Annotated in this window: 65 protein-coding genes, 2 tRNA genes and 1 riboswitch (2 of these 68 cut by a window edge); of the genes, 16 read left to right on the top strand and 51 right to left on the bottom strand. The window is 37.9% G+C overall.

What is annotated here, in order from left to right; genetic code table 11:
- The 15 genes from KJS36_RS03520 to miaA form a co-directional block, all read right to left on the bottom strand.
- A protein-coding gene (locus tag KJS36_RS03520; RefSeq protein WP_213534389.1) for an ATP-dependent Clp protease ATP-binding subunit crosses the window boundary here: on the bottom strand, nt 1-2,047 show its 5' portion. Its footprint begins 404 nt before the window's first position; only the first 2,047 of its 2,451 coding nucleotides appear in the window; its start codon is at nt 2,045-2,047; its stop codon lies off the left edge, out of view.
- Complete coding sequence (locus KJS36_RS03525; protein WP_213534391.1) at nt 2,037-2,489, bottom strand: CtsR family transcriptional regulator; 453 nt, start codon at nt 2,487-2,489, stop codon at nt 2,037-2,039. The genes KJS36_RS03520 and KJS36_RS03525 overlap by 11 nt, the downstream gene beginning before the upstream one ends.
- 257 nt (nt 2,490-2,746) lie before the next feature.
- Entirely contained in the window at nt 2,747-3,220 is a 474-nt protein-coding gene (gene greA / locus KJS36_RS03530; RefSeq protein ID WP_213534393.1) for a transcription elongation factor GreA, read from the bottom strand.
- A 47-nt stretch (nt 3,221-3,267) separates the two neighbouring features.
- Complete coding sequence (gene mltG / locus KJS36_RS03535; RefSeq protein ID WP_213534395.1) at nt 3,268-4,884, bottom strand: endolytic transglycosylase MltG; 1,617 nt, start codon at nt 4,882-4,884, stop codon at nt 3,268-3,270.
- Between the two features lie 220 nt (nt 4,885-5,104).
- Complete coding sequence (gene rpoE / locus KJS36_RS03540; protein ID WP_213534397.1) at nt 5,105-5,668, bottom strand: DNA-directed RNA polymerase subunit delta; 564 nt, start codon at nt 5,666-5,668, stop codon at nt 5,105-5,107.
- A 235-nt stretch (nt 5,669-5,903) separates the two neighbouring features.
- On the bottom strand, nt 5,904-6,416 hold the full coding sequence (locus tag KJS36_RS03545) for an adenine phosphoribosyltransferase (RefSeq protein WP_213534399.1): 513 nt from the start codon (nt 6,414-6,416) through the stop codon (nt 5,904-5,906).
- A 41-nt stretch (nt 6,417-6,457) separates the two neighbouring features.
- Nucleotides 6,458-8,686 carry a single-stranded-DNA-specific exonuclease RecJ gene (recJ, locus tag KJS36_RS03550; RefSeq protein WP_213534401.1) on the bottom strand — a complete coding sequence of 743 codons (2,229 nt, stop codon included), beginning with the start codon at nt 8,684-8,686 and terminating at the stop codon, nt 6,458-6,460.
- 65 nt (nt 8,687-8,751) lie between these two features.
- Nucleotides 8,752-9,435 (bottom strand): SDR family NAD(P)-dependent oxidoreductase, encoded by a 684-nt coding sequence (locus KJS36_RS03555; protein WP_213534403.1) that lies wholly within the window; start codon nt 9,433-9,435, stop codon nt 8,752-8,754.
- A complete protein-coding gene (gene rnz / locus KJS36_RS03560; protein WP_213534405.1) occupies nt 9,428-10,351 on the bottom strand; it encodes a ribonuclease Z in 924 nt (307 codons plus the stop codon). The genes KJS36_RS03555 and rnz overlap by 8 nt, the downstream gene beginning before the upstream one ends.
- Before the next feature lie 112 nt (nt 10,352-10,463).
- Nucleotides 10,464-10,535 (bottom strand) — tRNA-Gly (locus KJS36_RS03565).
- Nucleotides 10,536-10,625: 90 nt separating this feature from the next.
- Nucleotides 10,626-10,697 (bottom strand) — tRNA-Arg (locus KJS36_RS03570).
- 81 nt (nt 10,698-10,778) lie between these two features.
- Nucleotides 10,779-11,675, bottom strand: a complete 897-nt coding sequence (locus tag KJS36_RS03575) for an SPFH domain-containing protein (protein ID WP_213534407.1) — start codon at nt 11,673-11,675, stop codon at nt 10,779-10,781.
- Nucleotides 11,676-11,700: 25 nt separating this feature from the next.
- Nucleotides 11,701-11,976, bottom strand: a complete 276-nt coding sequence (locus KJS36_RS03580; protein ID WP_213534409.1) for a hypothetical protein — start codon at nt 11,974-11,976, stop codon at nt 11,701-11,703.
- A gap of 317 nt (nt 11,977-12,293) precedes the next feature.
- Nucleotides 12,294-12,965: a hypothetical protein gene (locus tag KJS36_RS03585; RefSeq protein ID WP_213534412.1), complete on the bottom strand. Its 672-nt coding sequence runs from the start codon at nt 12,963-12,965 to the stop codon at nt 12,294-12,296.
- A 159-nt stretch (nt 12,966-13,124) separates the two neighbouring features.
- On the bottom strand, nt 13,125-14,024 hold the full coding sequence (miaA, locus tag KJS36_RS03590) for a tRNA (adenosine(37)-N6)-dimethylallyltransferase MiaA (protein WP_213534413.1): 900 nt from the start codon (nt 14,022-14,024) through the stop codon (nt 13,125-13,127).
- Nucleotides 14,025-14,121: 97 nt separating this feature from the next.
- Here miaA and KJS36_RS03595 point away from each other — a divergent pair, with 97 nt between their 5' ends.
- Nucleotides 14,122-14,292, top strand: coding sequence for a DUF3042 family protein (locus KJS36_RS03595; RefSeq protein ID WP_213534415.1), 171 nt, complete (start codon nt 14,122-14,124; stop codon nt 14,290-14,292).
- A gap of 42 nt (nt 14,293-14,334) precedes the next feature.
- Here KJS36_RS03595 and KJS36_RS03600 read toward each other — a convergent pair whose 3' ends face one another.
- Together KJS36_RS03600 and KJS36_RS03605 are read right to left on the bottom strand one after the other, a co-directional pair.
- Nucleotides 14,335-16,356, bottom strand: a complete 2,022-nt coding sequence (locus KJS36_RS03600; RefSeq protein WP_213534719.1) for a KUP/HAK/KT family potassium transporter — start codon at nt 16,354-16,356, stop codon at nt 14,335-14,337.
- A 192-nt stretch (nt 16,357-16,548) separates the two neighbouring features.
- The gene (locus KJS36_RS03605; RefSeq protein WP_213534417.1) at nt 16,549-17,136 is read right to left on the bottom strand and encodes a helix-turn-helix domain-containing protein; all 588 of its coding nucleotides are present in this window, start codon (nt 17,134-17,136) and stop codon (nt 16,549-16,551) included.
- Between the two features lie 379 nt (nt 17,137-17,515).
- Between KJS36_RS03605 and KJS36_RS10790 the strand changes: the two genes are divergently transcribed.
- Nucleotides 17,516-18,229, top strand: coding sequence for a helix-turn-helix domain-containing protein (locus KJS36_RS10790; protein ID WP_244842609.1), 714 nt, complete (start codon nt 17,516-17,518; stop codon nt 18,227-18,229).
- 376 nt (nt 18,230-18,605) lie between these two features.
- Here the strand turns inward: KJS36_RS10790 and gnd are convergent, their stop codons facing one another.
- From gnd to KJS36_RS03645, 6 genes are all read right to left on the bottom strand, one after another.
- A complete protein-coding gene (gene gnd, locus KJS36_RS03620; protein WP_213534419.1) occupies nt 18,606-20,030 on the bottom strand; it encodes an NADP-dependent phosphogluconate dehydrogenase in 1,425 nt (474 codons plus the stop codon).
- A gap of 187 nt (nt 20,031-20,217) precedes the next feature.
- Nucleotides 20,218-20,769 (bottom strand): YtxH domain-containing protein, encoded by a 552-nt coding sequence (locus KJS36_RS03625; RefSeq protein ID WP_213534421.1) that lies wholly within the window; start codon nt 20,767-20,769, stop codon nt 20,218-20,220.
- Nucleotides 20,762-21,199: a DUF948 domain-containing protein gene (locus KJS36_RS03630; protein WP_213534423.1), complete on the bottom strand. Its 438-nt coding sequence runs from the start codon at nt 21,197-21,199 to the stop codon at nt 20,762-20,764. The genes KJS36_RS03625 and KJS36_RS03630 overlap by 8 nt, the downstream gene beginning before the upstream one ends.
- A gap of 133 nt (nt 21,200-21,332) precedes the next feature.
- The gene (lgt, locus tag KJS36_RS03635) at nt 21,333-22,121 is read right to left on the bottom strand and encodes a prolipoprotein diacylglyceryl transferase (protein ID WP_213534426.1); all 789 of its coding nucleotides are present in this window, start codon (nt 22,119-22,121) and stop codon (nt 21,333-21,335) included.
- A gap of 160 nt (nt 22,122-22,281) precedes the next feature.
- Complete coding sequence (gene hprK / locus KJS36_RS03640; RefSeq protein WP_213534428.1) at nt 22,282-23,214, bottom strand: HPr(Ser) kinase/phosphatase; 933 nt, start codon at nt 23,212-23,214, stop codon at nt 22,282-22,284.
- A gap of 103 nt (nt 23,215-23,317) precedes the next feature.
- On the bottom strand, nt 23,318-23,491 hold the full coding sequence (locus KJS36_RS03645) for a DUF3272 family protein (RefSeq protein WP_213534430.1): 174 nt from the start codon (nt 23,489-23,491) through the stop codon (nt 23,318-23,320).
- 164 nt (nt 23,492-23,655) lie between these two features.
- Between KJS36_RS03645 and KJS36_RS03650 the strand changes: the two genes are divergently transcribed.
- Nucleotides 23,656-24,114, top strand: coding sequence for a GtrA family protein (locus KJS36_RS03650; protein WP_213534432.1), 459 nt, complete (start codon nt 23,656-23,658; stop codon nt 24,112-24,114).
- A 12-nt stretch (nt 24,115-24,126) separates the two neighbouring features.
- On the opposite strand, the gene KJS36_RS03655 is transcribed toward KJS36_RS03650, so the two are convergent.
- The 3 genes from KJS36_RS03655 to KJS36_RS03665 form a co-directional block, all read right to left on the bottom strand.
- The gene (locus tag KJS36_RS03655) at nt 24,127-25,026 is read right to left on the bottom strand and encodes a YihY/virulence factor BrkB family protein (protein ID WP_213534434.1); all 900 of its coding nucleotides are present in this window, start codon (nt 25,024-25,026) and stop codon (nt 24,127-24,129) included.
- 34 nt (nt 25,027-25,060) lie between these two features.
- On the bottom strand, nt 25,061-25,921 hold the full coding sequence (locus KJS36_RS03660; RefSeq protein ID WP_213534436.1) for a methionyl aminopeptidase: 861 nt from the start codon (nt 25,919-25,921) through the stop codon (nt 25,061-25,063).
- A gap of 83 nt (nt 25,922-26,004) precedes the next feature.
- On the bottom strand, nt 26,005-26,595 hold the full coding sequence (locus KJS36_RS03665) for a TetR/AcrR family transcriptional regulator (RefSeq protein ID WP_244842611.1): 591 nt from the start codon (nt 26,593-26,595) through the stop codon (nt 26,005-26,007).
- A gap of 192 nt (nt 26,596-26,787) precedes the next feature.
- Between KJS36_RS03665 and KJS36_RS03670 the strand changes: the two genes are divergently transcribed.
- Together KJS36_RS03670 and KJS36_RS03675 are read left to right on the top strand one after the other, a co-directional pair.
- Nucleotides 26,788-28,338: an MDR family MFS transporter gene (locus tag KJS36_RS03670; RefSeq protein ID WP_213534441.1), complete on the top strand. Its 1,551-nt coding sequence runs from the start codon at nt 26,788-26,790 to the stop codon at nt 28,336-28,338.
- 75 nt (nt 28,339-28,413) lie between these two features.
- Nucleotides 28,414-28,860 carry a flavodoxin gene (locus KJS36_RS03675; protein WP_213534443.1) on the top strand — a complete coding sequence of 149 codons (447 nt, stop codon included), beginning with the start codon at nt 28,414-28,416 and terminating at the stop codon, nt 28,858-28,860.
- Between the two features lie 177 nt (nt 28,861-29,037).
- Here KJS36_RS03675 and KJS36_RS03680 read toward each other — a convergent pair whose 3' ends face one another.
- Together KJS36_RS03680 and KJS36_RS03685 are read right to left on the bottom strand one after the other, a co-directional pair.
- Entirely contained in the window at nt 29,038-29,382 is a 345-nt protein-coding gene (locus KJS36_RS03680; protein WP_213534445.1) for an inorganic diphosphatase, read from the bottom strand.
- An 11-nt stretch (nt 29,383-29,393) separates the two neighbouring features.
- On the bottom strand, nt 29,394-29,741 hold the full coding sequence (locus KJS36_RS03685; protein ID WP_213534447.1) for a MerR family transcriptional regulator: 348 nt from the start codon (nt 29,739-29,741) through the stop codon (nt 29,394-29,396).
- Between the two features lie 73 nt (nt 29,742-29,814).
- Between KJS36_RS03685 and KJS36_RS03690 the strand changes: the two genes are divergently transcribed.
- Genes KJS36_RS03690 through KJS36_RS03700 form a run of 3 tightly spaced genes read left to right on the top strand, consistent with a single transcriptional unit; the run spans nt 29,815 to nt 30,831 of the window.
- Nucleotides 29,815-30,042, top strand: coding sequence for a hypothetical protein (locus tag KJS36_RS03690; RefSeq protein ID WP_213534449.1), 228 nt, complete (start codon nt 29,815-29,817; stop codon nt 30,040-30,042).
- Nucleotides 30,042-30,449, top strand: a complete 408-nt coding sequence (locus tag KJS36_RS03695) for a cupin domain-containing protein (protein WP_213534451.1) — start codon at nt 30,042-30,044, stop codon at nt 30,447-30,449. Before KJS36_RS03690 ends, KJS36_RS03695 begins: the two co-directional genes overlap by 1 nt.
- A complete protein-coding gene (locus tag KJS36_RS03700) occupies nt 30,430-30,831 on the top strand; it encodes a hypothetical protein (RefSeq protein WP_213534453.1) in 402 nt (133 codons plus the stop codon). The genes KJS36_RS03695 and KJS36_RS03700 overlap by 20 nt, the downstream gene beginning before the upstream one ends.
- A 280-nt stretch (nt 30,832-31,111) precedes the next feature.
- Here KJS36_RS03700 and KJS36_RS03705 read toward each other — a convergent pair whose 3' ends face one another.
- Nucleotides 31,112-31,852 carry a TrmH family RNA methyltransferase gene (locus KJS36_RS03705; protein ID WP_213534455.1) on the bottom strand — a complete coding sequence of 247 codons (741 nt, stop codon included), beginning with the start codon at nt 31,850-31,852 and terminating at the stop codon, nt 31,112-31,114.
- Between the two features lie 272 nt (nt 31,853-32,124).
- Here KJS36_RS03705 and KJS36_RS03710 point away from each other — a divergent pair, with 272 nt between their 5' ends.
- Complete coding sequence (locus KJS36_RS03710) at nt 32,125-32,415, top strand: acylphosphatase (RefSeq protein ID WP_213534457.1); 291 nt, start codon at nt 32,125-32,127, stop codon at nt 32,413-32,415.
- A gap of 34 nt (nt 32,416-32,449) precedes the next feature.
- Here the strand turns inward: KJS36_RS03710 and KJS36_RS03715 are convergent, their stop codons facing one another.
- The 14 genes from KJS36_RS03715 to KJS36_RS03780 form a co-directional block, all read right to left on the bottom strand.
- The gene (locus KJS36_RS03715) at nt 32,450-33,052 is read right to left on the bottom strand and encodes a lysozyme family protein (RefSeq protein WP_213534458.1); all 603 of its coding nucleotides are present in this window, start codon (nt 33,050-33,052) and stop codon (nt 32,450-32,452) included.
- Nucleotides 33,053-33,260: 208 nt separating this feature from the next.
- Nucleotides 33,261-34,514 (bottom strand): serine hydroxymethyltransferase, encoded by a 1,254-nt coding sequence (gene glyA, locus KJS36_RS03720; RefSeq protein WP_213534459.1) that lies wholly within the window; start codon nt 34,512-34,514, stop codon nt 33,261-33,263.
- A 175-nt stretch (nt 34,515-34,689) separates the two neighbouring features.
- Nucleotides 34,690-35,301, bottom strand: a complete 612-nt coding sequence (locus KJS36_RS03725; RefSeq protein WP_213534460.1) for an L-threonylcarbamoyladenylate synthase — start codon at nt 35,299-35,301, stop codon at nt 34,690-34,692.
- Nucleotides 35,285-35,644, bottom strand: a complete 360-nt coding sequence (locus tag KJS36_RS03730; RefSeq protein ID WP_213534461.1) for a hypothetical protein — start codon at nt 35,642-35,644, stop codon at nt 35,285-35,287. Before KJS36_RS03730 ends, KJS36_RS03725 begins: the two co-directional genes overlap by 17 nt.
- Before the next feature lie 7 nt (nt 35,645-35,651).
- A complete protein-coding gene (locus tag KJS36_RS03735) occupies nt 35,652-36,059 on the bottom strand; it encodes a GNAT family N-acetyltransferase (RefSeq protein ID WP_213534462.1) in 408 nt (135 codons plus the stop codon).
- The gene (locus tag KJS36_RS03740) at nt 36,037-36,417 is read right to left on the bottom strand and encodes a hypothetical protein (protein WP_213534463.1); all 381 of its coding nucleotides are present in this window, start codon (nt 36,415-36,417) and stop codon (nt 36,037-36,039) included. The genes KJS36_RS03735 and KJS36_RS03740 overlap by 23 nt, the downstream gene beginning before the upstream one ends.
- The gene (gene prmC / locus KJS36_RS03745; RefSeq protein ID WP_213534465.1) at nt 36,414-37,226 is read right to left on the bottom strand and encodes a peptide chain release factor N(5)-glutamine methyltransferase; all 813 of its coding nucleotides are present in this window, start codon (nt 37,224-37,226) and stop codon (nt 36,414-36,416) included. The genes KJS36_RS03740 and prmC overlap by 4 nt, the downstream gene beginning before the upstream one ends.
- Before the next feature lie 102 nt (nt 37,227-37,328).
- Nucleotides 37,329-38,402, bottom strand: coding sequence for a peptide chain release factor 1 (gene prfA, locus KJS36_RS03750; protein WP_213534467.1), 1,074 nt, complete (start codon nt 38,400-38,402; stop codon nt 37,329-37,331).
- On the bottom strand, nt 38,402-38,851 hold the full coding sequence (locus tag KJS36_RS03755) for a hypothetical protein (protein ID WP_213534469.1): 450 nt from the start codon (nt 38,849-38,851) through the stop codon (nt 38,402-38,404). Before KJS36_RS03755 ends, prfA begins: the two co-directional genes overlap by 1 nt.
- 1 nt (nt 38,852) lies before the next feature.
- Nucleotides 38,853-39,449 carry a thymidine kinase gene (locus KJS36_RS03760; protein WP_213534472.1) on the bottom strand — a complete coding sequence of 199 codons (597 nt, stop codon included), beginning with the start codon at nt 39,447-39,449 and terminating at the stop codon, nt 38,853-38,855.
- Between the two features lie 233 nt (nt 39,450-39,682).
- The gene (locus tag KJS36_RS03765) at nt 39,683-40,351 is read right to left on the bottom strand and encodes an energy-coupling factor transporter transmembrane component T family protein (protein ID WP_213534474.1); all 669 of its coding nucleotides are present in this window, start codon (nt 40,349-40,351) and stop codon (nt 39,683-39,685) included.
- 2 nt (nt 40,352-40,353) lie between these two features.
- Entirely contained in the window at nt 40,354-41,748 is a 1,395-nt protein-coding gene (locus KJS36_RS03770) for an ABC transporter ATP-binding protein (protein WP_213534476.1), read from the bottom strand.
- Entirely contained in the window at nt 41,729-42,316 is a 588-nt protein-coding gene (locus KJS36_RS03775) for an ECF transporter S component (RefSeq protein ID WP_213534478.1), read from the bottom strand. The genes KJS36_RS03770 and KJS36_RS03775 overlap by 20 nt, the downstream gene beginning before the upstream one ends.
- A gap of 33 nt (nt 42,317-42,349) precedes the next feature.
- Nucleotides 42,350-42,937 carry a YkoF family thiamine/hydroxymethylpyrimidine-binding protein gene (locus KJS36_RS03780; protein WP_213534480.1) on the bottom strand — a complete coding sequence of 196 codons (588 nt, stop codon included), beginning with the start codon at nt 42,935-42,937 and terminating at the stop codon, nt 42,350-42,352.
- A gap of 106 nt (nt 42,938-43,043) precedes the next feature.
- Nucleotides 43,044-43,144: riboswitch (TPP riboswitch) on the bottom strand.
- A 242-nt stretch (nt 43,145-43,386) separates the two neighbouring features.
- Between KJS36_RS03780 and KJS36_RS03785 the strand changes: the two genes are divergently transcribed.
- The 4 genes from KJS36_RS03785 (at nt 43,387) to KJS36_RS03800 (ending at nt 46,463) form a co-directional block, all read left to right on the top strand.
- On the top strand, nt 43,387-43,974 hold the full coding sequence (locus KJS36_RS03785; protein WP_213534482.1) for an ECF transporter S component: 588 nt from the start codon (nt 43,387-43,389) through the stop codon (nt 43,972-43,974).
- Nucleotides 43,975-44,074: 100 nt separating this feature from the next.
- On the top strand, nt 44,075-44,833 hold the full coding sequence (locus KJS36_RS03790) for an HAD-IIB family hydrolase (protein WP_213534484.1): 759 nt from the start codon (nt 44,075-44,077) through the stop codon (nt 44,831-44,833).
- Nucleotides 44,834-44,970: 137 nt separating this feature from the next.
- Nucleotides 44,971-45,930 (top strand): membrane protein insertase YidC, encoded by a 960-nt coding sequence (gene yidC, locus KJS36_RS03795; RefSeq protein ID WP_213534487.1) that lies wholly within the window; start codon nt 44,971-44,973, stop codon nt 45,928-45,930.
- 101 nt (nt 45,931-46,031) lie between these two features.
- Nucleotides 46,032-46,463 carry an NUDIX hydrolase gene (locus tag KJS36_RS03800; protein ID WP_213534489.1) on the top strand — a complete coding sequence of 144 codons (432 nt, stop codon included), beginning with the start codon at nt 46,032-46,034 and terminating at the stop codon, nt 46,461-46,463.
- 116 nt (nt 46,464-46,579) lie between these two features.
- On the opposite strand, the gene fabI is transcribed toward KJS36_RS03800, so the two are convergent.
- Nucleotides 46,580-47,332, bottom strand: a complete 753-nt coding sequence (gene fabI, locus KJS36_RS03805) for an enoyl-ACP reductase FabI (RefSeq protein ID WP_213534491.1) — start codon at nt 47,330-47,332, stop codon at nt 46,580-46,582.
- 288 nt (nt 47,333-47,620) lie between these two features.
- Between fabI and fabZ the strand changes: the two genes are divergently transcribed.
- Nucleotides 47,621-48,070, top strand: a complete 450-nt coding sequence (fabZ, locus tag KJS36_RS03810) for a 3-hydroxyacyl-ACP dehydratase FabZ (RefSeq protein ID WP_213534493.1) — start codon at nt 47,621-47,623, stop codon at nt 48,068-48,070.
- A gap of 34 nt (nt 48,071-48,104) precedes the next feature.
- Here the strand turns inward: fabZ and KJS36_RS03815 are convergent, their stop codons facing one another.
- On the bottom strand, nt 48,105-48,641 hold the full coding sequence (locus KJS36_RS03815; protein WP_213534495.1) for a PadR family transcriptional regulator: 537 nt from the start codon (nt 48,639-48,641) through the stop codon (nt 48,105-48,107).
- Nucleotides 48,642-48,764: 123 nt separating this feature from the next.
- Between KJS36_RS03815 and KJS36_RS03820 the strand changes: the two genes are divergently transcribed.
- Together KJS36_RS03820 and thmT are read left to right on the top strand one after the other, a co-directional pair.
- A complete protein-coding gene (locus KJS36_RS03820) occupies nt 48,765-49,940 on the top strand; it encodes an alpha/beta hydrolase family protein (protein WP_213534497.1) in 1,176 nt (391 codons plus the stop codon).
- Between the two features lie 72 nt (nt 49,941-50,012).
- Entirely contained in the window at nt 50,013-50,192 is a 180-nt protein-coding gene (gene thmT, locus KJS36_RS03825) for a 2-hydroxymuconate tautomerase (protein WP_213534500.1), read from the top strand.
- Between the two features lie 13 nt (nt 50,193-50,205).
- Here the strand turns inward: thmT and KJS36_RS03830 are convergent, their stop codons facing one another.
- From KJS36_RS03830 to KJS36_RS03855, 6 genes are all read right to left on the bottom strand, one after another.
- Complete coding sequence (locus KJS36_RS03830; RefSeq protein WP_213534502.1) at nt 50,206-50,943, bottom strand: gamma-glutamyl-gamma-aminobutyrate hydrolase family protein; 738 nt, start codon at nt 50,941-50,943, stop codon at nt 50,206-50,208.
- A 40-nt stretch (nt 50,944-50,983) separates the two neighbouring features.
- Nucleotides 50,984-51,790: a transporter substrate-binding domain-containing protein gene (locus KJS36_RS03835; protein ID WP_213534504.1), complete on the bottom strand. Its 807-nt coding sequence runs from the start codon at nt 51,788-51,790 to the stop codon at nt 50,984-50,986.
- Between the two features lie 113 nt (nt 51,791-51,903).
- Nucleotides 51,904-52,722 carry a transporter substrate-binding domain-containing protein gene (locus KJS36_RS03840; RefSeq protein ID WP_213534506.1) on the bottom strand — a complete coding sequence of 273 codons (819 nt, stop codon included), beginning with the start codon at nt 52,720-52,722 and terminating at the stop codon, nt 51,904-51,906.
- Nucleotides 52,723-52,883: 161 nt separating this feature from the next.
- The gene (uvrB, locus tag KJS36_RS03845; protein WP_213534509.1) at nt 52,884-54,875 is read right to left on the bottom strand and encodes an excinuclease ABC subunit UvrB; all 1,992 of its coding nucleotides are present in this window, start codon (nt 54,873-54,875) and stop codon (nt 52,884-52,886) included.
- Between the two features lie 21 nt (nt 54,876-54,896).
- A complete protein-coding gene (locus tag KJS36_RS03850; protein WP_213534511.1) occupies nt 54,897-55,352 on the bottom strand; it encodes an RNA pyrophosphohydrolase in 456 nt (151 codons plus the stop codon).
- Between the two features lie 187 nt (nt 55,353-55,539).
- On the bottom strand, nt 55,540-56,044 hold the 3' portion of the coding sequence (locus KJS36_RS03855) for a hypothetical protein (protein ID WP_213534513.1). Its footprint extends 83 nt past the window's final position; only the last 505 of its 588 coding nucleotides appear in the window; the start codon falls outside the window, past its right edge; its stop codon occupies nt 55,540-55,542.

A 56,044-nucleotide genomic window follows, 5' to 3' on the forward strand; every position in this document is an offset into this window, starting at 1 on the left:
CAAAACCAACTGTTTTATCGTCACGCAATGAGGTTGCTCCTAAGTTTGAGGTCATAATAATGATTGTATTTCTAAAATCAACTTTACGTCCTTTTGCATCAGAAACAAATCCGTCATCAAGGATTTGAAGCATAATATTGAAAACATCTGGATGTGCTTTTTCTACTTCGTCAAGGAGAACAACGCTGTAAGGATGGTTACGAACCCGTTCTGTGAGCTGTCCACCTTCTTCATAGCCAACATATCCTGGAGGTGCACCAATCAAACGTGAAGTGGAAAATTTTTCCATGTACTCGCTCATATCAATCCGAATCATGTTGTCTTCACTACCGAAGATGCTTTCTGCAAGGGCTTTGGCAAGTTCTGTTTTTCCAACACCTGTTGGACCTAAGAACATGAAGCTTCCCATCGGACGACGAGTGTCAGCTACTCCTGAGCGTGAACGACGTATGGCACGTGAAACTGCTGAAATTGCTTCTTCTTGACCGACTACACGCTTGTGAAGTTCTTTTTCTAGGTTAATCAGACGTTCACTTTCGGTTTTTGTCATTTGCTGAATTGGAACGCCTGTAAGGTTACTTACGATTTTCGCTACACTAAGTTCGGTTACTTCTTGTTTTTTATCAAACTTAACGGAGAAATGATTGATTTTATCTGTGAGTTCTTTGACGGATAATTCGAGTTCTCGTGAGTCTTTGATATCAAGATGTGAAACGGCTTCGGCGAGTTTATTGGTGATTGCTGTGCGTTCATTTTGAAGTTCAATTAGCTTGCTTTGACGATTTTTTACTGTGATTTTTACTGATGCTGCTGCTTCATCAAGTAAATCTATTGCTTTATCAGGTAAACGGCGACTTGGCATATAACGCACGCTCAGTATTACGGCTTGTTTGATTGCTTCATCGGTAAATGTCACACTGTGGAAGTCTTCAAACTTGTCTTTTAATCCTTGAAGAATTTCGATTGTTTCATCACTTGTTGGTTCATCAACATTGACACGAGCCAAACGACGTTCAAGGGCTTCATCTTTTTCGATATATTTTTGATATTCGTGATAAGTTGTTGCTCCAATCAACTGGAAATTGCCACGCGCAAGGGATGGTTTTAGAATATTTGATGCATCTGTTACAGAATCCATGCCGGCTCCTGCGCCCATAATTGTATGGAGTTCGTCGATGAAGACAATCACATCTGAGGCAGCTGATACTTCGTCAACAATAGCGACCATGCGGTCTTCAAATTCACCACGGAATTTTGTTCCTGCAACGACATTTGCCATGTTGAGTGCCATGATACGGCTGTTCATCAAGCCTACTGGAACATTTCCAGAAATAATGCGCATCGCAAGTCCTTCGATAATCGCTGATTTTCCGACACCTGGTTCGCCAACGAGGACGGGATTATTTTTTGTGCGACGACTTAATACGTGAATGAGACGCTCAATTTCTTTTTCTCTGCCAATCATTGGATCAAGTTTGCCTTCACGGGCAACTTGGGTCAGGTCAGTTGAGACGGTATCAAGTGTTGGTGTTGTTGATGCTTCTGAGATTTTATGTGCCAAATTTCTCTTGGACATTGGAGTAACAGCTTTTTTCTTTTCTGGAAGTTTTAGCTGTGTCCGTTTTTCGAGTTCTTTGCGTAAAGTGGCTAGATTTATTTTTTGTAATTTTAAAAGTTGTGTAGCGAAGCCTTCATCATTTTGCAAAATTGCGTAGAGAAGATGCTCTGTACCAATTACTTTATCGCCATTGTGAATCATGACAATTCTTGCAAGTTCGATGATTTTTTCTGTGCGTGGTGTGAAAGTAAGTTCTGATTTTTTAACAGAAATATGACTTGAAAAGTCTTCGATATCAATGAGCATATCTTCTGCGTCCACACTGCTTACGAGCAAAATCGTGTATGCCATTGAGCCCTGAATATTTGCAAGTGCGGCTAAGAGATGTCCACTTTCAATACCTGCATATTCATATGTTTTCGCATATTCGGCTGCCTTTTCTAAGACACGATTTGCTATTGGGGTAAATTCCGTTTCGTTATATTTCATTATCTCTGTCCAATCTTTGTAGAATATTTTTCATCATATTAGCACGTACTGTGCTGGAAATTGCTTCATCTGTGATGATTAAAAGGAGCAAATTGCCTTCGCGTTCGGTCAGGACTTTTTCGTCAAAAAGAAGTTGAATGATGTCATGAGAAGCTTTTATTGTCAAACTTATGGGCATTTTTTGATAGAGGGCTGTCAAAAATTCGTGACGTGCTGAATAGTGATATTTGACAATTTTGATGTAACCACCACCTCCACGTTTGGACTCAACATCAAAACCTTTGGAAGCTGTGAAACGTGTTTTTATGACGTAATTTATCTGGCTGGGTACAACGTCAAATTGATTGGCTAAATCAGCGCGTTTAATTTCAATCTCTGTTGCTTCTTCCAGTAAACGTCTCAGATAAGCTTCGATAATATCTGATGTGTTCTGTGCTGTCATTTTTGCTCCTTTCTTCTACAATGTAAAATCATTTATCAGAATTTTTGACAGAACTGTCGTAAGTAGCCTGTCAAAAATATTTTTTGGGTCATTTTTTTATTCTCCATTTTTGACAGTTCTGTCACAAAATAAACTTTGACCTTTATTGACTATTATACCTAAAAAAATGAAATTTTACCAAAAAAAGCCCTGTAAGAGCTTTTGACAAGTCTGTCAAAAAAGCTATTGTCTCTTGGAAACAATAGCTTTTATACGGTTTAATCAACTTTTACGATTTTAACTTCCATTTCGCCAACTGGCAATGGAATTTTTATTGTATCACCAACTTTTCGTCCAATCAAAGCTTGGGCGATTGGTGACTCGTTAGAAATTTTTCCATTAAATGGGTCAGCTTCGGCTGTTCCTACAATTTGATAAGTTTCTGTATCTTTCTCACCAATTTCTTGGTAACAAACTGTTTTTCCAAGTGACACTTCATCTTTATCAACTTTTGCATTATCAACGATTTCAGCGTAGCGAATCATTGTCTCAACAGTTGCAATGCGTCCTTCGATAAATGCTTGTTCATCTTTTGCTGCTTCATATTCTGAGTTTTCAGAGAGGTCACCATAACTACGTGCGACTTTGATGCGTTCAATCACTTCTGGACGTTTCACAAGTTTGAGATTGTCAAGTTCAGATTGTAATTTTTCCAGACCTTCTTTGGTCATCGGAAATGTTTTTTCTACCATTTTATTTTTCCTTTTTATTTCGGCAAGTTTATTTACTTACTCTTACTTTATTTTTTTAATTCATCATTGACATACTTTTGAACATTTTCATTTTGCTCTTCTAAATTCTTAGCAAAATAAACTTTACCAGTCGTTACGTCAGCAACAAAAAATAAATAATCATTTTGAGCAGGATCCATCACTGCTTTGATAGAGGACAAACTTGGATTGTCAATAGGTCCAGGTCCTGTACCTGTATTCATGTAAAGATTGTATGGCGAATTTAAGTTCGTATCAATCGTTGCATCTTGTTTCAAGGTTGTCTGCGCCCCTAATTTTCCTTCAGCATAGAGAATAGAAGTGTTGGATTCAAGCTTCATTCCAGCATTCAAGCGATTGTAAAATGTTCCTGCGACATTTCTACGATCATCATCATTATTGGCTTCTTTTTCAGTCAATGCTGCCAAACTCAGAACTTCATTGACAGTCATTTGTTCGCTAGAAATTTTAGAATAATAAGGTGTCAACTGTGTATTCATCGCAGCAATCATACTTTCAACAATACTTTCCATATTGCTATTTTTCGTATAATCATAAGTTGCTGGGAACAAATAACCTTCTAGTTGATACTTCACACCTGAAGCCTTGTCTGGCAAGCTCGCAAAGAGATTGGGGTAATCTTTTTTCATCTCGGCAATGAAGGTTGGGTCTTGCACAACTTTCATAAATTCAGCTGTAGTAAATGGTGTTTTACCATTTTTCTCATCTGCATTGACTGTAATTGCTTTGGACATCTGTGCTAATGTATATCCCTCGGGAATTGTAATCTTGCCAAGTACTGGTGCAACCGGTTTTTGCGTGCCGCCTTTTTCAAGTTCTGTTGCGATATAAGACAAAGTCATATTGGGTGCGAGATTATAATACCCACTCTTGAAACCTGTATAGTTTTTAAATTTCGTGTAGTATTGGAAAATCATGCCATTTTTGATAATTCCTTGCTTTTGTAGCAGATTACCAATTTCTTTGCTGCTTGCTCCTGCTGGAATATTGATAGCTTTCATCGTCTTATCAGAAGAATTAAGCGGTTGAACACCAGCTTTGATAAAGTTGTAGCCATACCAGCCTGTACCACCTGCAGCAAGTACCAAAACAAGTACAATCACGGCAATAATCTTGCCCGCTGTATTTTTTTTCTTTTTCTTCACAACTGTAGGCGCTTTTTTCTTATCGTTTGTTGTGCGATTACGCGAACGTTTTGTTGGAGTTTCTTGTTCATTTTCAGTATTTTCTACTTTATCGAGTTGGCGCACTCTTGCTGTCCGAGTTGGAGTTACTGCTTGCGCTGTTGTTCTTGTTTTTGGTTCTTGAACATCAAGCGCAGCTAACTTTTCACTCAAACTTAGTTTACGTTCACTCGCTTTGAAAGGTTCACTTGTAGCTTTTAAAAACTCGCGCTCTTTTTCAGACATTTCCTCTTTTGATTTTGGAAATTCCGATGCTTTCTCCGTCTCTTTTGAAACTTCTTCTTGTGAATTTAGATTTTTTAAAAAAATTCCTGGATAATCACGCTCAGTTTCTGGCAAGGCTTCTACTGCTGCTTGTTTCTGTGAGTTTTCTTCCAACTGGCGCAAGATTTTATCCTTGAAACTTTCTCTTGAAAATTCCTGGGTATCTTTTTCAACCAAAATTTTTCTCCTTGGGACTTTCTCTCGCCAATGCGAGAATTTCATTTGAAATGTATGCACCGTTGTAGTATTTGGGCAAATTTCTCTGAATGCTTTATTTCATTGTCTAATACAATAAAAATCCAGTTCCTTTTATTCTCTTAATTGTAAACAATCTTTTAGTTTTTGGCAATTAATAAGAAATATTCAAAAATGAGGCCTAGGACCTCACTTTTTCTTTTTAGTCGTCGTCAGTATCCAAATCATTATCATCGTCGTCTTCAACGTCAATTTCAACGTCTTCATCGACATTATCAAGTTCTACTTCTTTGAGGTCAGCATCGTAAGCTTCGACTTCGTCCTTCTCATCATCAGGATTTTCGTCGTCATAAGTGATATCATCGCTATCGTCGCCTGAAGCACTTTCGTCCTCTGGGTCAATCACATCTTCGATACCAAAAGCGTTGACTTTACTCCGCTTTTTCACTGGTTTTTCTGTTTCGTCATCATCTTCAATTTCATCAAGTGCAATGACTTCTTCATCAATCTCATCAATCGCATACCATGAGCGGAGCGCCCACAGGCCATTTCCAAGAGGAATAAAGCTTCCATCCGTATTTACTTCTGTATAAAAACGTGAGATAGTTGCTTTGATATCGTCATCTGATTTTTCGAGATAATCTTGAACGGCATTCAAAATCTCTGCAAAAGTCATTGCTTTCTCGTTTTGTTCGAGAATAGCGTGAGCGACTTCAATCATTGAAAGTTCTTTAATATTTTGTCCTTCTAAGGCTGTGATTTTCAACTTTCTTGCTCTCTTTCCGATTTTTCTTATTATACTTTTAAATCTTGTATAATATTCTTCATTGTAATATCTTATATCAAAATTGCTTTGCTGTCAACCATTTTTAAGGATTTTATTCATAAAAAATGGCTGTCAAAGTTAATTTATCTATTTTTTTATTTTTGACAGTTCTGTCAAAGCTTGTAAACGCTACTTTTTCATGAAAAATATTTTTGACAGAACTGTCAAAAATATTTTAGTAGTGCATCAACACTTTATAGTCATAATTTCCAAGATTTTTACGTCCTTGAAGCTCATCAAGCTCAATCAAAAATGCAAGTCCAGCAACAACTCCGCCAAGTTTTTCAACAAGTTCAATCGTTGCTTTCATTGTACCACCTGTGGCAAGCAAATCATCAACAATCAGCACACGTTGACCAGGTTTAATCGCATCAAGATGCATTGTTAATGTATCTGTGCCATATTCTTTTTCATATTCAGCAGATACAACTTCACGAGGTAATTTGCCAGGTTTACGAACGGGAGCAAAACCAACACCAAGTTGATAAGCTACTGGGCAACCAATGATAAATCCACGTGCTTCAGGGCCGACAATCATATCAATTTGTTTATCTTGCGCATATTGTGCGATTTCTGTGACTGCATATTTATAAGCATTGCCATCTGCCATCAATGGCGAAATATCACGAAATACAATTCCTTTTTGTGGATAATCTTCGATAGTGGCAATATAATCTTTCAGTTCCATTTTCTTTTACTGAAATAGCTTTAAGCTCGGCTTTCCCAAACTCAAATTTCAGTATCTCCTTTTAATTTTTGATAAATTTCTTTGACGGGTGCGAGGGCAAATAATTCTTGCATTTTCACAAGTTTTTCTAATTCTTGATAAATGCTACTCTCAGCAATTTCGTGCTTAGGTGCTTCTTTATTGACTTTCATCAAGCCGTCAGTAATTGTCACAAAGCCTAATTCTTCAAAAATCTGAATCATTTTCACAAGCAAAATTTCGGGAATTTTTAAAAAATCAACCAAATTTTTGAGCTTATAGCGAATGTCAAATTCAGGATATTGATAAATCACTTTGTACAATCTTGCAAACTGATCGTGTGTCCCAGCTCCTGTGAGATAATAAGCCTTGTCAACTTTATCTTTGAAGTAAATCAACTTAAATTCATGTGTCTTAAAAAGCTCTGTCAGAGCATTCAGACCTCTTTCATCAGTTGGCGCTTCAGCTAAAACAAGCACTTCTCCTATTATATCATTTTTTACTTCATTATTTGCAAAACGACTCAGATTTTCTGGCAAATTTATTTGACGGCTACGAACGTCAAGAAGTTCTACACCGATTGCCTGCGCATCTTCGACCATGAATTGTACACTTGTATTGCCGTTCCATGTGTTGCTCGTGAGACTTCCGACAAGCGCTGTTTCTGCCTGTTCAAACTCCAAACTTTCCGCACCATGTCCAAAATAAACAGCGTCAAGTTGCATTTTTTCTTGCTCAAGTTTGAGTTTCAGATGTTCATTGTTTTTTCCCATGCTGCGCGCTTGAACAACTGTAAAGTCTTCAATCAGAAATTTGGGTTTTGGATTATCCATCCCAAAAGGTGCGAGTTTTGCTAGATTTTGAATTGTTGCCAATGATAAATTACCCAGCTGAACCTTGCCAGCAAGCTCTATCTCGGACTTTCCTGACATATCGAGTTCATTTTCTGTGATAAAATCCGTCATTGCTTGCTTGAGTGCTGGGATATTTTCCAAAAGTAAGGTCATTCCAGCCGCTTGCTTATGTCCTCCAACGGCGATAAACAACTCTCTGTGAGCATCAAGTACCTTGAAAATATTATAATTGTCAATCGAACGTGCTGAACCACGCAAGATGCCATTTTCCTCGGCGAGCATAATCACAGGTTTGTGAATTTGTTCAAGCAAACGACCTGCAACAATCCCCAGCACACCTTTGTGCCAGCCTTCTTTGTACAAAATTTGTACAGGTTCATCGGTCAGCATCTGACTTGCTTCTTTATAAATCTGCTCAACAATCGCCTTGCGTTCGACATTTTTTTCGTCAATCATCTTGGCAATCTCGAAAGTTTCGTCCTCGTCCCAGCCCGTCAAAAGTTCAATGGCAGGATTGGGGTCGTCCAGTCTTCCAAGTGCGTTGAGACGAGGCGCAATCTGGAAGCCGACTGTCTCTTCATTGACTGTTTCAAAGTCAACACCAGCAATTTCCATCAGTTTTGCAAGTCCTGCACGTTCAGTATTGGCAAGAACTTTCAGACCATTTGCAACCAGCACACGATTTTCATCAGTCAAGCTGACCATATCAGCAATCGTACCAATCGCAACCAAATCCAGCATCTCAGTTGGAATGTACTCAAGCAGGGCGCAAGCGACTTTGAAAGCCACACCAACACCGGCAAGATATTTGAAAGGATAATCACTTTTTGGATGCTCTGGGTGAACAACCGCATAGGCTGGCGGAAGTTGCGCTGGCATACTGTGGTGGTCGGTCACAATCACATCAACACCAGCATTTTGTGCAAAAGAAATCGCGTCAAATCCTGCTACTCCGTTGTCAACAGTAATAATCAAGTCAATCGCTTCATTTTCAATAAAATATTTATAAACGTCAAGATTTGGACCGTAGCCGTCTGTGAAGCGGTTTGGCAAATAAACTTGGACTTCTGCGCCTAGCTCATCAAGCGCGGTTTTCATGACCGAACTTGATGTCATACCATCGGCATCATAATCGCCATAAACCAAGATATGCTCGCCATTTTCAACAGCTAGAAGAATCCGCTCAACTGCTTTTTTCATATCGTGCAGCAAAAATGGGTCATGCAAATTTTGCAAATCAGACGACAAAAAATCTGCCAACGTGGCTTCCTCGCGAATGCCATGTTGCCAGAGGATTTGGCTGACTAACTCGTCCAATTTATATTTTTTTGTTGCTTTTAGAAAATCTGCTGAAATATCGTTTTCAGAGACTTTCCATGTGTATTTTGAACTTATCATTATCTATATTTTATCACAAATTTCCTTTGATACAAGAAAAATTTTTTGACAGTTTTGTCAAAAATTTATTTGAAATTAAAAAATTTGACAGAAAGAAAATCAACTGCTGCTGGAAAGACGGCACGGATTTTTGCAACCAGCGCCAGCTGCCAAGGTAGATTGATTTCCCGTTTTTTCTCGCCAAGATTTTTGACAATTCTGTCAGCAACTTTTTCGGCTGTCAAAACTGTTTTTCCAACTTTTTCAAGATAATCTGGCTGTGCTACATGAAATTTTGTGCGGACAGGGCCTGTATTGACAGTCGTCACAATCAACTCAGGCAATTCCATGCGCAATGCGTCAGAAAATGCCAGCAGTCCAGCTTTTGACGCTGCGTAAATTGTCGCTTTCGCCGAGGGCAATTTTGCTGCAATGGATACAATATTTACCAGCTGAACACGCGGTTTTAGCTGACGTGTCAATTCAATCGGTACCATCAAATTAACCTGAAACTGTGCATCAATCTGTGCCTCAGACATTTTTGACAGTTCTGTCAAAAGTCCAAAACCTGCATTGTTAATGAGAATATCGACATTTTCATCAATGACAGAGCCATTTTCTAGCAATTTTACATTTGACAAGTTTCCATAAATTTTTGACAGTTCTGTCAAATTTCTTGAGAGCAAAATCAGCCTATCGTCAGACAATTTTTTGACAATTTCCTGTGCAATATCACCTGTCGCTCCAGTAATCACAATCGTTCTAGTCAATTTTTTCCTCGTATAAATCTCGGACAACAAATGAATTTGCGTGTACCGCTTGCGCTTCCCTGACAAGCTGCCCAATCAAAGGACCAACATAACGTGCGCTGATATGTGTCAACAATAAACGCTTTACATTCGCATCACGCGCCACTTCTGCTGCCTGCCTGCTCGTTGAATGTCCATGATTGCGCGCCATTTTTTCCTCAGCTGCTTCATAAGTTGCCTCATGCACCAGTAAATCCGCACCCAGAGCTAGACGAACAGCACTGTTCGTCTTTCTCGTATCACCCAAAATCGTCACCACTTTACCGACTTTGTCCGCGCCAATATAATCTTTCGGGTCAAATATTTTCCCCTCAAACTCAACGACTTCCCCTTTTTTCACTTTTCCAAAAAGTGGTCCAAAAGGTAAACCATCAGCTTTGAGCCGTTCAGCATCTAATTCGCCAACCCGATTTTTTTCAACCACACGATAGCCCAAACAAAAAATCGTGTGATTTAAGGGTTCAACATAGACTTCAAAACTCTCATCTTCAAAAATCTTCCCTGAAAAGTCCAACTCATGAAAATGAATCCGATAAGCCAAACGTGAACCAGAAATCCGCAAACTCGTCATCACAAAGTCTTTCAAGCCAACCGGGCCATACAAATCCAAATCCGTCTGCTCCTCAGAACCTTGAAAACTGCGACTAGACAAAAAACCAGGCAATCCAAAAATATGGTCCCCATGCAAATGTGTAATAAAAATCTTCGTGATTTTCCGCGGTTTAATCGCCGTTTCCAAAATTCGATGTTGCGTTGCTTCGCCACAATCAAACAACCAAATCTCATTACGCTCGTCCAACAATTTTAGCGCAATCGCCTGTGTATTCCGCGTTTTTGACGGTTGTCCCGCACTTGTACCAAGAAATTGAATATCCATATTTTCTCCAAAAATTGATAAAAAAATTGTGATAATCATCACAACATCTCATATCTTTTTGTTCCGTTGTGCCTGAAAATCACAAAAATTTCCAAAACACCCAATCAAAGAAAGCGAACGACGGGATTCGAACCCGCGACCCTCACCTTGGGAAGGTGATGTTCTACCCCTGAACTACGTTCGCACATGATAAGTTGAATAGAATTTTAGCACTTTTTGCCAGATTTGGCAAATTTATAATAAAGCAATTTTCAAGTCAAAACAGAACATTTTATGAGTTCGGGGAGAATCGAACTCCCATCGTAAGAACCGGAATCTCACGTGATATCCATTACACTACGAACTCTTTTACCGTTCTTTATTTTACCTGAAAATCACAAAAAAAGCAAGAAAGGACGAACCCTTCTTTGCTTTGTGAATTCTGTGACTATTTTGCGGCCTTCATCGCTGCCAAAATCTGTGTCCGAATGTCTTCAATTCCCTCAGCACCCGCTGGCAAGAAGATACTTGAATTTCCCCCTGCAGCAAATTGATTGAGCGTATCAAGATATTGATTTGCCATCAAAATTGACATGATTTCTTCTTCGCCAAGACTGACTCCAGTATTTTTCATCTCAATGATTTGTTGGGCAAGTCCATCAACGATAGCTTTACGTTCTTCAGCAATACCGACACCATGCAAACGGTCCTTTTCAGCTTCCGCTTCGGCAGCTGTAACCACTTGAATTTTATTGGCATTGGCAATCATTTGCGCCGCATCTTGTTTCCGTTGAGCGGCATTGATTTCGTTCATAGATTGTTTAACTTCTGCGTTTGGTTCGATTTTTGTAATCAGAGTTTTGACAATGATGTAGCCGTAAGAGCCCATTTCGTCCGCCACTTGATTTTGCACTTCGAGCGCCACTTCATCATTTTTTGCAAACAATTCGTCCAAAGTCAATTTTGGAACAGCAGAGCGCAGCGCATCTTCAATATAAGATTTGATTTGTTCTGAAGGGTTCATCAGTTTGTAGTAAGCATCTTTAATATTTTGCTCATTGACCCGATATTGTGTTGACACATTCATGTTAACAAAGACATTATCACTCGTCTTCATCTCAACAGCAATATCACTTTGAATCATCCGGAGTTGAATACGTGCTGCGATGCGGTCAATCCCCCAAGGCAATTTCAAGTGAAAACCAGGATTTGCTGTCGATTGGTATTTACCAAAACGCTCAACAATTCCGACCGTCTGCTGCTTGACAACAAAAGTTAGCGTACTAAAGCTAGCGATGAGTACAATAAGAATAATCGCAAGGATTACAAGTGAAAAAATTACCATAATTTACCTCTTTCTTTTTTTAAAATTATAAACTATCAATGTAGCGCAAATCCGCTTCAGGAAAGGCTGAACGAATTTCCGGTATGAAAGCTTTTAACTGCGGATAAACAAAAATATGCTCGGCTTCATTTACTTTTAATAAATCAGCCAAAAACAATTTTTCAAAATGAATATCTGGATAAAGTTTTGTCAAATCTGCCAGCCAGATTTTTTCTTTTTTGCTATAAAGTGCTTTATTTGCCAATGCTGAGCCAGCCAATCCAAGATTTTCAGAGCCTATACAAATATATGATTTTGCCATTTTTCTCCTTTACTTTTTTGACAACTTTATCATAACATTATTTTTCACCTAGAAACCTTACATTTTTGTAAGCTTTCTAGCCATTTTCATTCATCATCTCCCTTTCCTTAAACTGATTATACACCCATTTTTTGACAGTTTTTACTTTTGTCCCAAGCTTGGGATTTTTTTATTTGTTAGCGTTCTTATTTTTCTAAAAATTTTTTTGATAGGGTACAAACTTACAACTCCGTTATAAGTTCACCCTGTCCGAGAAGGCTGAGAATAAATTCTCTAGCCCCTACGGCAATTCTGTCAAAAAATTTTTTCCCTCATTATCAAAATGCCTTAGAAATATAAAGGCTCAGCCCATATTGTTTATCATATTGCAAAAGTAAATTTCCAAAATATCTAATTTTCTCAGCATTCTCTAATAAATCTTGCGCATTGTAACCCGACAATCTAATAAATTTATCATTTTCAAAACGGTCTGTCAGCGCAGACAAACTCTCAATTCTCTCAAAATCATCTGAAAACTGCGCAGGTTTCATGAGAATTTGTTCATCTTCTATCCACAACGCATAATCTGGGAAAATCTGCGAAATCTCCGCCAACAGTTCCATCGTGATTTTCAATGGAAACTCACTGAAAATAATCGCTTCCTCTTGCGCATTTCGATAGCAAAAACCAAAAGATTTCCCAGACAAATTCAAACGAATAAACCGAAAATTCTCTGTTCCAATTTTTCCCTCAAGATGAAAATTTGGCTGCTCCTGAAACAAATTTAAAGCCTTTGACAACTCAAAATAATAATCCGTCGCATCTTTTGCTGAACGTTTTTGATAAAGCTCCGCAAAATAAGCGTTGAGTACACTTGCTGGCGGAGTAACAAGAAGTCGTTTTTCGACATCATTTTCTAAGTTTTCTAAGCGATTATTTAGAAAAATCTTATCTTGCTCCATAAATCCACCATATTTCAAAGCCAAATCCAACCAATTTTCATTTGCCATTTTTTATTCTTACCTCTAATATTTTTTTCATAGATTTCTTAGTAAGTTCTGATAAACTCCACTTACTTTATCCCTTTATTATATCATGCTTTGCCACAAAAATCTGCCTTGTTAATGCTCAGATTTTTTTGAACAAAACTGCCATAGGGGCTAGAGAATTTATTCTCTCCCTGTTTCCCCTAAAAAATCCCTCACCAACTCAAAAATCTTCTCCCGAAAATTTTCCTCCTGCACATCAAAGAAATCAACAGCCATCCGATTTTTAAACCAAGTCAGCTGCCGTTTCGCATAGCGCCGAGAATTTCGTTTGACTAGCTCGACCGCTTCATCCAGCAAAATCTCCCCAGAAAAATACGGAAAAAGTTCCTTATATCCAATTCCTTTTGTAGCCTGCACTTCAGGAAAATTCTCATAAAGCCCACGTGCCTCATCTAACAAACCAGCCGTCATCATCATTTCCACGCGCTTATCAATTCGCGCATACAAATCCGCGCGCGCCATACTCAAACCAATCAAACAAAATTCAAACTCAGAATCTTTATTTTCCTCATCACTTCCAAAATGTTCAATTTCCAAAGCCCGCATCGCGCGTCGTCTATTCATCTCCACAACCGTCAATCCAGCACTTTGAACCCTCTCAAACAATTCCTCATCAGACAAAAGTGATAATTCCGCACGCAACTTCATCATTGCCTCGTGATTTTCTTGCCCACCAAGATGATAACCCTCTATCAAAGCCTGAATATAAAGCCCCGTTCCACCAACAATAATCGGAACTTTCCCAACCTCCAATATTTCTCTTATTAAAAAATTTGCCTCTTTCACAAAATCAAACACTGAAAATTTTTCCGTCAATTCACGCACATCAATCAAATGATGCACCGCAAGCGCGCGTTCCTCCTCAGTCGCCTTTGCCGTCCCAATATTCAAGCCACGATAAACTTGCTGTGAATCTCCAGAAATAATTTCCCCAGAAAATTCCCGTGCCAGCTCAATTCCCAGCGCCGTTTTTCCCACAGCCGTCGGTCCAACAACAACTAAAACTTTATTTTTTACCATTATTTTCTCATTTTCTCTAAAATTGTATTATAATTATATCATAAAGAGTTTTAACAAAAAATAGACTGTTATAGACAGCTAAAAAAAGGAGCTTCATATGAGAAAACCATTTCTTGTTGGTGCCATCGTTGGCACTCTTACCACACTTACTGCATTGGCTTCCACAGCACTCTACATTCAAAAAGCAATCATTGAACCCATCGAGCGTAAAGAAGAGTTCATTGACCTCAACCGCAAAAAAGCGGCAAGAAAACGCATCACTCACTAAAAAAGAGCCAATCGGCTCTTTTTATTTATAGAAAATCAAAGTTTATCTTTCTTCTTCCTCTTCGTTTTCAACAATCTGCAAACGTCGCTCATGAATAGAAAGATTGCGCACATCCGACATCACCAAAGGTACTCTTTCCGTCGTCACTTCTGAAAATTGCAGACCAAACCAACGTATTGGTGAAGCAGTAAATCTCTTAATACTTGCTTTTGTCCGTAGCACAAATCGGTCAAAACTATTCATTTGACGTGCATTGACCATTTTTTCCTCCAGAACAACAAAACGAAAATCTCCTACCTTTCGTCCCGGAGTGATACTATAAGGCTGGTGTTGCTTAGGCAAACGCCCTGAACTCATCAAATCCGTCACAATCGTCCGCAAATAACGTGGCACCTCCTGCCTCATCCTAAATCCAAGATAAATCACAACACGAACAATATAATCCGTCCCCATCATATCCACTTTATATTCAGAAGTATAAGGTTCATCTGTAACTTTCACATTTACAAACCAATAAACCTGCGCTCTCTTTGGCTGCTTATCCAAAATCGAATACAAAATCGACCTATCAATAAATTCATGATCCATCCGACTTGTCAAATACACCAAATTCGTCTGATACAAATCATAACTCGTATCATCACGCAATTTCTTCAACTGTCCTTTATAATCATTAAGGTTTAAAGCCTTGATATATTTTGCAAGAATAGTATGACTATGATGCCAAATAAACATCACAAATATAATCGCCAAAGCAATTATCACCACAACATAACCACCATGAATAAACTTCACAGCAGAAGCCACAAAGAACATTCCCTCAATAAGCACAAAGAAAGTCATGATAAAACGAGCAAAAATAGGTTTCACACCTCGCTGTATCAAATAATAAGACAGCAAAATTGTAGTCATCAGCATTGTCACCGTAATCGCCAAACCATAAGCCGCTTCCATATGTGCCGAAGTTCGGAAATACAAAACAATACAACTCGTTGTCGCCCACAAAGCCAGATTAACCGCTGGAATATAAAGTTGTCCCAAAGTCTGACCAGGATAATAAATCCTCAGCATAGGCAACAGTTTCAAACGAATAGCCTCAGAAACCAAAGTAAACGAACCAGAAATCAAAGATTGTGAAGCGATAATCGCCGCCAAAGTCGCTAAAATAACCGCATAAACCATCACAGGAGTTGGCAATATCGCAAAGAAAGGATTTAAATCTCCCAAATCGCCACCACGATGCGCAATCAACCAAGCACCTTGCCCACAATAAGACAAGACAATGCAAACTTTAACAAAAGGCCAGCTCACATGAATATTTCCTTTTCCCACGTGTCCAAGGTCAGAATACAAAGCCTCAGCACCAGTTGTCGCAAGGAAAACCGAACCTAGTACAAAAATTCCCGCCTTATTTTCAGGGCTTAGCAATAAATGAATTGCATAATAAGGATTGATTGCTCTAAAAATAGAAAGATTAGAAAAAGCATTCAATAATCCACTCACACCAAGGAAAGCAAACCAGAGAAACATCACAGGTCCAAAGATTTTTCCAACAAATCCTGTCCCAAAACGCTGAATTAAAAACAAAATAGCCAGAATTATCAAGGTTGTTACTACTACAGCATCTTGATTAGAATAAATACCAGCAAGACTTGGTACACCACGAAGTCCCTCAATCGCAGAAGTCACAGTGACCGCAGGAGTTAAAGCACCATCAGACAAAAGTGTTGCACCACCAATCATTGCAGGGATAATCAACCATTTCGCCATTCGCCGAACCAGCGTAAACAAAGAAAATATCCCACCTTCATGATGATTGTCCGCATTCAAAGCAATCGCAACATATTTTACCGTTGTAATCATCGTTAATGTCCAAAAAATCAATGAAACAGCACCTAAAATAAAATCTTCCGAAATATGTTGCAAGCCACCTTGCCCCTCAACAATAGACTGCATCGTATAAAGTGGACTTGTCCCAATATCTCCATAGACAATCCCCAAGGCAATAATAAAACCAGCCTTTGTAGCCTTATTAAACGACCGCTGATGTGCCGCTTGTCCCATTTCAAATCCCTCAACTTTCATTAAGCATGAATAAGTAATTAATAGCAATTAAAATCATTGTTTTTATCGCCATCGTCAAGATAAAATCATTATAACAGAAAAAATAAAAAGAAACTTTATAAATCGTTTTCAAAATAAAAAAAGCAACTTTGTAATTGCTTTTTCATTTCATATATAAATAAGTACATTTATCTATTTTAGTAACCAATCCAAAGTTACAACTCCCAAATCACTGAGCTGTACACAATAATCAAGAGTTGGAATAAACATATTATTTTCCCAATAGGATACAATGTCACTTGAAATTGGTGGTTGCAAATTTTTAGCAAGTTCTTCTTGAGAAAGATAAGCTCTTTCCCTAATCCCACGAATTTTCTTACCCAGGTTTACAGGAGGTTGAGAACTTTCAAAATTTGCACGAAGATATTCCGTCAATTTTTCTTCATCAAAGCTAAGCTCATCTTCTCTTTCCTTATCGTTATTAACGATTATTTCCGTGAGTTTTGCTATTTTATCAACTTCTGTTTTAGTTTGTGTCTCTACTTCCACTGCTACTTCTAGTTCAACTTCTTCATCTTCGATATGTTCAAGCGCCTGCCAAATATCTTCTATCAAGCGAGTATCTGGAACTTTACGAGAAAAGAGGAAGTCTGAAAGATTGACACTATCCATTTGCAATTTTTTTGCAAGTTCCGCTGTTGTTACACGTTTTTCTTTCATTTTGCTTCTAATACTTCGCAATGTTGCAAGTCGCTCATCTTTTTTAATTTCTGCTGCCATTTAAACACTTCCATTCTAAAATATTATAGTTCGTTGAATTCCTTACCTGTACTGCTTGAAAAACAGCACAGAAAAATCATAATAATGATTTCTTTAAAGCCAAATCTTGTTAGTACCAGCATGAAATATCCACAAATACTTTACATTATTCAAACATTTTAATAATATATGTTTAAAAAATATCAGAAATAACGTTTTAATAATATTGTATTTAACATTTAAAGTGTTTGTATGTTACAATATAATTATCCCGATTATATTTTAATATACAAATTCTTTATTTGAGTTGTGACACAACGTATTTCAATGCACCTCTTTATTGTATTATATAGAATACATTTTGTCAATAATTCTTATATGTATTTCGATAGGAGAAATTATGACATTTTATGACCGATTAAAAACGCTTGTGGTAGAATCCAAGAAATCCTTTAATCAAGTGGAGCGAGAGCTCAATTATCCGCGAAATGCGCTGGCAAATTATCGCCTCGGAAAGCAGCCAAGTGCAAGACGACTTTCTGAATTAGCCGATTATTTTAACGTTTCTAATGAATATTTATTAGAAAAGAGTGATAACCGCGACCATAAACAAATTCAGACACTTTTTAATAAGTTAAGTCCTAAACGTAAAACAGAGGTTCTTGATTTTATTCAAAAACAATTAGAATCTCAAACTGCGGCAGAAACAAGCTACACGACAGTTACCGTCACAAGCTATCTTTACCGTGGAGATTTTATCTGGCAACAAGAACGCTTAGATAAAAAATTCGATGTACCTAGCAATCTAATTCCTGAGTCTTTCGATAGTGTTATAGAGCCTATCGGTGCTTCCTTTTTTGATGCAAACGAAGAAGATCTGATGTTCATGAAATATGAAACAAGTCAAGTCAATCTGAATGCTATTGCTGGCTTTAGTATCGGTAAAAACTTTTTCGTGAAAACCACCACACTTGATGGTAAATTACTCTATGTTGGACAAGAAAATTCTGAGTTTAATCATTACTTAGAAGAAAGTCATATGACAATGAATGATTTCATTCACGAAGATATCGTAGGAATCTATCATCCTGCGAAACGTTCTTGGGAAAAATAATTTATTTAATAGAAAAAACTCTGATAATTATCAGAGTTTTTTTCTATTCTTTTACTCAAGTTCTACTATTTTTGTCTGCTTGCTCATCTCTTCAAGTCATTGATAAAAATGTTGATAATCGTTGACATAAGATAAGCAATCAAGCCAATGCCTCGGAAATAAAAAACTTTGACTCTTAAATCAAAGTTTTTTATTTTAAAAATTAAGATCAGTCTTCTGTGTACCAGTCGTAATGGAAGCTGCCTGATTTATCGGTGCGTTCGTATGTGTGTGCGCCGAAGTGCGACTTGAGCTTGTTGCTTTAGCAACTTAGCGAAATCGACAGCATAGTCCGTTAGGACGGAGACCGAACTTGGTTCGGCGAGGCGCTATACTTTTAGTCTTCTGTGTACCAGTCGTAATGGAAGCTGCCTGATTTATCAGTACGTTCGTATGTGTGTGCGCCGAAGTAGTCACGTTGTGCTTGAATCAAGTTTGCTGGAAGGCTTTCTGAGCGGTAGCTATCATAGTAAGCGATGGCTGAGCTGAATGTTGGAGCTGGAATTCCTTCTTTTACTGAGAGGGCAACAACTTCACGGACTGATTCTTGATATTTTTTCGTGATTTCTACAAAGTAGTCGTCAAGGAGAAGATTTTCAAGTTCTGGGTTAGTTGTGTAAGCATCTGTGATTTTTTGGAGGAATTGTGCGCGGATGATACATCCTGCACGCCAGATGCTTGCTATAGTTGCAAATGGTAAGTTCCAGTCGTTTTCAGTAGATGCTTTGCGAAGTTGTGCGAAGCCTTGTGCGTAACTCATGATTTTTGAGAAGTAAAGAGCTTGACGGATTTTTTCGATGATTTCTTTTTTGTCGCCATCAAAAGCTACTGTTGGGCCTGCGAGAACTTTGCTGGCTTTGACACGTTCATCTTTATAAGTTGAGATATAACGTGCAAAAACTGACTCAGTAATCAATGGGAGTGGAACACCGAGGTCAAGTGCAGATTGTGATGTCCATTTTCCTGTGCCTTTATTTCCGGCTTTATCAAGGATTTTATCAACGATATAGCCGTCTGTGCCTTCATCATCTTTACGTTTCAAGACTTCTTTTGTGATTTCGATAAGGTAGCTGTCAAGTTCGCCTTCGTTCCATTCTTCAAAAATGCTTTGAATTTCAGCATTGTCAAGTCCGAGAACGCGTTTTAGGAGGTCGTAACTTTCAGCGATAAGTTGCATATCGCCATATTCGATACCGTTGTGAACCATTTTTACAAAATGTCCAGCACCGTTTGGTCCCATGTAAGCAACACATGGTGCGCCATCTTGTGGCGCTTTGGCTGCGATTTGTTCAAAAATTGGAGCAACGAGGTCGTAAGCTTCTTTTTGTCCGCCAGGCATCATTGATGGACCGAGGAGAGCACCTTTTTCCCCACCTGAAACTCCTGTACCAATGAAGTTGATACCTGAATCTGCAAGTTCTGCATTACGGCGCATTGTATCTGGGAAGTGTGTATTTCCGCCATCAATGAGGATATCGCCTTTATCAAGCAATGGGAGAAGTTGTTGGATAACAGCATCTGTTCCTTTTCCAGCTTGTACCATAAGCATGATACGGCGAGGTTTTTCGATGGTTGCGACAAATTCTTCAAGAGTTTTTGTCAATACTAAGTTTTTATCTGGATGTTCAGCGATGACTTCTTCTGTTTTTGATGTCGTACGGTTGTAGAGAGCTACTGTATAGCCACGACTTTCAACGTTAAGGGCAAGATTTTTCCCCATAACTGCCATGCCGACAACACCAAAGTTTGCTTGTTTTGTCATTGGTTTTTCCTTCTATGATTTTCATTAAAAAAATCATAGACCTTTCTTAATATTTGTTTATAGAAATATTATACCGCAAATTTCTTGCAAATACTTAAAGAAAGCATGAAAATATTTTTCAGTTTTCCTCATACTTGATGAAATTTTGGTAAATAAATAGGATTTCTTTTGAAATCCTATTTATTGTTTATTCTTCGCCAGATAATTCTTTGGCTTTGTCTGCAAGTTTATCTGCTTCTTTTGAAAGTTCGTCAAAGTTGAAATCTTCTGTTTTTTCTTTGATTTCATCTTGTATGTCACTTACTTTTTCGGTGATTTCGTCGGAAATTTCACTTTCATCTTCATCGAAAAGTTCTTCTGGGTCTGATTTTACAGTGTTGATTTTATCAACTATTGCATCACGTGTGCTATTGAAAAAATCAATCACGCTGTCTTTTGAGAGTTCGCCTGAATCTACTTTTTGCTTGATTTCATCGCGTTTTGATGTGAGATATTCTTTGGCTTTGTCGGCAGAAATTTCACCTGAATCAAATTTTTCTTTGATGTCGTTGAATTTATTTACTGAAAAGTCAACGGCTGTATCGCGCCAATCATTGAGTGTATCTTGAGGATTTTCTTTGAAATCATCATAAGCACGTCCAGCATCTTCGCGGAGTTCGCTTCCTTTTTTGGGTGCTAAAAATAGTGCTGCTGCTGCTCCTACAAGAGCGCCAAATAGAAATCCTGATTTTTTATCCATTATTTTCCTCCTGAGTTTTTACTTTCTTTTTGTCTGATTTTTCTTTGTCTTTTCTAACAAAGAATTTTTTTGCTGTTTTTGCTGCTAAAACTGCTGATGTTGCTGCATTTCCACGTTTTGGACGATTAAGACGTGCAACGAGTTTTCGTGTTGAGGTATTAACATCTGAAATGCTTTCTGAAAGGTCGGCAACCGCTGTAAAGAGCGGGTCAATCGTTGCGACTTTTCCATTGACATCATCAAGTAGTGTGTTTGCTTTCGCTAGAATGCCGTCTGCTTGATGTAATAAAACGTCCACATCACTTGAGACGACTTTTACTGTTTGGTTGGCTTCGCCTATGATTTTTGAAACCTTGTACAGTACGACTACTAGGAAAATAACTAGAACTGCAAAGGCTATGGCGATGATTAGTAATGCAATGTTTCCCACATGAACCTCCTTTTTATCTTTTTCGCCTTTGAAAGCGATTAGATTTGTTTTTATTATAGCAAATTTTTGAGAATTTTCATAGTATTACTTGTTTTAAAAGAAAAAATCATTATTTGCATAATGATTTTTTTGTTTAATTATATTTTTTTACTCGGCGGATGATGATAAATAAAATTCCTGTTAATACTAGAAGGGCTGAAAACCACTGTGAGACACGAGCAGGGCCTAACATGAGGCTGTCTGTGCGCATTCCTTCGACAAAGAAACGCAAGGTGCCGTACCAAATGAGGTAGAAGGCAAATATTTCGCCACGTTTTAAGAAGGTCAAGCGATGACGTAAAAGAATGATGAGCAGGAAGCAGAGAAAATCGCCTGTACTTTCAAAGAGGAATGTTGGCAAGCGGTAAGCGCCGTCAATGAACATCTGCTGCTGTATAAAATGTGGAAGCCAATCGAGGTTGCTGACTGCTTTTCCGTAGGCTTCTTGATTGACAAAATTGCCCCAGCGCCCGAAAGCCTGAGCGAGCGCTACTCCTGGAATAGTGATATCTAATAGGTCAAGAGGATTTATCATTCGATAATGGCAAAAAATGAAAAGGACGATTGCACCTGCTATCAATGAGCCGTAAATCGCTCCTCCACCATCCCACATGGCAATAATCTGACTTGGATGCTGGCTGTAATAGCTCCACTCAAAAGCGACGTAATAAGTTCGCGCGCCGACGATGCCGACGGGAAAAGCAATCAGTATGAAGTCAATGACATCATCGACTGTCATTTTTCGTCGAGGAGCTTCTTTACAAGCAAGCCAGACGGCGAGGGCTGCACCTGTCACAATGAGAATGGCATACCAGTGAATTTCTAGTGGACCGAGTTTTAGAGCAATTTTGCTGAGGGCAAGAAATGGAAGTTGTATAGTCATATTTTTTGTTTTTCTGAGTTTTTGACAGTTCTGCCGAAGGGGCTAGGCGTTTTAATGCCAACCTTCTCGGACAGGAGGCACCCATATCGTAGATGTGAGTTTGTCTCCTGTCAAAAATTATTTTTCTGTTTTTTGCGTTTTGACAGTTCTGTCAAAAATTTTATTCGTCTTCGCTGTTTTTTTCGATAAGATTTGTCAGGCGGTCTTCAAATGTTTTTGTGGCATCGTAGCCCATTTGTTTGGCACGAAAATTCATGACAGCTGCTTCGATGATAACAGAGACATTTCGCCCTGTTTTTACTGGAATGCGGAATTGGGGCAGGCTAACATTGTCCAAGATAATCTCGTCACTTCCGTTTCCAAGTCTGTCATATTCTTTGTCGTTGTCATAATTTTCCAGATAAATCGCCATGTCAATGTCCGTGAAATCACGGACAGCTCCTGCGCCAAAGAGGTTCATGACATCAATAATTCCAACACCACGAATCTCAATCATATTGCGCAAAATCTCGGCAGGTTCGCCAGAAAGTGTAAAAGCGTCGCGTTGAAAAATCTCTACGCGGTCGTCTGCAACCAGTCGATGTCCGCGTTTAATGAGTTCAAGACCTGTTTCAGATTTACCGATACCGCTCATTCCCTGTAAAAGGACACCAACACCAAAAATATCCATCAAAACGCCGTGTACAGAAATGCGCTCGGCAAGTTTTTCGTCCAAAAATGTTGTCAAAATAGAATTCAGTCGGCTCGTTGCTTCGCGTGACTGTAAAATCACGATATCTTGCTTCTTAGCCGCGGCAATCATTTCACTGGGAATTTCCAGACTTCGCGCCACAATCACAAGTGGCGTAACGTCTGTCATAACTTTTTTGAGCAAATCATAGCGATTATTTTCGACATTGTCCATCATGTAAGACCATTCTTTCATGCCGAAAAGTTGAATCCGTTCTGGTGTGAAATAGTTAAAATAGCCTGCCATTTCAAGACCGGGACGCATGATTTCAGATGTTGTGACTTCCTTTTTTAACGCTGTTGGCGTTGAATAAATCACATTAAATTGTATCTTATCAATTAAATCTTGAACTGTAACTTTCATAAGTTCACCTCATTTAAAAAATTTTTATTCTGATAATGCAAAATTTTTTTGACAGAAAATCGCTAAGCGTCTAGTCTTTTTGATAGTTCTGTCAAAAAATATATCAACTAATATACTTGGTAATTTTGTCAATCGTGTAAGAAATTACCAAACGGCGTACCAGAAGCACTCCGAAAATCATAGCAAAAAACCATGAAGCTCTGATAACTGAGAATGAAAAAGCCCAAGCTTCTGCTACTGTCCATAAAAGAAAAGTAAAAAATTGTTGTTTTGGCATACTTACATTATAACAGTTTTCTGTGCAGACAGATAGAATTTTTACGTTTACTGACAATTCTGTCAAAATTTCTGAGAATTTTTCATCATTTTCTCATCTCATTTATAAAAAATTTACGCTAAAACGAAATATCGTCACTTTTGCAAATGTGATATAATAAAATCATGAAAAAAATCACTGAGCTTGCCAAGTCTGAAGCTTTCAAATATCTCATTTTTGGTGTTTTAACCACACTTGTTTATTACGTTTTTTTAAATATAATCATGCTTCTCATGACCGGAAATGCTTATTCTGCTCCTGTTTCTGAGGCTGTTGCTCAACTTATAAGTATCATCTTTGCTTTTTACACCAATAAAAAATGGGTATTTGAACATGAAAGTAATCATGCTTTTCTTGATTTTCTCAACTTTTCGGCTGGTCGTCTCGTCTTTATGGCACTCGCTATCCTCCTGAAATGGTGGTTTGGCACCGTTCATCCCGAAATTCTCACACATTTACTTCATACAAATTTCAAGGTAGCAATGAATATTTTCTCACTTTTTCTGCAAGTAGTAAATATCATCCTCAATTATTTTTATTCTAAATTCATCGTTTTCCGAAAAAGTAAAACTCCAGCTCAATAAGCTAGAGTTTTTTTAATCTTGTTTGCGTATATCTTTGATAAATTCGACCAATTCGCCACGACGTGTTTCAAATTGTCCGACACGTATTCGCTGATAAGTTGCATTTAAAATTGCTCCGATAATTAGCACGCGCGCAATGAAGATAAACCAAATCATCAGTGCAAAAATGACCAATGAACCGATTAATTTCAAGTCATGGAGCTGATTTAAGGCAAAATTTACATATTTCGCAACCAGATTTGTCAAGAAAACCAATACAAAAGTTGAAAAAATAGTTCCTGGCATAGTATAACGCAATTTACGAATACGCACATTTGGCAAAATAAAATACAACAACATCAAACTCAGAAAAGTTGCCAAACCAACCGCTGGCAAAGTCATGCTATGTAGAGTTCGATAAAGCCCGTCATTAAAATCAAAAATCCTATGCACATGTTCCAAAATAACCTGTCCAAAAGTTGATAAGGCAATCGAAAAATAAAGAAAGAGAAAAATCGCCAAGCCAGAAATCAATCCAATCACTCGACTCACGATAAAATCACGATGTTTATTGACTTCATAAGCCTTATTCATCGCCATTTGCAAGGAAGATAAAGCACGTGAAAATGTCCATAAACCAGCAATAATCGAAATCCACAGCAAACTTGTATTTGGATTAGACAATATATTGCGGATAACTGGCGCAAGTCCATCATAAAGCTGTTCAGGGAAATTTTCATTCAAAAAATGCAAAATCGTCGTGACATTGATATGAAAAAATGGCAAAGCATTACCAACAATCAAAAGTACAGGAAAAAGAGACAGCAAAAGATAGTATGCCACCGCAATGGACGACAAACTCATCTCTGAACTTTTGAAAAATGAAAGAAATGTACTGAATAAATCTCCAAGGATTTTTAAAAGTTTTTTCATGCTGCCTCTTTATTTGTAAGAAGTTTTTTTCTTTTTAGTAAGTGCGTTCTTCGCCTTGTGAAGTCAAAATCACTGGCCCATCTTTAGTAATCACGAATTGATGTTCATATTGACATGAAAGTCCGCCATCTCGTGTACGAATTGTCCAGCCGTCACCATCATAATCTGTTTTTACTTCCCAAGTGCCTGTCGAAATCATTGGTTCAATCGTCAAAACCATGCCTTCACGTAAACGCAATCCACGTCCAGCACGTCCATAGTGAGGAACAAGAGGTTCTTCGTGCATTGTAGGTCCAACGCCATGTCCAACTAAATCCCGTACAACACCATAACCACGACTTTCAGCATATTCTTGGATAGCTGCGCCAATATCACCTAAACGATTGCCAACTTTTGCTTGTTCAATGCCAAGATAAAGACATTCACGTGTGACATCCATGAGATTTTTTACTTCATCAGAAGGCGTACCAACTGCATAAGCCCAGCAAGAGTCCGCAATACCACCAGAAAATGCTTCCATATGTTTTTTCATTTCTGGAACATTATCAAAATCAAGTTTTGAAACATCAAGTGAGCCATCTTCAACCAAACCCAGCACCATATCTACCTTGATAAGGTCGCCGTCTTTTAAGATATAATGACGTGGAAAAGCATGAGCGACTTCGTCATTGAGTGAGCAACACGTCGCATAAGGAAAATCTGTCATTTCTCCATCAACACCGATTTGTAAAGGGAGAACATTTTTTTCTTTACAGACTTTACGGACATATTCCTCGATTGCCCACATATCCAATCCTGGTTTTATCATATCACGTAGGTGAATATGGATATCAGCAAGCACATTACCTGCTCTATCCATCTGCTCCACTTCACGCTGAGATTTTAAAGTTATCATTTTACTACTTCTTTCATCTAAAAATATTTACTCTCTTATTTTACCACAAAATCGCTCTGAATTGCATTTATACTTGAATTTGTTCATTTTCGATAGGCGGGAATGAGAACTTCATCTACAAAATTTACGATATGTTCGTCTGTGATATTTTGTCCGCCAAGCATGATAAAATAACGCATCATTTGAAAAGGTAAAAGTTTTGCACTTTGTCCAATATCACTTCTCGCTTCGCCACGTTCTTCAGCGTGCGCGAGGATACGTTCCATAATAATCAGATTATTTGTTGTGATATTGAGAATAGCATCATCAAGAACATCTTTTCCTTGAGATTGTTCAAAAAAGATATAAGGGAGGAAATTTTTGGGATAAAGTGTGAAATGTCCGCTCATATAACGCAACGTCGTCAACAAATCCTCTCGCAAACTTCCTGTATTAAAGCTTTGGTCTATAACGGCGCCATTCCATTTTTCGCTTTGAACTACTTTATGACGCGCGGCTTCAAAGGTCAACTCAAACGTATTCTTCCAATAGCGATAAAGAACACTGCGCGTTGTATGTGCTTTTCGCGCAACATTTTGAAAAGTGACGGCTTCATAACCTTCTTTTTCAAGTAGCTCAACTGTTGCATCATAAATTGCATTTTTTAGTTCGTCTCCACGTCTTCTTTGTGCCATTTTTTTCTCCTGTACAAAAACATTTTGTCTCTTATTTATCATTATATCATACTTTAAATGGATTTACTAAAAACATTTTAGATACAAAACGTATTTTATTCTTGACAAAATGTTTTTTGAAGTTTATAATAGTTTTTGTACTTAAGATACAAAACGTATCTAAAATGATTTTATGAATGAAAGAAGAAAAAAATGGCTAAAAAAGAAAAAGCGCCAAAGGAAAAACTTCCAAAAGAGTTGACGCGCAATGCTTGGGTACTTGTGATTGGTGCGATTGCGCCAATGCTCGACTCGACAATGGTCAATATTGCGATTAACAAATTGCAAACAGATTTGCATACGTCGCTCAACATGATTCAGTGGGCGATTACAGGTTATGTACTTGCTCTTGCGGTGGCTGTGCCGATTTGCGGTTATCTGGTCAATCATATTGACGGAAAAAAAGTCTTGCAATGGGCGATTGCTGCTTTTGGAATTTTCAGTTTTCTATCTGGTCTTGCTTGGAATATTGAGAGTTTCATTGCTTTTCGGGCAATACAAGGATTTTCGGCAGGTTTTATCACGCTGCTCATGACAACACTTCTCATGCAAATCACGCCGCGCGATAAACTGGGACAGTTGATGGCTGTTGTTTCTACACCGATTATTCTTGGTCCTATCATTGGCCCTGTGCTTGGTGGTGCGATTGTTTCTGGAGCAAACTGGCACTGGATTTTTTATGTGAATATTCCTGTTTGTATCATTGCCGTTTTTCTTAATCATTTTTATCTTGATTCTTTCAAGCCTTTTACTCCTCAATCAAAGCTTGACTGGTTCGGGACAATTCTCCTTGCCGGTGGTTCGATTGGGCTGATTTATGGAATGATGAAGGGTTCTGAAAATGCGAAACATTTTTTCAACGCTCAAATGGTGACATTCGTTGGTCTTGGGCTTCTCCTCTTTGTGATTTATGGGATTTACAATCACTTGCGTCATGATAATACGGTGCTGCCACTGCGTTTCTTCAAGTCAAAAAATTTCACTGCAGCAAATGTGGGAATTTTCCTTGCTGGGATTGCTTCAAATGGTCCGATGCTTTTATTGCCACTTTTCTTTCAAAATACAAAGGGATTTACGGCGGTTGAAGCCGGACTAATGCTTATTCCGCAAGGTTTGGGAATGCTGATTGCACGTCCAATTATTGGAAAACTGATTGACCGAATTGGCGCGCGTCCCGTTGTCTTGGTGAGTCTTGTGATTTCATTGCTTGGAACTGTTCCTTTCATCTTTGTTCAAACAAATACAAATTTGATTTGGCTGGCTGCCGTACTCTTTGTCCGCGGAATTGGTGTGGGCGGACTTCAAATGCCAATGATGACTGATATTTTTATCGGTTTGGATAAAAAAGATATTCCTAGCGCTTCTGTGGGACAACGAATTGTCCAAAATGTGGGTTCAAGTTTTGGTTCTGCCGTCGTTTCTGCGGTTGTGACTGCGGTTATTCTTTCACAAAATCTGACGACGAAAGTTTCTGCACACGTGACACACGCAACGGCCGTACTGAAAGCTCATGCAGCAGCTACTCATACGGCACCAACTGCTTCTGCGATTGCCAATATCAAGACGAATGCCGCAAGCTATGGTCATCATTTGTTAGTCGGCGCACAGTTAAATGGCTATCAAACGGCTTTCTTGGTGAGTTGCGTTGTTCTTGTGATTATCGCTATTCCTGCGCTGTTTTTGTCAAGTAAAAAAGCAAAATAAGCTTTGTAATTTACCTTTTTGGAAAATCTTGATATAATTTAATATAGAAATAAATATCGAAAAGGGAATAAAATAATGGCTTTAGCAAAAATTGTATATGCAAGTATGACTGGAAATACCGAGGCATGTGCCGATATCGTAGCTGACAAGCTCGAAGAATTGGGCTGGGATGTGGATTTGGACGAATGTTCGTCTGTTGATGCGGAGGATTTTGCGGATGCTGATCTTTGTATCGTCGGAACTTACACTTATGGCGACGGCGAATTGCCTGATGAAATCGTTGATTTTTACGAGGATTTGGCGGATATTGACTTATCTGGCAAGACTTACGGTTGCTTTGGTTCTGGCGATACTTTCTATGATGATTTCTGTATTTGTGTGGATATGTTTGAAGCTCAGTTTGAAAAAACGGGTGCGACAAAAGGTGCTGAGCTGGTTCGCGTTGATTTGGCTCCTGAGGATGAAGATGAAGCACATTTGGAAGCTTTCGCTGAAGCTTTGTCTGCTCATTTTGACCTTTAATTTTTATGATAATGAAAAAAACTTGTCTGTGGACAAGTTTTTTTATTTTTGACAGTTCTGCCGTAGGGACCAGCCTTCTTGGACAGAATGAACTGATAGCAACGCTGTCAGTTTGTACCCTGTCAAAAATTATTTGGATAAATTTAAGAGAAATTTTTTTGACAAGTCTGTCAAAAATTATTTTTCGTCAAAAAGTTCGACTTTGCTGTCAAAATACTGTTCCATGAAATGAGTTTGGCGGATAATTTCTTCTTTGGTGAAATTTTCATCTGCTGTGGTCAGTACCCATTTGTCTTCGTTGTCGTCTTTGCGGCGAATAATCGCAATGAGCTTGCCTGTGAATTTGCTCAGCGGAACTTGATTTTCAGGGAGATTTGAGAGGATATAAACGTCCTGCTCCTCGCCGTCGCCCGCGATGATGTCCGGAATGTAGCCGTAATTGATCGGATAAGTCGTGCCGTGATGCACCGTGCCTATCGGGCGATCGATGGTTGCGGTGAAGTTAATGGTGAGTTTTCCCATATTTTTTCCTTTTAACAGCTTTGCGTGATTTCTTTTGTCGTCTCCAAAAAACGTAAACTTTGCTCAATTTCTTTTCTTTTTTGGATGAGTTCCGTTTCTTGTCTGGCAAGGAGTTTGAGACGTTCTTTGCGCGTTTCTTCGCCTTTTTGTTTGAGGTCAGAAAAATGTCTGATATCGGCGAGTTTCATGCCTGTTTTTTTCATATTGTCAATAAATTTCAGCCAATCAATATCTGTGTCGTCAAATTCTCGGTAGTGGTTGGCTTTTGGCTTGCTTTCTAAAAGTCCCATCTGCTCATAGTAGCGGATAGTGGCGGTGCTCAAGCCTGTTTTTCTGGCGATTTCTGATATTTTATACATGACTTCCAATCTTTTTGCTTGCCTTCAAGTTTACTTTAAAGTTTATACTTGATTATAGCACAAAGGAGGTGTCATGTCACATTTATTTTTACGGACGCAGATTAGTTTTGTCATCACGACAGCGATTATCTCGTTTTCACTGTTTTTTATCAACTTGGATATCGTCAAGCTCGGTTTCGCCGTCTTTCCTTGGCTTTTGTGGTTGCGTTCTTGGGGAATTGTTTATCTGCTCCTGTTCGTGTTATCTCGCGTGATTCCAGCTTTTGTCAATCAGATTTTTAGAAAATTTGGAGGAAAATAATGTTTAAAAAAGGTGAAAAAGTTGCGCATACAGCTTTCTCTGGTACAGCATTTTATATGTCCGTTTTGGATGAAAATGCAGTTGCAATGGTTGAAGAGCTGACTTTTCCTGTTGATTCACGGACGAATTGGCACAGTAATCCTTGTGGTCAGACGATTTTGGTCACGCAAGGTGAGATGATTTATCAGGCAGAAAATGAACCAGCAAAGTTGCTAGGTGCTGGCGATGTGATTGTCGTCAGCCCAAATGTTCGGCACTGGCACGGCGCTATTTCTGAGGAAAATTGCTGTTTGCTCGTGACTTACAAGAGTGCAAATGAAGCGCTGGTCACTTTTGACAGTTCTGTCAGTGACGATAATTTCAAAAATGCAATTATGGAGGCAAAAAATGACAAGAAAATTGACTGAGGGAAAGCTTTATCATGCTGATTTTGACAGATTTAGCACATGGACAGCGCTGGCTGCGCTACTTGTTCCTGCTGATTTTGAATTGGCTGAGGTTCAAGATGAGATTTTCCAAAATGGTGCGGCGGTCATTCGCTTGCGTTATACTCGAAATGGCGAAAATATTGAGTTGAATGGTAAGAAAATAACAGTCGCTGGTACGAAATACAAATGTTTCATGCCGTCAAGTGGCGCTTACGCGTGGGTCATTTTTGGTAAAGAAAAAAACGCAATTATTTTTGAACGCGAGATTGAATGGAGCAACGGTCGCACGACTGAAAAATGGCTTCATGACACTTATTTGGATACCGGGAAGCTTGATTTTATACCTGTCAGACGTCGTTAAATGAGAATAAACCTGTCAATAATTTTGACAGCTTTATTTATTTTTTTGACAGAACTGTCAAAAATTATTATAGGCTGAAAGCCGGAGAAGTCGAAAAAATTGAACTTACAGAAATTCAATGTACTACGATTTCACAATGAAAACATCAAAATTTCCGCTGCCACCGCGACGTTGCCTTTTTGTCATTCGCTTTAGCGGATAGACAAAACGGACAACGTAGTTTCGTAGAAACGGAGAAGTCGAAAAAGACGAACTTACAGAAATTCCATGTACACTGATTTCACAATGAAAACATCAAAATTCCAGCTGCCACCGCGACGTTGAGAGATTCGGCTTGTCCGGGCATTTCGATATGAACGAGCGTGTCCGCCTGCTCCAGCGCTAATTCACTGACGCCATTTCCCTCATTGCCCATGACGAGCGCAAATCTGGGATTTTTGACAGACTTGTAAGAGACTGATTTTGTTGACAAGGTCGTCGTCAAGATAGGAATGCTCGCTGTTTTCAAGCTGTCAAAAAGTTCTCGCTCAGCAATTTTAATCACTGGCAGATGAAAATGGCTGCCCTGCATACTGCGCACGACTTTCGGACTGTAAATGTCGGCGGTGTCACCGACAACAAAAACCGCCGAAAATCCCGCAGCATCAGCTGTTCGCACCATTGTGCCAACATTTCCAGGATCTTGTACATTTTCCAAAACAAGAAACTTATCTCCTGCAAAATCTGCTGTATCAGATGATTTCGCAACTTCTGCGATAATGCCCTGCGGCGTTTCCGCATCAGACAAACTTTTAAGCACATCATCTGTCACAACAATCAACTCCGCGTCTTGTAAATTGTCAGAAACTCTATCAACTTTATCGGCACTGACAAACACCGAAATCAGCCGTGCACCCGTTTTGACAGCTTCGTCAAAAAGATGAAATCCCTCAATCAGATAAGACTGTTGCCGATATTTTTTTGTCAGCAATTTTCGTGCCTCTTTAACTTTTTTATTTTCGCGCGAACTAATAATTTCCATGAAAAATTTCCCTTTCGGATGCTGTTTTTGTTATAATTATTATAACATATTTGCTAAAGCGACAATCACTCGATTTAGCAAATACTAATGAGGTATCTAGGAAGTCCACCATGGTAGCTTTCGTCTGAGCGTTGGTGCTTTGCCTTTTGCTCTTGGTGCTTCACAGCACCTAAGCAAACGGACATTTGTAGCGTAGCGCAGATAGCGCCGTACGGACAGTGATACTTATAACATACTAATGAAATTCTCATAGTTTAGCAAAGGAGAAAAAAATGCAAAAATTAAAAATTATCGTTAGCGGACGTGTGCAAGGTGTTGGATTTCGTTATTTCGTGATTAGTGTCGCTCGTGAACACAGCATTTTCGGACGTGTTTGGAACAACGATGATGGCACAGTCGGTATCTGGGCGCAATCCGAAAATTCCGCCGAAATGACTGCTTTTCTCGCCAGCGTTCGTCAAGGTCCAAAACGCAGTCCATTTGCCAAAGTTGACTATCTGGACAGCTTGCCCGCAGCATTTCCAGACTTTACCGACTTCAACATCACTTATGACACACACTAAAAACTTTTTGACAAAACTGTCAAAAAGTTTTTTCTTACCAATCAAACAAATCCATCAAATACATATGATACTGCACTTCTTTGGCATAAAAAATGTTGCCTCCGTTGACATAAAGTTTCCCCTGATTGTACATCAGAGAGTCAACAGTCAGATGATAATAAGTTTCGCCCGTCGTATTTCCCAAACTTGGCGCAACGACCATACGAGAATATTTTTTCGACAGCGCCAGTGTATTTTTTCCACCGTGAGCCACGACATAATCTACATAGGATTTTCCATAATTATAAGCCTGCACTCCTGTCCAGACATCTACTTTTTTTTCTGACGCATATTCTAAAACTTTTGCCAAATTGGACACACCTTGTGTGATGCTCTCTGACTCATTGCCAATATCATTTGCCTTGCCATTCAAACTCTCGCTTGATTGCATGACATCAACATCTTTACCCTTTGTTTCTGTATATATAATTGCCAACGCGAGCCGTGTATCATTGCCCAAGCCCTGTTCTTGTAAACTCTTTTTTACTGCTGGTTCATAGCTCAAAACGCGTTTCACATTTTCATGTGTTCGATAGACGTAAAAAGCACCTAGCGCCACAAGCACCAGTATCAATAAACTTACGAATTTTTTTAACATATCACTTACCTAGATTCTTTTTTGACAGTTTCATTAACTTATACATTTCGGATTTTTTTTACTGTCGTTTTTTTAAAATTCTTCGTTTAAAATTTTATTCAATTTTTATAAAAGTAGTGCAAAATTTGCAAAATTCATGACCACTTCTTACTTTTAATTTTAGTACAAACTTTCCAGTTTTGCAAATTAAATTCTTCTTATTTTATTCTTATTTATAAAGCGGAAATTGTCGAGTGAGTGCCAACACATTTTGACGCACTTCATCAAGTACTTCTTGATTATCTTTATTTTTCAAAGCTTTGACAATCCACTGCGCAATCTGACGACTCTCTTTTTCTTTCATTCCACGAGATGTAATCGCCGCCGCCCCAATCCGCACGCCAGAAGTTTTAAAAGGAGACAAAGTTTCCCCAGGAATGGCTTCCTTATTCAAGGTGATATGTACGCTATCCAGCAAATCTTGCGCTTCTTTCCCATTTATCCCTAAATCAAGCACTTTCAGATTAAGTAAATGATTATCTGTTCCGCCAGCAATCAACTTCAAACTATCAACTTGAGCAAACTCATCAGCCATCGCCACTGTATTTTTCAAAACCTGCGTCATATAATCTTTAAATTCAGGTGCAAGTGCTTCTTTAAATGCGACTGCTTTCCCAGCAATCACGTGTTCCAATGGTCCACCTTGAATGCCGGGGAAAATTGCAGAATTTATTTTTTTCGCCAGATTTTCATCATTGGTCAAAATCATCCCTCCGCGCGGTCCACGCAAGGTTTTGTGCGTTGTTGTCGTTGTAATATCCGCAAAAGGTACGGGACTTGGGTGCAAACCAGTCGCAACAAGTCCCGCAATATGCGCCATATCCACCATCAATTTTGCACCCACACTATCCGCAATGTCACGGAATTTTTCAAAATCAATCACTCGCGAATATGCCGAAGCACCAGCTACAATCAACTTAGGCTGATTTTCCTTTGCCAAACGCAAAATCTCATCATAATCTAATCTTTCTGTATCAGGATTTACACCATAAGACACAAAATGATATGTTTTTCCTGAAAAATTCACAGTTGCACCATGTGTCAAATGCCCGCCGGCATTCAAATCCATTCCAAGCACTGTATCTCCCGGCTCAATCAGTGCCAGATAAGCTGCTGCATTTGCCTGCGAACCTGAATGTGGCTGAACATTAGCAAATTTTGCCCCAAAAAGTTGCTTTGCGCGCTCAATCGCAAGATTTTCCACAATATCAACGCACTCAGTTCCACCATAATAACGTTTCCCCGGATAACCTTCTGCGTATTTATTAGTCAAAACAGAACCTTGCGCCGCGAGAACCGCTGGAGACACAATATTTTCAGAAGCAATCAGTTCAATCGTCTGCTCTTGGCGCTCTTCTTCAGCATGAATAGCTTGCCACAGTTCTGAATCAACTTTTTCAAAATCTTTTTTGTCAAAAATCATCTAATCTCCTTTATTAGTGCAAGAAATTCCACATTTTTCTATAAAAAAATAGCACTTTCATAATTTATTATAGCAAAATTATAACAATTTTATTGAATATTTTTCTTATAAAAAAAGATATATTCTTTGCCGAACTTTCTGCTTTCGCACGAAAATTGACCTTGAATATATCTTTTTATTGCTCAATAGCACCAAGTTCAGGCACTTTTGCGCCTAATTCTTCTGCCGTGATTGCTCCCTGACGCAGGATTTTCGCTTGTTTCCTCGTAAGGTCAAGAATTGTCGTATCAAGTCCATAAATACTGTCATCTTTGAGTGAAACAGCTGCATTTTCAAGAATTTCTGTCGTCAAATCACTGAAAAAGCGTGGACTTGCTGCTCCCGTCAGATTTGCAGACGGCCCTACAAGTACACCCAACGCGCGAATAACCTCTTGTGTCACCGCGATGGACGGCATCCGAAAACCAATCGTTTTTTTGCCAATATGCACCCAAGCAGGCACATTTTCTGCTGCTTCAAGGATAATTGTTAAAGGTCCAGGCAAAAAATTTTTCACGAGTTTCTCAAGATAATCTGGCTGATTTTTGCTAAATTTTAAAATCGTTTCATAGCTTGAAACATTGAGATTCAGAGCTTTATCTGTCGGTCTGCCTTTGACAGCATAAAGCTTTTCAACCGCTTTTTGATTCATCGCATCGGCAAAAAGTCCATAAACCGTTTCTGTTGGGAGAATGGCGAGTTCACCTGATTTCAAAGCTTTGATAGCTTCCTCAGTTTTCTTTTCCACTTTTTTTCTCCCTTGCTTGTGCGCGATTTTCAAGATTATTTTGTTTTTCTGTGATTTTTGCCAATTTCTTATCAAGTTGATGATATTTTGCTTCCATAGCTACAACAATCTGCTTAAATTCCTCTGGCACATGATAAGGATGGCGAAAAATCAAACCTGTTAAACCGATTTTTGCACCATCAAACTGGTCAAGATTTTCTTTGTAACGCAAAAGTTCTGTTCTGGCAAATTGTAATTCATCAGTTGCCATTTGAAGCTCATTTTCATTCATCATACGACTGGCTAGTGCAAAATTTTGTTGTACCTTTTTTCCTTGTGTTCGCAAATCTGCTTCGACTGTCATTTTATTCTCATTCCTTTCTTAGATAAATATTATCTTTGATTTCGTATCCTCTGTCAAAAACTTGATGACCGTATTTTTCTGGAAAATAATTTTTGACAGTTTTGTAAGCTGTAAATCCTGATTTTTCATAGAATACCGCAGTGTATTCATCTGTGCGTACGTGAAGTTTCGGATATTTTTCGCTTAAAAATTCAAGCATTTGACTGCCGTAACCTTGCCCTTGCGCACTTGCTAACACGGCGAGATTTTGTAATTCAAAAAAATCGCCCTCGTCCGTCACAATCGCTACGGCAAGCTCATCAAGCGTCCACATGTCACCCTTTTCAAGATAATCAGCGATAAATTTCTCATCATCCGCCAACGTAAGGAGCGTCATAAAAGCGGCTTTATTTTCAGTTATTTGTTGAATTTTCAAGCTTATGCTCCTTTATAAACAAAATACCGCCAATTAGCCAAAAAAGTAATGCCAGACCAAAATTTGGCAAGACTGTGATGATAGCAATCGCAAAACCGATAAGATAAAACAACATTCCAAGCTTAAAGCCTTTTTTCTTATAGGTAAAAATAAACGCTAATAGTGCTAAAATAAGCCCAGCTACCATCATCAAAGCAACAATACTCAGAGTATGAGTATAGCGTAAAGTCTGGGTTCTCCTTACCCCTTGGTCAATGTAACTAAGATAAATAAACTGTTCCCAGCCTAGCCAAAGCTGTGCATAGCTACTGACAAGCGCATAAATCACCGTCAATAAGGTAAAAACTTTTTCTTTCATGTCAGGCTTACCATTCTGTCCTTGTCAAAAATATCTTTGTGAATTTTGACAGTTCTGTCAGAAAAATTTTCCTCAAAAAGTTTTTTGACAGCTTTTCCTTGCTTATAGCCAATCTCACAATATAGCTTACCACTTTCTGTCAAATGTGCTGGCGCCTGATGCGCAATTTTTTCATAAATTGCCAAGCCATCATGTTCAGCAAAAAGAGCATTGTCAGGTTCAAATTTTTTGACAGAACGGTCAACTTCATTTTCGTCAGCACGTGCAATATAAGGAGGATTGGAAACAATAATATCAAATTTTTCGTCAATATTATCCAGCACATCTGATTTTACAAAATCAAGGTTCACACCATTTTTGACAGCATTTTCTTGCGCCAATTCAAGTGCACCATCAGAAATATCCGTTGCCGTAATTTCCCAGTCAGGATGCGCCTTTGCGAGACTCACAGCAATCGCACCTGAACCCGTTCCAATATCCAGCACACGCAAATGCCCCATCGAATTTTCCGTCAAAATCAGTTGTACCAATTCCTCCGTCTCAGGACGCGGAATCAGCACACGCTCATCCACCTTAAAACGCAAACCGCAAAATTCTGCCCAACCAACAATGTATTGTGGCGGTTCATGAGCTGCCAAACGTTTTGACAGTTCTGTCAAAAAAATAATCTCCTTCTCCGAAATCTCCTCGCGCATCAAATTCAGCCAAGCCAATTTTGACAAGTTTGTCAGCCCACGATAAACAAATTCCAGCTCGAAAGGCTCCTCTAAATCAGCCGATAAATCTTTGACAGCCTCAATCCACAGCATTTCTAATCCTCCTTTCTCAAAAATTTAATTATTCAACTTTATTTAGCAACTCATCAGGATTAGACCAGTCACTAGGCTTGATTATCCCAGCTTCCCTCTCACTCATTCTCCCAGCTCCGCCAATTTCTGCGTTTGGTCATAAATAATCAACGCATTGACAATCTCATCCAAATCCCCAGCAATAATTCGGTCCAACTTTTGAACCGTCAAACCAATCCGATGGTCTGTCACACGATTTTGTGGAAAATTATAAGTCCGAATCCGCTCAGAACGGTCTCCAGTTCCCACCGTTGACTTACGCGCCGTATTTTGCTTATCCAGCTCAATCTGCTGATAATAATCAAACACTTTCGTATTGAGCAGCTTAATCGCCTTATCCCGATTTTTCTGCTGCGTCCGCTCTTCTTGCATTTCCACCTTAATTCCCGTTGGCAAATGCACCATCCGCACCGCAGTCGCAACCTTATTGACATTTTGTCCGCCAGCACCTGACGCATGATAAATATCCGTGCGAATTTCATTCGGGTCAATCCGATAATCAAATTCTTCCACTTCAGGCATAACAAGCACCGTCGCTGTTGAGGTATGCACGCGCCCTTGCGTTTCCGTCACAGGCACACGTTGCACACGATGCGCTCCACTTTCATACTTCAACTTAGAATAAACCGAACTTCCCGAAATCAAAACAGAAACTTCCTTGAAACCACCGATAGACGTCTGATTTGCCTCCATGATTTCAAATTTCCATCCCTGACTTTCCGCATAATGCTGATACATATTTAGCAAATCCGCCGCAAAAAGTGCCGCTTCATCGCCACCAGCAGCGCCACGCACCTCCAGCACGATATTTTTCCCATCATTCGGGTCTTTCGGCAAAAGTAAAATCTTGATTTTTTCCTCAAGTTCTTCTTTTTCAGACTTCGCAGTTGCTAATTCTTCCTTAGCAAGTTCTTTCATCTCATCATCAAGCCCCGCCTCGCCGAGAATTTCCTCACTCTCCTCAATCGTTGCCAGTACCTTTTTATATTCCAGATAAGCCGCCACCGTATCTCGCAAATTCGCCTCTTCACGCGACAACTCCATAAAACGTTTCGTATTTGAAACCACCTCAGGGTCAGACAACAATTCGCCCAATTCCTCATAGCGTCCAATCATAGATTCTAACTGTTCAAACATTATTTTCTCCCTTTTTTCTTCTCAACTGCCAAATCACTCACCATTTTAACAAAATCTTCCCATTGTCCCTGATTTTCCAACATATTTTTCTTAAAAATCATGACCTGATTTCGCCCAGCAAAAAGATAGACACTCTCTGGCAGCACTTGCACTCGCTTCAGTGCCACTTGTGCATTCAGCCCCTCTTTTGTTATAAAATCATCCACCACAACAGCTTGAAAATTCTTCTTAAATTTCCCCAAAGTCGCCCATTGAATATAAAAATTCCCAGCAATAATCAATAAAACACCAAAAATCACAGAAAAAATCAAATTTTTCTGCAAGAAACCATTCAAAATAGCAAAAGCCAGCAAAATAACCGACACAACAATTTGTGTCATGCGCAAAGAACGCTTCATCAGCACCAAATAATCCTCTAATTCCAGCACACCTTTAAAATGATAAAACACCTTATTCCCTCACACTTTCCTGATTTTTAGCAATCTCCGGTTTAAAATAATGGCGCCGGCAAACAGGAATATAACTCTCATTCCCCCCAATCTGCACCTGCTCGCCCTCATAAACGGGTTTGCCATTGATTGTCCGAATAACCATTGTTGCTTTTTTCGAGCAAAACCAGCACACCGTCTTAATTTCTTCAATCTTGTCTGCCAGCAAAAGCAGATATTTTGAGCCCTCAAATAACTCATTACGAAAATCATTTTTCAAACCAAAAGCCATCACAGGAATATCCAAATCATCCACGACATGCGCCAAATCATAAATATTTTCTTTCGTCAAAAACTGTGCCTCATCAATCAGTACACAAAAAGGCTTAACAGATAAATGAGAAATATATGACAAAAGTGCCATTTTTTCATCAATCGCCACTGCTTCATGACGAATACCAATCCGCGAAGCCACAAATCCCACACCTTCACGTGTATCAAGATTTGACGTCATCAAAAGAACAGGTTTTCCCTCCTCCTCATAATTATGAGCCACCTTCAAAATCTCAATACTTTTCCCAGAATTCATTGTTCCGTAGCGGAAGTAAAACTGCGCCATCTTTTTCTCTCTCTTTCAAAAACATATCTAAGCCTTTATTATCAAGACTTCTCGTTTTTATTTCTTTAATTTACTTTTTCCTATAATATCCTATTTTTCAGTCAATTTATCCCTATAAATAAAGAACAAATTTAAAATACATCCTAAATTATATCATATTTCAATTATATTTTACTTCATCTCTACTATTCTACAAGTAAAAAGAGCAAGAAAATTCTTGCTCAATCTTTAAACTAATAATGAATGATTGTCATAAATACAGCAATAGTTATTCCCAAAAAAAGATAAGTATAATCAAACCAGCGAACAGTCATTTTTTTAGTTTGTGTTCGTTTGACCGTTGAATCAAATCCTTTTGATTCCATCGCATATGCTAAATTTTCAGACCATCGAATAGATTTTACCAACAATGGAAATAATAAATTAACTGAAAACATACTAATATGTATTCCACGAGAATAACAACTTTTTCTTATATTTTCTAGTTCGTTTGGAATGAGCGGCAGCATATGAAAAGCTGCAAGTATCCCATAAGAAAACTGTGTTGGAAGATGAAGTTGTTGCTCAAGACTATAAACAAAATCTTTCAATTCTGTCGTTACACTAAAAACTAATCCCAATCCTGCAAAACCATAAACTCTCGAAGCAACATTCACTGCATATAACCACTGATTCATATGCGTTCCACTCTGATAAAAATAACCTGTAAAGAACACTCCAGCCATACTTAAAAATACCCAAAGAAAAATTAGCAAAAAGCGTTGAAACGATAAATACCAAAGAACACTTAAAAAAGTTAGCGTTCCTAAAAGAAGATTTAATTCTAAATTACTTTGAAAAGCAATAAACAATGATAAAAGAAGGCTAGTCCCCGCTTTAATGCTTGGATTTAAATGTCTCATTTTTATTTCCTCGTTAATTTATGCTCAGATAATACATATATTTCATCACAAAACAAAGCTAAAAGAGCTTCATCATGACTGACCACAACAGCCGTCATTTGCTCATTACAAACTTTTTCTTTTATCATTTTCATAATGAAATAAGCATTTTCTAAATCTTGTCCATAAGTAGGCTCATCACACAATAATAATTGTAAAGGACGAAGTAAAAATTCAATGACTGCAAGACGTCGTTGCTGCCCCTGACTTAATTTAAAAGGGGAAATATTTTCCTTTCCTGTCAGATTGACTTGTTTTAAAATTTTATCAAGATTAATTTTCAGTTTTCCCGCCTCTAACTCAGCCTTTACCGTCATTGTTATAAACTGGTCTTGTGGATTTTGACAAACATAACTCGTTTTTGAAAAAAACTGATGTTTATTCGTTTTTCTCATTTCTTTTCCAAGATAGTCTATTTTCCCCTGATACTTTTGCTGCTTAGCCAAAGTGTTCAATAGTGTAGTTTTCCCACTTCCACTTTTTCCAATAATCCCAATAAATTTTCCTTTTGAAAAAGTAAAATTTTCCTGTGATAAAATTTCTTTTTCCCCAGAATGAATACTTATATTTTCAGCACTAATTACTTGAGAACTATTTGAGATATTCCGTGAGAAATCCTCCGTTACTTTTAAAGATGTTAGTAACGCTTCTTCGGCTTCTAAAATTTTTTCCACCGATAAGCTGGATTCTAAGCGCCCATCAACCAAAGGATACCAGTTAGCTATCCAATCTTTTAAGTTATCCACTTGATGGTCAATAATCAGAATACCAATGTGTCGCTGCTCTTGTAAGTTCTGTAGTTTTTGAACTATTTGCCTCGTTGATTGGGCGTCTAAGTTAGCAAAAGGTTCGTCTAATAATAAAAATTCACTCTCTAAACAATAGCAACACGCAAGAGCAACTAATTGTTTTTCTCCTCCTGATAACGTACTTAGATTTCGTTTTTTAAGATGCTCAATTTCACAGAATGCTAATGCTTCCTGAACTTTCTTTGTTAATGTATTCAAATCTGAATTAATATTTTCTAAACAAAATATGAGTTCATTTTCTACAGTATCCATACAAAATTGTGTATCTACATTTTGAAACATCAAAGTTACTTTTTGGCATCTTTCTCGTGATGAAAGAGTAAAAATATCAGAATTATCATAGTAAATCTCTCCTTCAGTCTTACTATTATGGGCATTTTGAAATCCCGATAACAAATTAAAAAGAGTACTTTTTCCTGAACCAGATTTACCATAAATTCCAGCTACCTGACCTTGTTCTAGGGAAAATGAAAGATGTTCTAATATTTTAAAATCCTCAACTTGATAACTCAGATTTCTTACCGAGAGTTTACTCATAACTTTGCCCAAGTGGATAGCTTGCTAGCACACCACTTTTTTCTAATCTATCACAGGTTAATTTAACTAACACTGCTGAAAAGAAAATCGCTGAAATTAAACGAATAACAAAAATTCCTACTAGAATTTTCCAATCTAACCCTAAAAAGTCTGAACGAACAATTCCCCAAATATAACTTAAAATTGTCGCAAAAACAGCTCCAGAAATTAATGATTTCCAATTATATCGACGATAGCGATACATTGCAAATCCCGCATCAAATCCTATTCCTTGAACAAATCCGCTCACAAAAATAATTGGACCATAATAATTTCCCATAAATACTTCAATTAAAGCCGCAATCATTTCTGTAATTGTCGCTACACCCGGTGTTTGGATAATATACCCCGCAAAAGCTGCCGCCATAAACCAAATTCCAAATATAATTTCATTTGCAAAAATACTCAAACCAAACGGAGTTAAAACTGTCCCTAACACTACTCCCAACTGCACAGCACCCAAATAAATAACACCAAATAAAACTGATAAAATTCCTATCAGTATAATATCTTTTAATTGTAATCCTTTTTTCTTCTTCATTTTATTTTCCCCTTATTTTTTTCTATTATTATTTTATTTCTCAGAAGGACTATTCACCGAAACAGTCGCTTCCAAAACGTAATGATTTAGATGTTCATGAGCATATTGTAAAGCCCGTTCAAAGTAAACAAACAACTGCGAAGCTGTTCCTTCCAAAAGCGTTACATAATGAGCGCTTTGAGGATTTAATCCCATTTCACTCGCCATTTCGACAATAGTCGCAATTTCTTCCATGTAATCTTTTTCTCCAAAACTGTAAAATGAATATTTACATTTTACTGGGAAATCATCAGGTAATTCCTCTTGGTTAGGTTTTTCTTTTTTTCCATTGATATAACGATCAGCATCTGAATCTCCTGGGCAACCTTTTGAAAAAGTCAACTCCGTTACCATATGTACATCTGACTGATAAGCAGACATAAACAAGGCTTGAGTGGCATCAATCACACTTTCCTGCTCACCACGATATAATGTGCTAAACAAATCTGTTTGACTCCAAACTGCTCTAGTGTCAACTTTATCAAATGAACCCAAAATTACTTCTGAAAAATTATCAGTCATTGGATACAAGCTAACACGACAGCCTGTAATATCTATGTTTCCTTTTGTGCTACACTCCATTTTTGTAAATTCCTCCAAATTTTTTCCCAAATAAAAAGACCATTTCCACTTTTCATTCCCCAAAATAGAGAGAAAAAAGGCAGAAACGGTCCACAAAAGGTCCATAAAAAACATATCTGCACTTTCCTACGTTGGTACTAACCAATTCAGGTTCAAAGGGACAAGACAACCGTCTATCTCAGCTCAAAGGCGCCCCTAGTGGATAATTATATTAATATTTAAGATATCAAAATGTTAGCATATTTTTTTCATCTTTTCAAGTGCAGGCTCTTTCTATATTGTACAGGCTTATGTCCTCTGAGTTTCTAATTTCTCAAAAAATATTATCATTATCTATCAACAAACAAATTTAGAAATCTGATTGTTGATAATTATTAAGTTTTAAGTTAAAATTATGCTATGAAATTCTCGTTCTTTACGAGACAAATTTAGAAATGAGAGGAAAAATCATGCGTCAGTCAAAAGCTTTTGATATTGCTATTCTTTCTATCCTTATTGCAACGATGATTGTCATTCAAGTACTGTCAACTATCGTTTATAGTGTTTGGCCAATGCCAATTTCGCCTACGATTGCAGGCATTCCTGTGATTATTGCTTCTGTGGTACTTGGTCCAAAACGTGGTGCGATTGTTGGTTTTGCGATGGGATTGATTCTGTTTATTCAGGCAACGATTACTCCGGGTGTTACAAACTGGCTTTTCACACCTTTTATTCCGATTCCGGGGACAAATCACGGTTCAGGTTGGGCGCTGATTGTTACTTTTGTTCCTCGTATTTTGATTGGTGTTTTTCCTTATTACGCTTATAAACTTTTTAAAAATCGCTTTGGAGCAGGTTTAGCTGGCTTTATCGGTTCAATTACAAATACGATTTTGGTGCTTGGCTTTATCTTTTTATTCTTTGGCTCACTTTTAAAATGGAGCTTTGCTTATCTGATTACGGCAATCATAGCCACAAATTCACTGGTTGAAGCAGCTGCAGCAGTCATATTAACGGCTGCTATCGTTCCAGCCTTGATGAAAATGCGTGGAAAATAAGAAACAGAAAAAAACATGACTAGCCTAGGTTTAGTTATGTTTTTTTGTTGAAAAATGATATAATGTAAGCGTAGAAAAAATTAAAAAAATGGAGGGATTTATGAAAAAAATTCTGAGCTTCGACATTGACAATACACTCAATGAACCTAAAATGCCTATCGTTCCTGAAATGGCTGAGTTACTTGCTTCTTTGTCACATAAATATGTGATTGCTCCTATTAGTGGACAAAAATATGATCAGTTCTTGATTCAAATCATCAATCAATTACCTGAAACTGCAAACTTGGACAATTTTCATTTATTTGTCGCTCAAGGGACGCAATATTATGCACATAAAGATGGCGAATGGAAACAGATTTTCAATTTTTCTTTGACCGACGAACAAGCCAATACAATCATGGATGCACTTGAAAAAGCTGCTCGTGAATTTGGTTATTGGGATGAATCCGTTCTTCTTCCAGGAGACGAAATCAATGAAAACCGTGAGTCAATGATTGCTTATTCTGCTATCGGTCAAAAAGCCGGTGTTGAAGCGAAAAAAGCTTGGGACCCTGATATGACGAAACGCAATAAAATCGCGAAACGTGCAAAAGAATTGGCTCCAGATTTTGAATTTGAAGTGGCTGGTACAACAACTATCAACGGTTTTGTTCCAGGTCAAAATAAAGAATTTGGTATGAACCATTTGATGGAAGAATTAAATGTCACAAAACCTGAAATTCTTTACTTTGGTGATATGACACAACCCGGTGGCAATGATTATCCTGTTGTAAAGATGGGGATTGAAACAATCACTGTCCGTGACTGGCAAGAAACCGCTGGAATTTTGCAAGCGATTATTGCAATGACAAAAGACTAATTTTTATGTTAAGACAGGAGCTTGTCACTTGTTGGCAAGCTTTTTTGTTTTAAAATTCAGTCTTTCGTCCTATTGAATTTTCTTGTATTTTCATGTAAAATAGTTGAGTATGTTTATTATAGAAAGTAGAACTTATCTTGAAGAATTTTAAAAAGAAATTAACTTTGGCTGGATTTATGGGAGCAGCATTGCTCTTTTTGTCTGGTTGTGTTGCGACACATACTGTCAACGGTGTGCGTGTGCCAACTGAAGCAGCTAAACATGGACTGACTTTCCAGATATTAGTCAAACCAATGTCAGCTTTTGTTGATTTATTCGCGCATAATGCTGGGCTTGGTTATGGCTGGGCGATTATCCTTGTTACATTGATTATCCGCTTGGTGATTTTGCCTTTAGGGCTTAATCAAGCTTATAAATCAACTTATATGCAAGAAAAAATGGCTTACCTTGGTCCCGTTTTTGAACCTTTGAATGCGCGTTTGAAAGCTGCCAAAACTTCTGAAGAAAAAATGGCTGCTCAACAAGCGCTCATGCAGGCACAACGTGACAACGGTGTCAATATGTTGTCCTCAATAGGTTGTCTGCCAATGTTGATACAATGGCCTTTCTTCATTGCACTTTACAATGCTGCAGCTTATACAACTGGAATTTCCACTTCTCATTTCTTTGGTATTGACCTTGGACACCCAAGTATCGTCTTTACAATCATTGCTGGTGTTCTGTACTTCTTGCAAACTTGGATTTCAACGATTGGTATGTCCGCTGAGCAAAAGAAAACCGGCATGACAATGTTAATCATGAGTCCTGCGATGATTGTTATTTTCAGTTTCATTTCTCCTGCTGGTGTCGCGCTGTACTGGGCTGTCGGTGGGCTGGTAATGTTATTACAACAAGTTATCATTACATTTATCATGAAACCTCATATGCGCAAACGGATTGATGAAGAATTCAAAAATAATCCACCAAAATTGGTTGATTTGCCAAAAGATGTTACGCCAGCAGCTGCAACTGCTGAAGGATTGAAAGACCTTGAAGCTCCTCGTTCAACCTCTCCAACTAAAGGACGGAACTCTGGAAAACAAAATCGTTCAAAATAATCTGAAAATCACTTTTGACAGCTTTGTCAAAAGTGATTTTTTATGCTATAATCTTCTTAACTATTTTTGACAGAACTGTCAAAAAGTTTGGAGACTAAAAAATGTCAAGTTTTGGTGCTTTTAGCGTTATTACAGATGAAAATGACAAAATTTTGCTTGTAAAACGGCGCGATGTGCCACTCTGGGATTTACCTGGTGGACGCGTGGAAGTTGGTGAAACTGCTGAACAGGCTGCTATTCGTGAGGTCTATGAGGAAACTGGTTTTACAGTAACTCTGATTGGCACAGCGGGAGATTATTACAATCCAGAGCGTGATGATATTCAATATATTTTTCGGGCAGAGATTGTCGCTGGAAAAGCTATCAGCTCTGGTCCTGAAACTGCCGCTATCAGATTTTTCTCAAAAAACCATCTGCCCTTCCTGACAATTCCCAATCGTAAAATGCAGATAAAAAATGCTTTGACAGAACTATCAAAAACAATTTCCCAAGAAATTCATGACCCATTTTTCGTCAAATACTTCAAAAAATAAAACCCTATCAGAAAAATTCTGATAGGGTTTTTTGACAGCTTTTTTCGCAAATAGATTTGCCCTGAAAAGCTGATACTAACAGTGAAAATATTTTTGACAGTTCTGTCAAAAAACTTTTATGTCAAATGAACGCCTTTATCAACATAAATTACATCGCCAGCAATCCCTGAAGCCATTGGCCCAACAAGAAAGGCAGCTGTTTGTCCGACTTCTTCAATCGTTACACCTTCACCATCAACTGCACGGCTGTCAGATTCTTTGATAAGGTCTTTGTAACCTGAAACTCCAGATACAGCAAGGGTTTTAATTGCTCCAGCAGAAATAGCATTCACATGAACACCAATCTTACCAAATTCAACCGCAAGATAACGAACAGAAGCTTCAAGCGCCGCTTTCGCAATTCCCATGACATTATAATTAGGAATAGCACGAACAGAACCCATATAAGTCAAGGTAACAATTCCTGCTCCTTTATTGAGCAAAGGTTTTGCAGCTTTCGCAACAGCAAGCAATGAATACGCTGAAACATCTTGTGCCAAAGCATATCCATCACGAGAAACATCAGAAATATTCCCGCCAAGTTCTTCTTTCTTAGAATAAGCAATTGCATGAACTAAACCATCAATCTTACCAACACGCGCTTCAATCGTAGCAAAGGCACGACGAAGTGACTCATCAGAAGATACATCACATTCAATCAGCAAATCCTCAGGTTCTGCAAGACGAGCAAGTTGTTTTTCCATACGTTCATTTTGGTAAGTGTAAATCAAAGTTGCCCCTTGGTCTTTCATAGCCTTCGCACATCCCCAAGCAATGGACTTGTTATTCGCTACACCCATGATGACAATTTTCTTTCCTTCTAAAAACATAAATAATTCCTTCCAAAAGATAATAAAAAGTTGACACCCTTACAAATAATTGTTAAGATTAAGTGTAAAAGGTTTTGTCTATAAAAATACTTTATACATCAAATTGTAAATCAAAACAGTCAAAAAGTCAAGAACATTTCTACAAAACTATCAAAGAATGTTAGTGTAAACTCTTATTTTAAAAGGTTCTATCCCTATTTCATCATTTGATTACAAGTTCTTGAACGACTGATTTCTACAGAAAAAACCATTCCCCTCTAAGGATTTACAAAAGAAAGTGAGACCCAAATGACGAAAGTAATGACTGCGCAAGAAGTGATGCAAATCATCCCCAACCGCTATCCTATCATGTTTATCGACTATGTTGATGAAATTACAGAAAATAAAATCATCGCCACAAAAAATGTAACGATTAACGAAGAAGTTTTCAACGGTCATTTCCCCGGAAATCCAACATTCCCTGGTGTTTTAATCCTCGAATCCCTCGCTCAAGCAGGCTCAATCCTCATCTTAACAAAAGACGAATTTAAAGGAAAAATGGCATATATCGGCGGTATTGATAAAGCCAAATTCCGTCAAAAAGTTGTCCCTGGAGACGTTATGAAACTTGAATTTGAAATCACAAAATTTCGAGGAAAAGTTGGTGTAGCAAGTGCTACAGCCCTGGTTGAAGGCAAAAAAGTCGCAACAGCCGAGTTCACATTCATCGTTGACGAAGCTGCTGACCAAACAAAATAAAACAAAAAAATTGTCTATCAAATAGACGATTTTTTTATTTCTCCAAAAATTCTTTTCTCAACCTTTCACACCAATGAATATAATTCTCCTCATACATTTTCCCATATTCCAAAATTGCTCGACTTGCCAACTCCTGCTCAGCTCGCACCTCTCCCAAAACTTCCAATTTTTCCTCAAAAATTTCAGCACGCTCTTGATGTTTCTCCAACTCCTTTTCAATCTCATCTAACATTTCATCCCGTGTCAAAAGCCAAGAATTATAAACTTTAAACATAAAACCATCTTTTATCGTTGCTTCCCCAAAGTCCAAAACTGTATAAGTTTTTAATTCTTCCAAACCAAATTCTGTGATTTCATAAGTTTTTTTCGTAGGATTTTGCACAGGTTTAGTCGACTTCGTCAATCTCAAAAAACCTTCCGCCTCTAAATGTGCAATTTGCGGATAAACTTGATTATTATTTACCTTCAAAAAATGACTAATTCTGTCATTCATTTGTTGCTTGATATCATAGCCACTCAATGGTTCCCGAGCAATTAAAGACAAAATAGAAAGTGCAATTTTATTAACCATTTTTTCTCATTTCTCAAAATATTCTTCTTTTAGTATAAACAATTCTTGATACAAATGCTAGTTCTTGACTATTTTTTTACAATATGTTAAATTTAACCTATTGTAAAAAGGAGAATTAAAATCATGAAACTCATATTTAACGACAGCACATTTTCATTTGAACTCTTGCGCACCCTAAGCTATGCCCCATATGGAGGAGCAGATATCGGTGAAGTGTTGACAACAGGCTACGCTATCAAAGAAGGAGATTTTGAAAGCTGGTACAATGAATGGCTCAAAACCGCCGAAAGAACTCTCAAACAAGCCAAATCATTTGAAAACTCAGGACAACTACTGAGCGCCGGAGAAATCTATCTCAAAGCCTCCAACTACTATCGCAGTGCCGAATTTTTCCTTCATGGCAATCCAGACGGCTCACGCATCCTCAGCACTTGGCGCAAAAGCCGTGAAAGTTTTCGCAAAGGTCTATCTCTTAGTCAACAAGATGTTGAAATTTTAGAAATCCCCTACAAAAATACAGCACTCCCAGCTTACTTTTATAGAGTTGACAACAAACCACGTCCCACTCTCATCATTCACGGTGGCTTTGACTCAACAGGCGAAGAATTATACTTCCAAGTCGTCGTTGAAGCTCTCAAACAAGGTTATAATTGCTTAACTTTTGAAGGTCCCGGTCAAGGCGCAATGATTCGTGAACAGCATCTTCCTTTCTGCTTTGAGTGGGAAAAAGTAGTCGAAAAAGTAGTCGATTATCTTGAAACCCGCTCCGAAGTCATTCAAGAAAAAATAGTTTTAATGGGTATTAGTTTCGGTGGTTTACTTGCTGCACGCGCTGCCTCTTTTGAACACCGTCTTGCCGCTTGTATCACCGATGATGGCTTATTTTCTTTTCAATTCTCCAAAGCCTTTGAAGCTCATAGCAAAGGAGACTTTGATGCTCACTTTGCCGAACAAATCCTAGAAGAACTCATGAAAAAAAATACAAATATCCGCTGGGTCATCGAAAATGGAAAATTCACTTTTGGTGCACATTCCATCACTGAACTTTTCCAAAAAACTGAAATCTACACTTTAAAAAATATTTCTGAAAAAATCCAATGTCCAACTCTCGTCTGCGAAGCCGAAGGAGATATGTTTTTCAAAGGACAACCTCAACTTCTTTTTGACTCACTCACTTCTCCCAAAACTATCCTAAAATTTGGCAAACAAGACAATGCCGAAGAACATTGTCACATGGGCGCACTCACCTATTATAATCAAAAAATCTTTGCATGGTTAGCCGATACTTTAAAGCCATAAATCCATACTTTCCCTGAGCTTTTACTATAAAAATATGGTAAAATAACACGAAAGAATATTAAGGAGAATTATATGCCACTTGTTCATATTGAATTAGTCGAAGGACGCACAAACGAGCAAAAAACAGCTCTCGCCCAAGAAATTGCAGAATCAATCGTCAAACATACAGGAGCACCAAAATCTGCCATTCATATCATTTTCAACGATATGAAAAAAGAAAATTATTTCCCAGCAGGAGAAGCAAAAAAGTAGCCGCAGCTACTTTTTATTTTTGACATTTACAAATAAACTCCGCAAATAATTGAAATTGCTTTTTATCATTTCGCCACATATTTTCTGGATGCCATTGTACAGCCGTTACCTGCTCATCCGCTGTTGTTACTCCTTCAATGACATTATCAACCGCCCGAGCCGTCACCATCAACTCCGGCGCAAGCATTTTAATCGCCTGATGATGCCGCGAATTCACATAAGCCTGCTCACCAAATAATCCATAAAGCGAACTATTTTCCATTATCTTCACATGATGTGTCGGAAATGCCCCATAAGACACTTGTGAATGCTGAATAAAACTTTCTTTATTCTGTACAGCAAGGTCTTGATAAAGCGTCCCACCCAAAGCAACATTTATCAGCTGAAGTCCCCGACAAATTCCAAAAATAGACTTTCCCGCCTCTTTAGCAGCTTTAAACAATGCCAGTTCATAAGTATCCCGTTGATAAGAAGTTCGTCCCATAGCACGTTCTGGCTCTTCCCCATAAAAAGTAGGACTCACATCAAATCCCCCAGGAATTATCAGTCCATCAAATAACTTCACCATTTCCCGCGCTACTTCTTCCACAAGTTCTGTTTCCTCTGGAAATGGAAGTATCACTGGTAAACCACCAGCTTTTAAAATGACTTCTTTCAAATCACGTGGTGCAAAATCCGCAAAATTTTCATTGATATATTCTGATGATTCCACCAAACTATCCGCTGTCACTGCTATCACAGGTCTTTTCATTGTTTTTCTCCTAAAAACTTCTATCATTTCTGATAGAAGTTTATTTTACATTTTGTGATGCTTTATAATTCTTTTCAATGATTTGTTCCAACTCTCCACTTGCCTTGAGAGACTTGATTACTTCATTGACTTTCTTTTTCAATTCAGGAGAATTCTTCTTCAAAGCAACTGCCATTCCCGGATTACTCTTCAAATTTGGAATTTTCACTGTGGCAATCGTAAGATCTGGATTTTCCGAAACATAACTCTTAGCAATCATGTCTTCCAACACGACACCAGAAATCTTTCCACCTTTTAACTCATTGATTTCATCTCCAACAGCTGGCAATGAAACTAAAACAGAACCTTTAATTTGATTTTGCACTGCTGTTTCTTGTGTTGAACCCGTTTGTCCTGCTAATTTTAAGCCTTTAAAATCTGACAAACTCTTATATTTATTCACATCTGATTTTTTCACAACAATTTCATTAACAGGATTATAATAAACATTTGAAAAATCAAATGATTTTTCGCGTGCTGCCGTAGCTGAAATACCTGAAATTGCAATGCCCGATTTTCCTTGCGATAAAGAAGCAAGAACATTATCAAAACTCATTGTACTGATTTTTAACTTAACATCTAATTTTTTTGCAATCGCCTTAGCAAGGTCAATATCCACCCCAACAACTTGATTTTTTCCATTTTGAATTGTTTGATATTCAAAAGGTGGATAATCTGGACTGACTGAAAGTACTAGCGTCCCTTTATCTTGTATAGTTTTTACCTCATTTGCTTTTGAACTTCCACAAGCCGCTAAAGTTGTAAGAGCAACAAGGCCTACCATTCCTAATACTAATTTTTTTATCATTTTCCCTCCTGGTATCTTTTCAAGATACCAGTATAATTATACGTTTTTCTAATGATATGTCAAGTATTTTATATAAAAAAATCTGCCTATACAGGCAGAAGAACAATCATATTTTATTTCACTTTTTCTGAAAGTTTATAGTTCGTTTGGATTTGTTTTGAAATTTCTCCATTTTTAAGTAATTTTGTAATAACAGCGTTCACTTTCTTTTTCAAAGCACTTGAACCTTTAGGAAGAGCAATCGCTGTACCATAGTTATTCTTAGGATTTGGAACCTTGATTTTCGCCAAAGCCAAATCAGGATTTTCAGAAACATAACTTTTAGCAATCAAATCTTCAATAACAGCAGCTTGTACTTTACCAGCTTTTACTTCATTGATTTCATCACCAATAGCAGGGAGTGCAATTTCCGTCGCTGATTTCATATTGTCTAAAACAATTCCTTCTTGAATAGAACCTTTTTGAGCCGCAACTTTTGCATTCTTCAAATCATCAAAACTCTTATATTTATTCAAGTCTGATTTCTTTATAACAACTTCATTCGTCGCATTATAATAAATTTTTGAGAAATCATATGATTTTTCACGTTCTGGAGTTGCTGAAATACCTGAAATTGCAATATCTGCTTTTCCACTTGACAAAGCAGTAAGAACGTTATTAAAATCCATTGAGCTAATAACAACTTTTACGTCCAATTCTTTCCCAATAGCCTTTGCCAAATCAACATCTGAACCAACCACTTCATTTTTTCCATTCTGGATTGTTTGAAATTCAAAAGGTGGATAATCTGGTGATAAAGCAACTACCAACGTTCCTTTATCTTTAATTTTTTGCAACTGTGTTTTTTTGGCACTGGAACTATTGCCACAAGCTGCTAAAGTAAAAGTTGCTGCTAATAAGATGCTTCCAAGTAAAATTTTCTTTATTTTCATGTTGTATATCTCCTAAAATTAGTATTTTTATTAACTTATAAGAATAATTATACACCTTTTTTTGATCTTGTCAAGTATTTTTATACATTTTCTGCATTTTTATCAATATTTTTTAAATAATATTTAAAAAATCAATAAAACCATGATTATTTATGCAGTTTTTAATCTATCGCTCGGATTTCTAAAACCATGTCACGAAGTTGAGCTGCTCCTTCAAAGTCAAGACTTGCAGCTGCTTCTTGCATTTCTTTTTCCAACTTAGCTACCAGTTTTTTGCGTTCTTTTTTCGTCATTGCACTCGCATCAATTTCTTCAACTTCACCCGTCTCAGATTTTTTAGTTATAGAAATTAAATCACGAATTTCTTTGACAATAGTTTTTGGTATAATATCATGTTCCTTATTATATGCAATTTGAATTTCTCGACGACGCGCTGTTTCATCAATCGCCCGTTGCATAGATTGTGTCATCACATCACCATACATAATGACTCGACCATTTTCATTACGAGCAGCACGACCAATCGTTTGGATTAACCCGCGTTCATTACGTAAAAATCCTTCTTTATCTGCATCAAGAATTGCAACCAAGCTCACTTCAGGCACATCAATTCCCTCACGCAAAAGATTGATACCAATCAAAACATCAAAAACGCCCAAGCGTAAATCACGAATAATTTCCGTTCTTTCCAAAGTTTTGATGTCACTATGCATATACTTAACTTTTACACCCATTTCCTTGAAATAAGCAGCCAAATCTTCCGCCATTTTTTTCGTGAGTGTTGTAACAAATACACGTTCATTTCTCTCAGCACGCGCATTGATTTCTCCTAAAAGGTCATCAATTTGTCCCATCATTGGACGCACTTCAATAATCGGATCCAATAATCCCGTTGGCCGAATAATTTGCTCAACAACAGTATCTGTTTGTTCCTTTTCATAATCTCCAGGAGTAGCAGAAACATAAACGATTTGATGAACATGACTTTCAAATTCTTCACGGCGCAACGGTCTATTATCCAAAGCAGATGGTAAACGGAAACCATAATTCACCAGCATATCTTTACGCGCTTTATCCCCGTTGTACATCCCTTTAACTTGTCCCATCGTCATATGACTCTCATCAATCATAATAAGAAAATCATCAGGAAAGAAATCAAGCAAGGTATAAGGGGGTTCTCCCTCACTTCTCCCATCCATATGTCGAGAATAATTTTCAACCCCCGAACAATACCCCATTTCACGAAGCATTTCAATGTCATAATTCGTTCGTTGCTCAAGACGTTGCGCCTCAAGAAGCTTACCCTCATCACGGAAATTTTTAAGCTGAACTTCTAACTCTGCTTCAATCTTAGCAATAGATTCTTCCATACGGTCATCATTAGTTATAAAGTGAGTTGCAGGGAAAATCGCCAAATGATCAACATCACTAATTATTTGACCTGTAAGAACTTCAATTTCACGAATCCGCTCAATTTCATCTCCAAAAAATTCAACTCGAAAAGCGTGTTCATCTCGAGAAGCTGGAAAAACTTCAACAACATCACCACGTACACGGAAACGCCCACGTTGAAAATCAATATCATTGCGCTCAAATTGAATACTCACCAAATCATTAAGAAGTTTATCACGAGAAAATTCTTGCCCCGGTCGCAAAGAAACAACACTATCTTGATATTCTTTTGGTGAACCCAAACCGTAAATGCAACTGACTGAAGCCACAACAATCACGTCATTACGCTCCAGAAGGCTACTAGTCGCACTGTGACGGAGTTTATCAATCTCATCATTAACAGAACTATCTTTTTCAATGTAGGTGTCAGAGCTTGGAACATAGGCTTCTGGCTGATAATAATCATAGTAACTCACAAAATATTCGACAGCATTATTAGGAAAAAACTCCTTAAACTCACTATAGAGTTGACCCGCAAGAGTTTTATTGTGCGCCATCACAAGAGTAGGTTTACCTGTGCGTGCAATGACTTGGCTCATAGTGTAAGTTTTTCCTGTTCCTGTTGCTCCCATGAGAATCTGAGCTTTTTCCCCATTTTCGATATTTTCGACAAGTTCTTCTATTGCTTGAGGCTGGTCCCCACTAGGACTATATTTGCTGACTAAGTCAAATTTATTATCTGTAATTCTATCTATTGCCATATTAACAATTCATTTTCCTTTTTATTTAATCTTTTTAACTATCTCTGTTTTAAAATAATCCAGAGCCTTCCTATAGACTTCCGTTTTAAAACTAAAATCCATTTGAAGCAACTCATCCAAATCTACAAACTTATATTGAATAAATTCATGATCATACTTTTCAAGGTCAATATAAGCTGTCAAGTGCAATTTTATCAAAAAGTATTGCTGCTCTTGCCCAACATAAGTCCATGTTGGAAAAGTCATTCCAGCCGGAAAATCATATTTGAGAGTTCCAGGATATTTATCAATAATCTCAAAATCATTTGTCGCAAGTTCTTCCATAAGCTCACGTTTTAACGCTTCTTCCGCTGTTTCGCCTTTTTCAATACCACCTTGTGGAAATCCCCATGCAAGATGGTCTTCACGCTCGCCCAGCCATGTCTTTCCTTCATCATTAATGATAATAGCTGCAACATTTTTTCTATACTCTTTCATTTTTCACCAACTTTCTACACCTTTTTTCTGAAGTAACAGAATTTTTGATAGCATACTACGTGAAAATTTTACTTAATTTAATTTTACCATTTTTACAATAGATTTTATAGCCAATAGCTTTTATACTCTTTTTCTGATAACATTATGAAAAAACGTAGAATCTCCATTCTACGTTTATTTGACTATTTTAAAATTTTTTTGTTGACAGAAGTACCTGTGCACGTTTGAAAATATCAATATTGAACTTTTTACTCAAAACTTTACATAAATACAAAGCAATATTGAAATCAATGAAGCTCTGAACTAGACCACCAAAACCAATCAATAACAACAGATTCATCAATGAGTGCTGATCAAGATGCTGAAAACCTACCGAATAGAAAACCCACACAACAATCGTCTCCAAACCTGCATGAACAATACCAAGCAGAATGTTAAAAATTTGAAGTTGAACCTTATGATTAATAATATCAGGCTTTTTCTTGAGAACATAAGCCCCTGCTGTCATTGCAAAAAGGTGCATAAGCGCACGCAACCAAATCGTTGGCACAGGAATACTAATCATGAAACCAATCGTCGTTCCAATAGCAACGACTGCCGCCATCGCTGGGCTAAAAAACATAGCCGCCATAACTGGAACGTGAGAAGCCAAAGTAAATGAAGCCGGTCCAATAATAATTTTAGCTGGCATA

Origin of the sequence: Lactococcus nasutitermitis (assembly GCF_018403765.1) — a bacterium.
GTDB classification, from domain to species: Bacteria; Bacillota; Bacilli; order Lactobacillales; family Streptococcaceae; genus Lactococcus; species Lactococcus nasutitermitis.

What these genes read in the sequence shown, in the direction of transcription:
- KJS36_RS03525 (WP_213534391.1), bottom strand. Translation starts at nt 2,489, where the DNA reads ATGACAGCACAGAACACATCAGATATTATCGAAGCTTATCTGAGACGT.
- greA (WP_213534393.1), bottom strand. Translation starts at nt 3,220, where the DNA reads ATGGTAGAAAAAACATTTCCGATGACCAAAGAAGGTCTGGAAAAATTA.
- KJS36_RS03545 (WP_213534399.1), bottom strand. Translation starts at nt 6,416, where the DNA reads ATGGAACTGAAAGATTATATTGCCACTATCGAAGATTATCCACAAAAA.
- recJ (WP_213534401.1), bottom strand. Translation starts at nt 8,686, where the DNA reads ATGATAAGTTCAAAATACACATGGAAAGTCTCTGAAAACGATATTTCA.
- rnz (WP_213534405.1), bottom strand. Translation starts at nt 10,351, where the DNA reads ATGGATATTCAATTTCTTGGTACAAGTGCGGGACAACCGTCAAAAACG.
- KJS36_RS03575 (WP_213534407.1), bottom strand. Translation starts at nt 11,675, where the DNA reads ATGGTAATTTTTTCACTTGTAATCCTTGCGATTATTCTTATTGTACTC.
- KJS36_RS03580 (WP_213534409.1), bottom strand. Translation starts at nt 11,976, where the DNA reads ATGGCAAAATCATATATTTGTATAGGCTCTGAAAATCTTGGATTGGCT.
- KJS36_RS03585 (WP_213534412.1), bottom strand. Translation starts at nt 12,965, where the DNA reads ATGGCAAATGAAAATTGGTTGGATTTGGCTTTGAAATATGGTGGATTT.
- miaA (WP_213534413.1), bottom strand. Translation starts at nt 14,024, where the DNA reads ATGGTAAAAAATAAAGTTTTAGTTGTTGTTGGACCGACGGCTGTGGGA.
- KJS36_RS03595 (WP_213534415.1), top strand. Translation starts at nt 14,122, where the DNA reads ATGAGAAAACCATTTCTTGTTGGTGCCATCGTTGGCACTCTTACCACA.
- KJS36_RS03600 (WP_213534719.1), bottom strand. Translation starts at nt 16,356, where the DNA reads ATGGGACAAGCGGCACATCAGCGGTCGTTTAATAAGGCTACAAAGGCT.
- KJS36_RS03605 (WP_213534417.1), bottom strand. Translation starts at nt 17,136, where the DNA reads ATGGCAGCAGAAATTAAAAAAGATGAGCGACTTGCAACATTGCGAAGT.
- KJS36_RS10790 (WP_244842609.1), top strand. Translation starts at nt 17,516, where the DNA reads ATGACATTTTATGACCGATTAAAAACGCTTGTGGTAGAATCCAAGAAA.
- gnd (WP_213534419.1), bottom strand. Translation starts at nt 20,030, where the DNA reads ATGACAAAACAAGCAAACTTTGGTGTTGTCGGCATGGCAGTTATGGGG.
- KJS36_RS03625 (WP_213534421.1), bottom strand. Translation starts at nt 20,769, where the DNA reads ATGGATAAAAAATCAGGATTTCTATTTGGCGCTCTTGTAGGAGCAGCA.
- lgt (WP_213534426.1), bottom strand. Translation starts at nt 22,121, where the DNA reads ATGACTATACAACTTCCATTTCTTGCCCTCAGCAAAATTGCTCTAAAA.
- hprK (WP_213534428.1), bottom strand. Translation starts at nt 23,214, where the DNA reads ATGAAAGTTACAGTTCAAGATTTAATTGATAAGATACAATTTAATGTG.
- KJS36_RS03645 (WP_213534430.1), bottom strand. Translation starts at nt 23,491, where the DNA reads ATGCCAAAACAACAATTTTTTACTTTTCTTTTATGGACAGTAGCAGAA.
- KJS36_RS03650 (WP_213534432.1), top strand. Translation starts at nt 23,656, where the DNA reads ATGAAAAAAATCACTGAGCTTGCCAAGTCTGAAGCTTTCAAATATCTC.
- KJS36_RS03655 (WP_213534434.1), bottom strand. Translation starts at nt 25,026, where the DNA reads ATGAAAAAACTTTTAAAAATCCTTGGAGATTTATTCAGTACATTTCTT.
- KJS36_RS03660 (WP_213534436.1), bottom strand. Translation starts at nt 25,921, where the DNA reads ATGATAACTTTAAAATCTCAGCGTGAAGTGGAGCAGATGGATAGAGCA.
- KJS36_RS03665 (WP_244842611.1), bottom strand. Translation starts at nt 26,595, where the DNA reads ATGGCACAAAGAAGACGTGGAGACGAACTAAAAAATGCAATTTATGAT.
- KJS36_RS03670 (WP_213534441.1), top strand. Translation starts at nt 26,788, where the DNA reads ATGGCTAAAAAAGAAAAAGCGCCAAAGGAAAAACTTCCAAAAGAGTTG.
- KJS36_RS03675 (WP_213534443.1), top strand. Translation starts at nt 28,414, where the DNA reads ATGGCTTTAGCAAAAATTGTATATGCAAGTATGACTGGAAATACCGAG.
- KJS36_RS03680 (WP_213534445.1), bottom strand. Translation starts at nt 29,382, where the DNA reads ATGGGAAAACTCACCATTAACTTCACCGCAACCATCGATCGCCCGATA.
- KJS36_RS03685 (WP_213534447.1), bottom strand. Translation starts at nt 29,741, where the DNA reads ATGTATAAAATATCAGAAATCGCCAGAAAAACAGGCTTGAGCACCGCC.
- KJS36_RS03690 (WP_213534449.1), top strand. Translation starts at nt 29,815, where the DNA reads ATGTCACATTTATTTTTACGGACGCAGATTAGTTTTGTCATCACGACA.
- KJS36_RS03695 (WP_213534451.1), top strand. Translation starts at nt 30,042, where the DNA reads ATGTTTAAAAAAGGTGAAAAAGTTGCGCATACAGCTTTCTCTGGTACA.
- KJS36_RS03700 (WP_213534453.1), top strand. Translation starts at nt 30,430, where the DNA reads ATGACAAGAAAATTGACTGAGGGAAAGCTTTATCATGCTGATTTTGAC.
- KJS36_RS03705 (WP_213534455.1), bottom strand. Translation starts at nt 31,852, where the DNA reads ATGGAAATTATTAGTTCGCGCGAAAATAAAAAAGTTAAAGAGGCACGA.
- KJS36_RS03710 (WP_213534457.1), top strand. Translation starts at nt 32,125, where the DNA reads ATGCAAAAATTAAAAATTATCGTTAGCGGACGTGTGCAAGGTGTTGGA.
- KJS36_RS03715 (WP_213534458.1), bottom strand. Translation starts at nt 33,052, where the DNA reads ATGTTAAAAAAATTCGTAAGTTTATTGATACTGGTGCTTGTGGCGCTA.
- glyA (WP_213534459.1), bottom strand. Translation starts at nt 34,514, where the DNA reads ATGATTTTTGACAAAAAAGATTTTGAAAAAGTTGATTCAGAACTGTGG.
- KJS36_RS03730 (WP_213534461.1), bottom strand. Translation starts at nt 35,644, where the DNA reads ATGACAGTCGAAGCAGATTTGCGAACACAAGGAAAAAAGGTACAACAA.
- KJS36_RS03740 (WP_213534463.1), bottom strand. Translation starts at nt 36,417, where the DNA reads ATGAAAGAAAAAGTTTTTACCTTATTGACGGTGATTTATGCGCTTGTC.
- prmC (WP_213534465.1), bottom strand. Translation starts at nt 37,226, where the DNA reads ATGCTGTGGATTGAGGCTGTCAAAGATTTATCGGCTGATTTAGAGGAG.
- prfA (WP_213534467.1), bottom strand. Translation starts at nt 38,402, where the DNA reads ATGTTTGAACAGTTAGAATCTATGATTGGACGCTATGAGGAATTGGGC.
- KJS36_RS03760 (WP_213534472.1), bottom strand. Translation starts at nt 39,449, where the DNA reads ATGGCGCAGTTTTACTTCCGCTACGGAACAATGAATTCTGGGAAAAGT.
- KJS36_RS03765 (WP_213534474.1), bottom strand. Translation starts at nt 40,351, where the DNA reads ATGAGACATTTAAATCCAAGCATTAAAGCGGGGACTAGCCTTCTTTTA.
- KJS36_RS03775 (WP_213534478.1), bottom strand. Translation starts at nt 42,316, where the DNA reads ATGAAGAAGAAAAAAGGATTACAATTAAAAGATATTATACTGATAGGA.
- KJS36_RS03780 (WP_213534480.1), bottom strand. Translation starts at nt 42,937, where the DNA reads ATGGAGTGTAGCACAAAAGGAAACATAGATATTACAGGCTGTCGTGTT.
- KJS36_RS03785 (WP_213534482.1), top strand. Translation starts at nt 43,387, where the DNA reads ATGCGTCAGTCAAAAGCTTTTGATATTGCTATTCTTTCTATCCTTATT.
- KJS36_RS03790 (WP_213534484.1), top strand. Translation starts at nt 44,075, where the DNA reads ATGAAAAAAATTCTGAGCTTCGACATTGACAATACACTCAATGAACCT.
- KJS36_RS03800 (WP_213534489.1), top strand. Translation starts at nt 46,032, where the DNA reads ATGTCAAGTTTTGGTGCTTTTAGCGTTATTACAGATGAAAATGACAAA.
- fabI (WP_213534491.1), bottom strand. Translation starts at nt 47,332, where the DNA reads ATGTTTTTAGAAGGAAAGAAAATTGTCATCATGGGTGTAGCGAATAAC.
- fabZ (WP_213534493.1), top strand. Translation starts at nt 47,621, where the DNA reads ATGACGAAAGTAATGACTGCGCAAGAAGTGATGCAAATCATCCCCAAC.
- KJS36_RS03815 (WP_213534495.1), bottom strand. Translation starts at nt 48,641, where the DNA reads ATGGTTAATAAAATTGCACTTTCTATTTTGTCTTTAATTGCTCGGGAA.
- KJS36_RS03820 (WP_213534497.1), top strand. Translation starts at nt 48,765, where the DNA reads ATGAAACTCATATTTAACGACAGCACATTTTCATTTGAACTCTTGCGC.
- thmT (WP_213534500.1), top strand. Translation starts at nt 50,013, where the DNA reads ATGCCACTTGTTCATATTGAATTAGTCGAAGGACGCACAAACGAGCAA.
- KJS36_RS03830 (WP_213534502.1), bottom strand. Translation starts at nt 50,943, where the DNA reads ATGAAAAGACCTGTGATAGCAGTGACAGCGGATAGTTTGGTGGAATCA.
- KJS36_RS03835 (WP_213534504.1), bottom strand. Translation starts at nt 51,790, where the DNA reads ATGATAAAAAAATTAGTATTAGGAATGGTAGGCCTTGTTGCTCTTACA.
- KJS36_RS03840 (WP_213534506.1), bottom strand. Translation starts at nt 52,722, where the DNA reads ATGAAAATAAAGAAAATTTTACTTGGAAGCATCTTATTAGCAGCAACT.
- uvrB (WP_213534509.1), bottom strand. Translation starts at nt 54,875, where the DNA reads ATGGCAATAGATAGAATTACAGATAATAAATTTGACTTAGTCAGCAAA.
- KJS36_RS03850 (WP_213534511.1), bottom strand. Translation starts at nt 55,352, where the DNA reads ATGAAAGAGTATAGAAAAAATGTTGCAGCTATTATCATTAATGATGAA.